Here is a 57,671-nt window from a genome sequence, read left to right as displayed (position 1 = left end):
ATGTCCATTCAATCCCCGCTGAACGGTGCCGGCCTGTGCGGCTTCCCGCCGCCGACGATCCGGTGGTCCACCGAGTCGTACGACAGGTTCCAGGTCCTCGTGTCGTGGGACCCTGGCTTCAAGGAGGGGAAGGGATACGACAGCGGCGAGAAGTTGCTGAAGGTGCCCCACTGGACTCCCTCGTTGAAGGAATGGCAGCGGGGTTGCTCGAAGGCGCAGCCGAAGCTCTACATCAAGGTCTTCGGGAAGATCGCCCGCTCGCCGGTGAAGGAGCTCAGCGACGTCGTCACGCTCGAGGTGAAGTAACCGAAGGGCTCGTTCTACTCCGCGCGGAGCGCGATCATCGGGTCCACGCGCGTCGCGCGGAGCGCGGGGACGAACGAGGCGGCGAGCGAGACGAGGGCCACCAGCGCGACGACGGCGGCGTAAATCAGGGGATCGCGCGGGCTGACGCCGAACAGCACCCCCTGGATGCCGTCGCCCGCGACGCGCACCAGCCCGAGCGTGATCAGGACGCCCAGGAAGACGCCGACTCCGGTGAGAATGGAGCCCTGTCCCAGCACCATGCGGAGGATGCGCCGGCTGTCGGCGCCCAGGGCCATCCGCACCCCCAGCTCCTGGGTCCGCTGGCTGACGGAGAAGGACATGACGCCGTAGATGCCGACGCCGGCCATGATCGTGGCGACCACGCCGAAGATGGCGAACATCGTGGCCACGATGCGGTTCTGGCCCACGAAGCCGTCGAGCTGCCGCTGCGGCGTGTCGACGAAATAGAGCGGCAGGTCGGGATCGACCTTCGCCACCTCCCGGCGAAGCGACGTCGCCAGCGTCTCGGCGCGCAGGCCGCCGCGCGGCTTCACGACGACGGTGGCGAACTGGCTGACGAACGGCTCCGGGCCGGTGGGGCCGAACGCGAGCGAGTAGAACGGCACGTAGAAGCCCGAGTCGTCCACGTTCGGGATGTTGAACGGCGGCATCATCCGCACCGTCCTCACGACGCCGACGATCGTGCGCCACGCACCCGGCTGGAGGTTGCCGTCCACGGTGCGGAAGCGGCGGGCCAGCGGGCTCTCGTTCCCGAAGTGCTTCCGGGCGAAGGCGGCGTTCACGATGGCCACGGGGAGCTTCGTGTCGAGGTCGTCGTCCGCGAACGGGCGCCCCTCGAGCATCGACTGGCCCGTGACGTCGAAGTAGCCGGGGGTGATCTGCTCGAAGTTGGCGTTCGGACGGTCGCTCTTCTCCTTGTACTCCTTCCCCTCGATCTCGATCGGCCCGCTTCCGGAGAAGACCATCCGGAACCTGTTGGTGAGCGCCACCGCCTCGAACTCCGAGTCGGAATGAAGACTCTGCACGAGACGGTCGAAGAAGACCTTCCGCGTCGCCTGCGAGGGGTAGGCCCCGTCCATCAGCCCCATGCGGGCCGACATGAGGCCGCTCGTGTCGTAGCCGTAGTCGATCGTCTGCTGCTTGAGGATGGACTGCGCCTGGAGCAGGGATCCGATCAGCAGGACGCACGTCACGACGACCTGGAGCACCACGAGGCCGCGCATGACCAGCCGCGTCGGACGGCTGGTGCCCGCCCGGCCGCCTTCCTTCATCACCGCGGCGAGGTTCGCGCGCGATCCCATCCAGGCCGGGAGCAGCCCCGAGACCGCCGTCGCGGCGAGCATCGCCCCCACGCTGAACGCCAGCACTCGGCCGTCGATGTCGAAAGTGATCCAGGAGGGGGGCGGGTCGTCGAGGTTGCGGACCGTCTCCGAGAGCAGACCGATGCAGTAGTAGGCGAGGCCGATGCCGAGCACCGCACCCACGGACGTGACCAGCAGGCTCTCGCAGACCATCTGGAGGATGAGGCGGCCCCGACCGGCGCCGAGGGACGAGCGGATGGCCAGCTCGCGGGCCCGCAAAGTCGCCCGGGCGAACTGCATGTTCATCACGTTCACGCACGCGATCAGCAGCAGGCCCACGCAGAAGCCCAGCATCGTGAGCAGGGTGCCCCGGAGCGGAAGCGGCGTGAAGGTCGTGAGCAGGGGCTCCACCAGCCCCGTGTTGAACTGCTTGTTGGTGTCCGGAAACGCCTCCGCGAAGTGCTTCGCGAACGTCGACATCTCGGCGCTCGCCTGCTCAGGCGAGACGCCCTGCCGGAGGAGCGCCAGCACGGCCGGATTGTTGCCCCGCGGGTCGTTGCGCTCGCGCACCGGGAATTCGCTGTAGAGAGGGATCCAGATCTGCTCGTTGACCGGAAACGCGAAACCCTGGGGCATGACGCCGATGATCGTCGCCGGCGTCCCGTTGATGCGGAGGGCCTTGCCGACGATGTTCGGCGCGCCCCCGAAGTCGTGCTGCCAGATCCCGTAGCCGATCAGGGCCACCTTCTCGGCGCCGGGGGCGTTGTCGGCCGGGGCCAGGTCGCGGCCCATCAAGGGCGCGACCCCCAGGATGCGAAAGAAGGCGTCCGTCACGTACGCGCCCGTGTAGCGCACGGGGGTGCCGTCGATCGTCGCGTTGACGGTGGACCCGTTCAGGTACGCGGCCATGAGCTCGAAGGACTTCTGCTGGGGCCGGACGTCCTCGAAGTCCCTCGCCGAGGTCTGGCTGTTCTGTCCGAAGAAGTTCCGGCTGGTCGGATCCACGAAACGGACGCTGGCCAGCCGGGCGGCGTTCGGGAACGAAAAACCGCGCAGCATGACCCCGTTCACGACGCTGAACGTCGTGGTGACGCCGCAGATGCCGAGGGCCAGCACGGTGACGGCCATCGCGCAGAAGGCCTTTTCCCGGAGGAGAACGCGAAAACCGATGCGGAGATCCTGGACGAAGGGGTTGGTGCTCAAGAACGTGGCCCTCGGGTCGATCGCACGGCCGTCTACGTGAATTCGCTCAGAAGGTTTCACCGGCGGCGCGATAGCTCGAAAGGGTCGCGCTGACGGCCTCCTCGAGGGGGGTCTCGACGAACCCCGGGAGGAGCTCGCGACGCCGGGGATCGTCCAGGACCAAGGTGTCCTCGTAGATGTGCCTCAGCTCGGCCAGCTCGTTCAGTCCCTCGTCGCGCCCGCCGAGGTTTCGAAGGAGCCGCCACGGAACCTGGTGCACGCCGAGGCCCGGGTGCCCCGCCCGCCCGGCGATCATCTCCATGAACTCCCGCTGGCGGGGCGCGAGGTAGCCCGCGAAGTGGACGACCTCGTAGGGCTTCAACCGACCCGCGAGATCGAGCAGCTCGACGGCGGCCCGCGCGAGGTCCGGCACCTACGCCCACTGGTGAGGGAGATCGAGATTGCCGAACATGGTCATGGGCTTCCCGGCGGCGGCCCGCGCGAAGATCATGTCGACGACGCTGTTCCGGACCGTGGGGCCGAAGTAGGCCGCGGCGCGCAGGACGAGGACCCTGCACGCTCCGGTTTCGGTCCCGCGCCGGAGCGACTCCTCGAGCTGGACGCGCAGCTCCCCCTTGCGGGAGTTGGGGCTCGGGATGGCGCGCTCGTCGAACGGCGCGGGGCCCGGGGCCCCCAGCCCGAAGATGTTTCCCGGAAAGAGAATGGTGGCCTTCGCCGCGATCGCCGCCGCGATGACGTGATCGGTGACCCGGGGCATGAACGAGGCCCATTGATCGTAGCGGGCATTGACGGCGTGGACGATGGTCCCGCATCCCTCCGCCGCACGCGCGACGACATCGCTGTCACCCGCATCGCCCGCCACGATCTCGAGCGAATCCGCGGCGTGGAGGAGCCGCTGCGCGCGGGCGGGATCTCGGACCAGCGCCCGCACGCTCCGACCCTGCGCGTCAGCTCGAGGACGGCGGCCCGGCCGAAGCCGCCGGTGGCGCCGAGGACGAGCGTCGTCCTGTTCACGAGATGGCCGCCTCGATTCCTGCGATCAGGTCCGGGCTCCCGGCGGGCCCGGGGTCGGGATGAAAACGCCGGGCCATCCCGCGTCAGGCCGACTTCGTGATCCGCATCCCGTAGAAGGAGCGGTGCACGAAGAAGGCGGAGACGGCGAAGAAGGCCGCCGCGAGGACGTGCGTGAGCGTGGTGCTCCCCTGCTGGTAGGTCACGCTCACCGCGAGCTCGACCGCGAGGAGGCCGAAGAGGGTGGTGAACTTGATGACGGGGTTCATGGCGACCGAGGAGGTGTCCTTGAATGGGTCGCCCACCGTGTCCCCCACGACCGTGGCGGCGTGCAGCTCGGTCCCCTTCTCCTTGAGGTCGACCTCGACGATCTTCTTCGCGTTGTCCCACGCGCCGCCCGCGTTGGCCATGAAGATCGCCTGGAAGAGGCCGAAGAGGGCGATGGAGATCAGGTAGCCGATGAAGAAGAACGGCTGGAGGAAGGCGAAGGCGAGCGTGCCGAAGAAGACGCTCATGAAGATGTTGAACATCCCCTTCTGCGCGTACTGCGTGCAGATCTCGACGACCTTCTTCGAGTCGGCCACCGAGGCCCTCGTCGTTCCCTCGAGCTTGATGTTGGCCTTGATGAACTCGACGGCGCGGTAGGCGCCCGTCGAGACCGCCTGCGTCGAGGCGCCGGTGAACCAGTAGATCATGGCGCCGCCCATGATGAGCCCGAGCAGGAACGGCGGGTGCAGCAGCGACAGCTTGTCGATGTTGACCTTGAGCCCGTCCGTGAGGGCGACGATGATCGAGAAGATCATCGTGGTCGCGCCCACGACGGCCGTGCCGATGAGCACGGGCTTCGCCGTCGCCTTGAAGGTGTTCCCCGCGCCGTCGTTCTCCTCGAGGTTGTGCTTGGCCCGCTCGAAGTTCACGTCGACGCCGAAGTCCTTCTTGATCTGGGCCTTCACGCCGGGGATCTGCTCGATCGTCGACAGCTCGTAGACCGACTGCGCGTTGTCGGTCACGGGCCCGTAGGAGTCCACGGCGATGGTCACCGGGCCCATGCCGAGGAACCCGAAGGCGACGAGGCCGAACGCGAAGACCGCCGGGGCGATCGGGAGGATCATCCCGAAGCCCATCGTGCTGATCTCGTAGGCGATCCCCATCAGGGCCAGGATGGCGACGCCGATCCAGTAGGCGCTGAAGTTGCCGGCGACGAACCCCGCGAGGATCGTCAGCGACGCCCCGCCCTCGCGGGCCGAGGAGACGACCTCCCTGACGTGCCCCGAGTTGGTGGAGGTGAAGACCTTGACGAGCTCCGGGATGACCGCTCCGGCCAGAGTGCCGCAGGTGATGACCGAGGAGAGCTTCCACCAGAGGCTGCCATCGCCGAGATCGGGGATCAGCAGGTACGAGGCGACGTAAGTGAGGGCGATGGAGACGAACGACGTGAGCCACACGAGCCGCGTGAGCGGCGCCTCGTAGTCCATCTTGTCGGCCGTCCTGTACTGGGCCTTCGAGAGGGCCTCGTTGATCAGGTAGGAGGCCCCCGACGCGATGACCATCACGATGCGCATCATGAAAATCCAGACGAGGAGTTGGACCTGGATCGTCGGGTTCGCGATCGCGAGAACGATGAACGAGATGAGCGCGACGCCCGTCACGCCGTAGGTCTCGAACCCGTCCGCCGAGGGCCCGACCGAGTCGCCGGCGTTGTCGCCCACGCAGTCGGCGATCACGCCGGGGTTGCGGGCATCGTCCTCCTTGATCTTGAAGACGATCTTCATCAGATCCGCGCCGATGTCGGCGATCTTCGTGAAGATGCCTCCCGCGATGCGCAGCGCCGCGGCGCCGAGCGACTCGCCGATGGCGAACCCGATGAAGCACGATCCGGCGTAATCGCCGGGGATGAACAGGAGGATGAACAGCATCATCAACAGCTCGACGCTGATGAGCAGCATCCCGATGGACATCCCCGCCTTGAGCGGGATCGCGTAGCAGGGGTACGGCTTGCCGCCGAGGCTCGCGAAGGCGGTCCGCGAGTTGGCGAACGTATTGACCCGGATGCCGAACCAGGCCACGCCGAAGCTTCCGCCGATCCCCACGAGGCTGAACAGGAGGATGATCGCGACCTTGAGGGCGGTGAACTGCAGGAGGACGCCGAAGTAGAAGGCGATGATGACGCCGATGAAGAGCTCGAGGATCAGGAGGAACTTCCCCTGCTGGAGGAGGTACGTCTTGCAGGTCTCGTAGATCAGCTCGGAGATCTCGCGCATCGACGCGTGGACCGGGAGGTTCTTGAGCTGGTTGTAGATCACCATCCCGAAGGCCAGCCCGAGCGCGCAGACGACGAGGCCGGACAGGAGGAGCGTGTGCCCGTCGATCCCGCCGAGGAACCTGACCTGGCTGAGGTCGGGAAGGACGAGATTGGCCTCGCCCCCGGGCTTGTGCCCCGCGGCGCCCTCCGCGGCGAGCGCCGGGGAGACCGAGGAGATGGCGAGAAGGACGACCGCCGCCGCGAGCAGAGCGGGAGTAACTGAGAACTTCATGCTGACCTCACAGATTGTGTTGTGGGGTTGGCCGCCTGCGAATCTGCAGACGCTTCAGCACCCGTTAACCGTCGGGAGGCCGCGGAGTATATAACAAGGATGGGGGAGGCTTGTCGAACGGGGGCGAGGGTACCCACGCTCCGGCGGAGCGTGCAAGCGTCGCGAATCGTGGCGGCCGGCTCATCGGTTCCCTGAGCCTGTCCGAATCTGATCGAGGATCCGACGTTCGTCCCGGAGGTGCAGATGGTCCTCGCGTGCAGGTCGATGCCGCAGTAGAAGGGGTGCCGGCTGGTGTAAGCTCGCATCGGCTTTCCTGCTGTGAGGGCGCTGATTTAGGCGAGCGTCCAGCCTGACCGCGTTCGGACAGGCCCGGGTGGCCCGGTGGGCAGCGATGATGGGCCGGCGTGCGGCCGTGGAAGGGGCGCCATGAAGGGAGGCTGGGCGACGGCGTTCGCGGGGCTCGTCCTCGCGATCGTCTCGTTCCACGAGGCGCGCGCCCTCCCGGCCGAAGGCGATCTCGTCTGCGGCGATCTGGCGATGGCGGGCGCCCCGAAGGGGACGAACGTCCTCCTGATCGTCAACGACGCGACGCGACGCGATCGCGTCGGCGCCTACGGCGGACCCGCGGGAACGCCCGCGTTCGACGCGTTCGCCTCGAAGGGCCTCCTGTTCGATCAGGCGTTCACGCAGGCGCCGTGGACGAGCCCGTCGATCTCCACCCTGTTCACGTCGCTCTACCCGTCGCAGCACCGCGTTCAATCGAACCCGAAGGCGAGGTCGCGTCTCGCCCCGAGCCTGAGCGAGCCCCTCCCGCGGATCGACGTCCTGGCGCCGGGGCTGACGACCCTCGCCGAGGTCCTGAAGGCGTCCGGGTACAGGACCGCGGCGTTCGTGGGAAACCCGTGGCTCCAGAGCCGCTTCGGCTTCGATCAGGGGTTCGATGTCTACGACGACTCGTTCGCGTCGTGGGAGGTCAAGGGCGACGTCGTCGTGAAAGCGGCGCTCAAATGGATCGAGGCCCTCGATCCGAACGACAGGTGGTTCGTCTATGTCCACCTCATGGACGCGCACCGTCCCTACGCGCGGCTCGCCCCGGAGGCGATCGCGGCCCGGGCGGAGGCCCTCGCCCGGGACACGCGCCCGCTGACCCCACGCGAGGTGGCCACGATCTCGCAGCTGATCCGGCTCACGGATGGACGCCCCGCGGTGGAGGCCGGCATCCCTCCGTCGATCGCCCTCCTCGAGATGAGCTACGACCGGGGGGTGAGCGAGTTCGACGCCGCGTTCTCGGGGCTCATCGAGAAGATCGACGGATCCCCGTCCCGTGACCGGACGGCCGTCATCGTGACCGCCGATCACGGCGAGGCGCTCTTCGCGCGCGGGTACGATAACCACGGCGAGGGTCTCTACGACGACGAGCTGTCGATCCCGTTCGCGGCGAGGCTCCCCGGCGTGACGGCGACGGCCCCGAGGGTCGCGTGCCCGATCGGCCTGATCGACGTGATGCCGACGCTCTGCACCTACCTCGGCGTCCCCTGCCCGAAGCCGGTCTTCGGCACGAGCATCCTCGAGAAGGCGTCGGCGCGCCCCGCGGCGAGGGACCGACTCATCGTCTCGGAGGCGGTGATGTTCAAGCCGAAAAACCGCGCGATCCGGGATCGATCCTACAAGCTCCTCTGGCAGCCGCAGCGCGGGCCCGACGGCCGGGGCGACGCCATGTTCGACATGACGACAGATCCCGGCGAGCTGCGCGACCTTCTCGACCCGGCGTACCGCACCGAGGCGTCGTCGCGGATTTTCGAACGCCTGTCGAAGGCGATCGCGGGCGCCGTCCCTCCGTTCACGCCGCCCGAGAAGGTGACGGTGCCCCTCGATCCGGAGCTCGAGCGGCGCCTGCGCTCGCTCGGCTACATCCAGTAGCGGCGGGGTCGCGCGTCCGTCGGCCTCCGCGATGCGGTGCTCGGCTTTCGACCGGATCCCTCGCCAGCGATTCCACGCTCAGGGGCGCGTGAGGATCGACCAACCGCGTCACGGCGCCCTTCTCGCGCAGAGGTGGATCAGGGATCGCCGAGACGGCCGGCGTCCTTCGGGGAGCATGATTTTGACAGCAACATCAACACGGTCGAGCGCGTCATGGGCGTCGTTCCGCGGGCCCGACGGGGACATGGGATCAAATCGACCGCCAAAGGTGGGAATCAGCCGGCGGGAGTTCTGCGTGGCCGCCGCCGCGCTCGGCGCCTCGCTGGCCTGGGGCGGCGACGAGGCGCGGCCGGCGCGCGTTCGATGGCGTGAGCGTCGCGACCTGTTTCCGGAAGGGGTCGCGTCGGGCGATCCGCAGGCCGACAGCGTGCTGCTCTGGACGCGCTATCCCGGAGGCGACGGCGCGAAAGAGGCACGGCTGACGCTCGAGGTGTCGGAGGACGCGGCCTTCGAGCGCGTGGTGGCGACGGCGCACGCCACGGTCGGCCCCGCGTCGGATTGGACGTGCCGCGTCCTCGCCGGGGGATTGAAGCCGGCGCGCGAGTACTGGTACCGCTTCACGGACGACGCGGGGATGGGAAGCCGCATTGGACGCACCCTCACGGCACCCGGCCCCGACGACCCGCGTCCGGTGCGCTTCGCGTTCGTCAGCTGTCAGAACGTCAATCAGGGCGCGCAGCACGCCGACCGCCGGATGATCTACGAGGACGAGAAGGCGCCGGAGGCGGACCGCCTCTTCTTCGTGCTCCATCTGGGTGACTTCATCTACGAGATCGTCTGGTATCCGGAGGACCGGCCGCAGGGGATGTACGACCGCCGTCTGCGCGACGTCGTGCGCTACGCGAGCGGGGAAAAGGTGGCCGACTTCCACGTCCCGACGACGGTCGACGACTATCGCGCCGTCTACCGGGCGTACCTGCACGATCCCGACCTGCAGGATGCGCGGGCCCGCTGGCCGTTCGTCGCGATGTGGGACAACCACGAGTTCTCCTGGCTCGGCTGGCAGTCGCTGCTGCAGTTCGGGGAGGAGACGCGGCCGGCGCAGACGCGCAAGGTCGCGGCGAACCAGGCGTGGTTCGAGTACCAGCCCGCGCGCGTCAAGAAGCCGGGCGGCGCGACGCTCGAGCACTTCGACCCCCCGCGCGTCGTGGACGCTCCGATCACGCGCTTCGATGCGAATGGCTGGGCCAGGAGCCGAACAATCTCGCCGCCATCGCCAGCCTCACCGGATACCGCGCCCTGCGCTGGGGCCGCTACGTGGAGCTCATCATCACCGATCAGCGCAGCTATCGATCGAAGGAGCCGACCGGTCGTGCCGAGGCCGAGGCCCTGTCGAGCCCCGACTTCCCGAACTTCATGCCGCAGGAGGCCCAGGAGATCCTGGACGCCGGACGCGCGTACGCCGGCGGGCACGCGCCGCCGACCCTTCGCTTCGGCGAGGCCGAGGTGCCGAACTTCCGGAAGGACGATCCGCCGCAGACGATTCTGGGCGCCGAGCAGAAGGCATGGTTCCTGGATCGGCTGCGCTCGTCGAAGACGACGTGGAAGATCTGGGCCAACTCCCTCGGCACGCTCGACTGGCGCGCCGATCCGCAGAATCTGCCGCAGGGGCTCACCAGGCCGTGGCCGGGTGCGGGATACGCCGGATTCGGCGGCGGCGATCACGGCGGCGCCTACGTGGAGCGCTCCGAGATCTACGATCTCGTCCGGGAGGCGGGCATCACCGGTTTCGCCACCGTGTCCGGCGATCGGCACAGCTTCTGGGCCGGCTACGCGGCCAGGGCTTTGCCGCCGGAGAAATTCGAGCCGGTGGGGGTCGCCTTCATCACGGGCTCCATCTCGGCGCCGGGCCTGCGTCGCGGACGATTCGATCGAGAGCGAGTTCGTGTGCATCCCTCGCCCGCTCGAGCGCTCCGAGGATCCCAACGGCGGGCCGCTGCGCTATCGCGTCGTGCATCGGGCGCGTCTATGGGCGAAGGGGGAGCGCCCACGCCTTGATAGGCGGATCGTCGAGGGGGATCCGGAGCTCTCGATCTAGCGGGGTGAGGTCGGCGGGAGTCGAACCCGCTACCAGGTTTTTCGGAGGGGATGCGCTTCCGTGTTGAAGACGACGCGGTCGAAGTCGAGTGCCTTCGGATCGAAGAGGAGGTAGAGGTACTTCAGGGTCTCGGCCAGGAAGTAGCTCGGCTGCTCGTCCCCCTTCTCCATCGTGACGACGCTTTTCAGTACCGTGTAGCCGGCGTCCACGCGGCACCGCGCTCTGAGTGCGTCGAAGAACGTCCGGCCCATCGTCACGTAGCGGTCGTCGCCGATGAGCCGGTGGAGATAGTAGGCCGATTCGACGATCTCGGGCCGGAGCTGGTATCCCGGCGACAGGACCGCCATCGTCCGGTAATCGATCTCCTCCGGCTCGATGCCGTGCAGACTCCACATCCTGAATCCGGAATCCTGCAGCCGGCGCGCGCGGTCGAGATCCCCGCCGAGGGCGAGGACGGCAGGCCAGAAGGCCTGGAGGGCGCCGTAGGTGCTCGCCGTCGATCGCCCGGTGGCCATCTCCGACACGCCGTACCAGAGCCCGCCGTTCGGATCGTCGTGGGCCAGGTAGCGGTTGACCGCCCCGACGCTGGTCCGCCACATCGCCCCGCACTCCGGATCGCCGAACAGGCGCTCGCACTTCAGCAGATACTCGTAGTAGGAATCGATGCCGCCGCCGACGTGGCTGAAGGTGCCCAACCACTTTCCGCTCACGACGTCGATCTCCTCCCCGACGAGGCCGGTCTCAGGCGCTCTCCTTTCGTAGAGGGCCACGAGGGCTCTCTTCGCCCTGTCGAAGAAGACCGGCCGGCCCGTCAGCTTCGACAGCGTGCCGAACTCGAGGATGAGCGTGCCGATCTCGGCGGGATTGCTCCGCGATCCGCGGACCTTGCCCGACCTGAGGTTGACGTACATGTAGGGCATGCCGGTGGGTGAGTCGAACACGGGAAGGAGCCGGTTCCCCAGGTCCTCGGCGAGCGCGAGAAGCCGGCGGTCGCCGCTCAGCTGGTAGGCGGACAGCAGCCCGCCGAGCTCTCGAATCGTGATCTCGAAGTTCTTGACCTCGATGTCGAGATCGAAGGAGAGATGCCGGGCCAGCAACTCGCGGGTCGCCGCCGACTCGTCGGTGAGGCCCATCAGCATCATCGTGTCGAGGGCGTCGACGGGGGTCATGTACAGCGTGTGCGCGTACCAGTCGCGGCCCGAGCGGCTCACCGGCCGCAATTCGTCATGGCCCCGGGCGAACCGCTCGTAGCCGTTCCAGGCTCGGACGAACTCCTTCCGCACCTCGGCCGCGAGAAGCGGTGAGGGCGGCGGCGAGGCCGCCGCCATGGTGAGGAGAATGACGGTGAGCAACGGCGGCCCCGATGCGTTTCAGGTCAGGGAGCCGGACACTCCGGACAGAACGCGTAGGACCTCGCGCAGTAGGCGAAGGTGCCGTTGCAATTCCGGCAGCACACGGGCGTCGTACCACGGCATCCGCACGTGCCCCCGGCCTCGACGGCCGGCCCGCGGTGGGCGGCGGCGGGCGCCGAGACTCCGAATGCGAGGACCGCGACGAGAACGAACAGAGCGGCGACGATGAACCTGGACATGTTCCGCCTCCTTCGCCGATGAGTCGGTGATCCGCCGGAGTTGAGTGTCACCGCGGCGTGCACTCCGGCGAGAGATCCCGAATCGGCGGGCGATTCTATCACGGTCGAGACCGGGTCGAGACGCCACCGTGCGGTGGGCGCGGCGGGAGTCGAACGCGCGCCGCCTCGAAATGCTCACTGGTTGATGGCGCGCGACTTTCGTCGCAACGCGTTGAAAACTCGTTGCCTTGTGGCTGATTCGTTGTGCTCTGGAGTGCTCTGATGTGCTCTGGAGTGCTATCCAGTCTTGGAGACATGTTGGAAACGGGCCGTGGCGGAGGTCTGGCGAACCTTCGGCGTCGGTCACGACGGGTGTCGTCGAGCGCGCAGGTGGCTGGGCCCCCGGCCGGCGGCGGCAACCGGGCCGAGCCGCATGCGCGCGATATCGCGCTGAGGCGGCGCGCCAAACAGGCGGCGATACTCGCGGCTGAACTGCGAAGCGCTTTCATACCCCACACCCACCGCGGCGCTCCCCGCGTCGAGGTTCTCGTTCAGCATCAATTGCCGCGCTTCCTGTAGACGCAATTGCTTCTGGTACTGCAACGGGCTCACGCCCGTGAGGGCGCGGAAGTGTTGCCGGAAGGTCGATGGGCTCATGTGCGCGCGATCCGCCAGATCGTCGCCGTGCAGCCCGTGCACGAAATTCTGCTTGAGCCAGGCGACGACTTTCGCAATTTGCCGGGTCGGGGATCCGGCGGTGGCAAGGTGCCGAAGTTGCGGGCCGTGCGGACCGGTTAGCAGGCGGATGGTTATTTCCTGCTGGATCAGCGGCGCCAGGCGGGGGACCAGTGCTGGCTCGTCCAGCAGTTTGATGAGCCGGACGAGAGCATCGAGCAAGGCGGCGTCGAGTGCTTCGAACGAGATCGACCGATAGGTGGCCCCCTCTCGCCGAGCTCGGAGCTCGACCATTTCGGACGACAACTGCACTATAGAACGCACGTCCAACGTCAGCATCATGCCAAGAAACGGTTCAGCGGCACTGGCCCGAGTGACATGCGAGACGACAGGGAGATCGATGGTCGTCAGCATGGATTGCCCAGGGCCGTAGTCGATCGACTCACGTCCGAGCAGAACCTGCTTGTCGCCCTGCGCGACGACGCCGAGACCCAGGTTGTAAATGCAGTGCAAGGGTTCCGTTGGCGCCTTGCGGCGATGCAGCGTGAGTCCAGGAATGGCGGTGTTGTGGTCGCCGTCGGTTTGGGCAAGGTGCCCGATAGCATGAGCCAGAGCGCTCCTCGCCGTAGTCCCCGAACTATGTGGTTCCAGTTGCTTTGGCATGAGGGATCTCCAGCTTGTGCCTGTGTCAAGAGAGTCTAGCATCAGACTTGGCCGCGCATCCTCGTTTCCACCAACAAGACGTCATTTTAGGCAACGAACTCGGTGGATCTGGCAAACCGCCTTGCGGGCTATTCAGCTACATTGGAGGCACCATAAGGCACAGGAGACACCATGAAGCACATTTCGATCGGCGGACTTGACGTCTCTCGCATAGGACTCGGCGCCATGTCGATGTCGGGCTACTACAACATCGGCGCCGGCAGCGACGCCGAGTCAGTTCGCACGATCCACCGGGGGCTGGACCTTGGCGTCACCCACCTCGATACCGCCGAGATCTACGGTCCCTACACCAACGAGGAACTCGTCGGCCGGGCGATCAAGGACCGCCGCAACCAGGTGGTGTTGGCCACGAAGTTCGGCATCGTCTCGCACTCCGGCGGAGGCCCCGGCGTCCTCGACAGCTACCCTGCGAACATCCGCGTCGCAGTCGAGGGTTCACTCAAGCGGCTGGGCACCGACCACATCGACCTGTACTACCAGCACCGGGTCGACCCGAAGACGCCCATCGAGGACACCGTCGGTGCTTTGGCCGAACTCGTGGCCGAGGGCAAGGTCCGCTACATCGGGTTGTCGGAGGCGGGCCCCGCCACAATCCGCCGCGCCCACGCTGTGCATCCGATCGCCGCGCTGCAGACCGAGTACTCCCTGTGGACCCGTGACCCGGAGGCCGAGCTGCTACCGCTGCTGCGCGAGTTAAGGATCGGATTCGTTCCCTACTCGCCGCTCGGCCACGGCTTCCTCACTGGTGACATCCGCTCGCAAGAGCAGCTCGCTGACGACGACTGGCGCAAGACGAACCCGCGCTTCACCGGCGAGAACTTCACGCGCAATCTGCGCATCGTCGAGGAGGTCCAAGCCGTTGCCGCCGAGGCACAAGCAACACCAGCACAAATCGCTCTGGCGTGGCTGCTCGCGCAGGGCGGCGACATCGCTCCAATCCCCGGCACCAAGCGGGTCGCCCGCGTCGAGGAGAACACAGCCGCGGACCGCATCGAATTGAGCGCCGAGCAGGTCGAACGGCTGAACAACCTCACGCCGGCCGCCGGCGAGCGCCACGACGAAGGGAACATGGCCGTCATCGACCGCTAACCACGCAACAGCCCGAGCCGCCGGCGGGAGACATCTATGTCTATCGAGGTGGATGGGACCTCGGCATGCAACCCCGGCTTCTGCGCTCCCGTCGAAGCCGTTTCGCCCCCGTGAGCCCTACATATATATACGCGTCGCACCCGGGGAGACGGTTGTTGCGGGATCCGTAGCCTGCGCCGGCGGGAGAGTCAAAGGCGACGCCCCCGGGGCGCCCGTCGGAAACTATTCCTCGATCGCGCCGCCGATGCCGCGGAGGTGCCGCCGGAAGGTGTACGAAGGATCGGCGCGACGCTTTTCCAGGTACTCGTCGAAGCGGAGCTGCCGGCGCAGCGAATGGCCGCTCTCGATGAGCTCCGCCTGCTTGCGCTCGATCCGGCTTATCTCGACGGCCCTGGCCATCAACTCCGTCAGCCGCTCGCTCGAGGTGAAGATCACTCCATCCGAGTCCGCGAACACGCAGTCGCCGGCCCCGACCGAGAAGCTGCAGAACGGGACGTCGGACGGGTCGGATGGCGCCACGCGCACGCCGCGCGGGCCGGCGGGCTGGACGCCGTAGCTGAATACGGGCAGCCCGATCCGGACGAGCTCATCGGAGTCGCGGTGGCATCCCCAGACGACGACCCCGGCCAGTCCGGCGCCCCTCGCCTCCAGCACCGTGAGATCCCCGATGCACCCCTCGTCGGTTCGTCCCTGGTTGTCGATCACGAGCACCTCGCCAGGCGAGGCCCGATGGCATGCCTCCAGGAACACGTCCACGCTGCCGTGATGTCGGACGGGGAGGACCGGTCCGGCGAGTTTCTGCCCGCGCACCACCGGCGCGATTCCGGGACTTGCGATGCGGAAGTCGATCCTGAGGCGCATGCAGGCGTCCGCAATCGCGGGAGTGGACAAACCGGCGAACGCCGCGAACGGGCCGCCGAACGATGGGCTCTTCATCACTTTTCCTTTCGCGTGGGAGGCAGCGGCACCTTGCCGGTCTCCTTGACTGTCTGGAGCACGATGGTGGTCCGGGTGGCGCGCACGGATGCGATCGTCCCGACTCTCTCCCGCAACAGCCGCCCGAGGTCACCCGGGTCCGCCACCTTGACCTTGACCAGGTAGCAGTCCTCACCGGCGACCTGGTGCACTTCCTGCACCTCGGGCAGCCGGGCGAGCCGGGCGCCGACGTCCAGGCTCCCGACGCGCTCATCGGCTGTCACGAAGACGAAGGCCGTGAGCCCGCAACCGACCGCCGTCGGGTCGATGCGCGCCTCGTGGCTCAGGATCGTCCCCTGGCTCTGAAGCTTGCGGACACGTTGAAAGATGGCCGACGGAACGAGGCCCACTTTCCGCGCAATCTCCGCGTTCGACGTCCGCGCATCGCCCTGGAGCAGGGCCAGGATCTTCAGATCGGTGGCGTCGAGGATCGGCGCGGCGGGCTTTTTCATCCGCGCGCCTCCCGCCTCGCGCCGAGGGTGTCGGCGAGGCGAACGACCAGCTCTCGCGCCAGAGACCCGTCCGGATCCCGTTCGGCGTTGAACTCCGTGACCACGATCGCGGCGCAACGGGCGTCGCCGACGAACGCCCGGAGCGCCGCGAACGCGGAATCCGGGGCGAGTCCGCCGGGATGAGGCACGTCCGCCGCGGCGAACTCCATGACATCCACGTCGAAGTGGGCGACGATTCCGTCGCATCGTCGCGTGAGGAGCCCGAGCGCCTCGGCGGCCGCTCCCGCGGCGTCCTCCCGCACCCGCGCGAGCGGATACTTCAGCATGGAAGAGCGGCCCAGCGCGTCCTGCTCCGCCGGGTCGATCCAGCCCGACTCCACGTTGTACCCGAACATGGCGATCTTCTCCTCCGGGAGCATCGGCATGCGCCGACCGACACTCGCAAGCTCCGCCGCGCCTCGGCCGAGGACGTGCGCCATCACCATCCCGTCGAGAATTCCCGAAGAGGTGGTCGCCGGCGTGTTCAGGTCGACGTCTCCGTCGAAGTACACGAGCCCGAGGCCGGGGCGCCGCTCGAGAAGGCCGGCGAGGACGCCCAGCGTGATCGTGCAGTCGCCGCCCAGGACCAACAGGAGTGCGCGATCCAACGGAGCCCGGCCGACATGGACGGCCACCTGCCGCGCCACGCGGCAGACCTCCCGAAGGTTTTGCTCCCGGGGGTGCTCGGCGTCCGGACGGTACGCCGACTCGGGAAGGTCGCCCCAATCTGCGACCTCGAGACCCTTCGCGCGGAGCCGCTCGAGCAGGCCCGCCGCCCGGAAGGCTTTCGGGGCCCGCTCCTGCCCGGTCCGGCGGGCCCCGGCGCTGGACGGGACGCCGATCACGGCAACGCCTTCTCGATGGCGATTGGTCGTTGGGAGTCTCATGTATGAGATGATACGACACGTGAAGTGACGATACAACGAATGAACGTGACATACGCCCGCCGGACGGCGCCTGATAGAATCGGCCCGCGCCTTCCCCCTTTTCCTGGAGCCACGATGATCCTCGACCGAAGCCGCTCGAACCCGGCCCTTCTCGCCGCGCTTCTCGCGGCGTCCCTCCTCCCCTCCTTCGCCGCCAGCGCCGAATCGCCGTCAGCTCCCGGCGAGCAGAAGAAGATCACGCTCGACTCGATCTACAGGAAGAAGGAGCTCGGGATCGAGGACCCGATGGAGTTCCTCCCGCAGAGGCTCGCGTGGTCGCCGATGGGGCACCTCCTCGCGTTCCTCCAGAAGACGCACGCGCACGGCAGGGTGCTCGTCGTCGTCGATCCCGATCGCCCCGGCGCGCGCGACGTGGTGACCGCCGCCCAGGTCCGCGAGGCGGTGAAGGGGCTCGAGCAGGCGAAGGAGGGGGTCCCGCTCCCCTCGCCCATCGCGTACGCCGACGCGATCGCGGCGAGGAAGGCGGTCGCGCCGGCGAGCGGGACGAAAGCAGCCGGCATTGAAGCGAAGGCCGACGCGAAGAAGACCGGCGAGGAAGAGGACGAGCCGATCGCCTCGTTCTCCTGGCTCCGCAAGGAGAGCGTCATCCGTCTCGAGGTGGACGGCAAGCGCGTGCGCTTCGATCCCGCCGCAGGCCGCATCCTCCCCGATCCCGACCCGGTCCTCCCCGCGGGGGAGAAGCGCAACCTCGAGCGCTCCAGAGACGATCGCTTCGCCGCCTACACGCGCGCCAACGACCTCTACGTCTTCGACGTCGAGAGTGCGCGGGAGATCCGCCTGACCGACACCGGAACGGAGACGCTCCTCAACGGCGTCTTCCCATGGGTCTACTGGGAGGAGTTCATGTGGCGGCGGACGTACCGCGCGTTCGAGTGGCGCCCCGCCGGCGACATGATCGCCTATCTCCAGTTCGACGAGTCGTCGGTCGGCACCTACCCCATCACCGACTTCTCGCCCGTCGTCCCGAAGACGACCCTCCAGCGCTACCCGGAGGTCGGCACGCCGAACCCGTCGGTGCGGCTCGGCCTCGTGAGCCTTTCGAGCCGCGAGACGCGCTGGGTCGATCTCGGCGAGCCGCACGAGTACGTCGTCTTCATGGCGTGGACCCCCGACGGCTCGGCCCTCACCGTCCAGACGCTGAACCGGCGCCAGAACCGCCTCCGCCTCTACGCGGTCGACCCGGTCACCGCGCGAGGGGAGGTCCTGATCGAGGAGAAGAGCGGGACGTGGGTCGAATCGTACGAGCCCCCCCGCTTCCTGGGAGGCTCGGGCGACTTCCTCTGGATCTCGGAGCGCACCGGCTTCCGGCACCTCTACGTCTCCTCGGAGCGGGGGAAGAAGCTCCGGGCTCTGACGCACGGCGACTGGGACGTCGAGGCGCCGGGGTTCGGGGGCCGGGCGGTCGCGGTCGACGAAGAGGGGAAAGGGATCTACTTCGTCACCACCGAGCCCTCCCCGATCGAGCGGCACGTCGCGTGGATTGCACTCGCGGGGGGCGAGGCGCGGCGGCTCACACGCGAGCCGGGGTGGCACTCCCTCCACGCCTCCGCCGACGGAAGGTATTGGGTGGACCGCTGGAACAGCGAGACCGTCCCGACGCGCATCGACCTCCGCGGCCGCGACGGCGCCGAGGTCGCGCGCCTCGCCGAGGTCACCCCCGCCGACTTCGCCCCTTACCAGTTCGGCCGGCGCGAGCCGATGACGATCCGGGGTGAAAACGGCGCGATCTTCCACGCCAGCCTCCTGAAGCCCGCCGACTTCGATCCGGCGCGGCGCTACCCCGTCATCGCCCACGTTTACGGTGAGCCATGCTGCCAGACGGTGACGCGAACCTGGGTCCCGGAGTGGGAGATGGTCCTCGTCAACAACGGTTTTCTCGTCTTCGGCTTCGACGGCCGGGGAACGCCGGGGCGCGGGCGCGCGTGGGTCGATCCGACGTACGGCGACCAGACGACCCTCCCCGTCGAGGACTGGAAGGCGGCCGTCGCGCAGTTGAAGTCGCTCCCGTACGTCGACGGCGATCGCCTCGGCGTCTGGGGATGGAGCGGCGGCGGCACGATGACGCTCAACCTGATGCTTCGCGCCCCTGGTCTATTCCAGGCGGGGGCCGCGGTGGCCGCGGTGACCGACAAGCGCCTCTACGACAGCGTCTACACCGAGCGGTACCTCGGCGTCCTGCCGGCCGACGAGGAGGCCTACAGGAGAAGCTCCCCGCTCGAGGCCGCGAAGGACCTCCAGGGAAAGCTCCTCATCGCCCACGGCGTCAGCGACGACAACGTCCACGTCCAGAACGCCTACAACCTCGTCACCGCCCTGACACGCGCCGGCAAGCCGTACGAGCTCTACCTCTACCCCCAGAAGGACCACCGCATCGCCGGCGACGACGAACAACACCATCTCTTCAGCCGGATCCTCGCCTTCTTCCGCGAGGCGCTCGCGCCGACGCCGGGCAAGTAGGGGCGACCGTCGTCGCGACGTTGAGGGCGCGCGCCGCATTCGATCTGAGCGGTGGAATCGGCGGGAGTCGAACCCGCGCCGCTCCAGGACGCCAGATCCCGTGGGATCCAAAGCCCGCCGAACCCTATTGACGTATATAGATATTGCATGCTATAGATACCAGTATGACCGAGATCGATCCTCAAGGGTTCATCCCCCTCAAGCCCCAGTGGTTCCACATCATGGTGTCGCTTGCCGGCGGAGAGCAGCACGGCTACGGGATCATGCAGGAGGTCCTGAACCGCAGCACGGGAAAAGTGCGACTGTGGCCGGCGACGCTCTATGGATCGATCAAGCGGCTCATCGAGGTGGGGCTCATCGAGGAATCGGACGAACGACCGGCGCCGGAGCTGGACGACGCGCGCCGCCGCTATTACCGCCTGACGCGCCTCGGAAAGCGTGTGCTCGACGCGGAATGCAAGCGCCTCCAGCAGCTGGTTCGGACGATTCGCGTGAAGCAGGCCATGGCGACGAAATGAGCCTCGCATGGCGAATCTACCGGCGGCTGGCGCAGGCCTTCCCGCACGAGTTCAAGCTGGCCTACGGCAGAGAGGTGATGCAGCTCGGGGAAGACGTCGTGCAGGAGATCGCGAAGAGGCATGGAGCCGGAGGCCTGATTCGCCTCATCGCGGACATCGCGATTCGCGTACCGTTCGAATACCTGAGCGAGATGCGCCGCGACATGCGGTACGCGTTGCGCGCGCTGATCAAGTCGCCGGGGTTCGCGCTGGTCGGCATCATCTCGATGGGGCTCGGAATCGGTCTGACGACCAACGTCTACAGCTCGAAATGGGCGTTGCTCTTTTGTGATCTGCCGGCGGCGGCGAATGCCAGGATGCTGGTGATGCCCGAGAAGCCGGTGTCGTACTACTACATCGAGCAGTATCGGGATCTCAAGGACCTTTTCACCGGCGTCGCCGCGTTGCAGACCGGCATCCCGTTCAACGTCACCTTCCAGGGTGACATGAGCGCGCAACCGGAGCGCGTCTTCGGACAACTCGTATCCCCCGACTATTTCACCGTGCTCGGGGTCCGATCCCAGCGCGGACGCGTGCTCAGCGCCGACCTCGACCGAGCCGGCGACGCGCCCGTCGTGGTGATCAGCGATCGTTTTTGGCGCCATCGTCTTGGCTCCGCCCCCGACGCGGTCGGGCGTACGCTTCGCCTGAATGGGCAACTCGCGACCATCGTTGGCATTACGCCGAGACATTTCAATGGAGCGCTTCCCGAGGTCCCGGCTGAGCTGTTCGTTCCCATCACAGCGCCGGCGGCGATCGCTCCGGAGCTCGCGAACGACGTTCTGCATCGACGCCAGGCGAAGGAGTTCCTGGCGATGATGTGCCTGGCGCCAGGGGTCACGATCGACTCCGCGGAAGCGAGTCTCGAAGCGACCACACGTCACCTCGACGAGCAGGATCCTTCGTCGCCGGCGCGCATCGACAAGGGCCGGCGCATCACCCTGCTGCCGGCGGGCACCAGGGTGCCGATTCCCCGGGAACTGAGACCCGTGGTGGCCGGGTTCTTTTTCGTCCTCATGGGCCTGGTCATCACCATCGCATGCATGAACCTGGCGAACATGCTGATCGCGCGCGGCGCCAATCGACGAAAGGAGCTGGCGATTCGCCTGGCGGTCGGGGCGAGCCGCTTTCGGATTATCCGGCAGATGATGAGTGAGGGCATCGTCCTTTCCCTGCTGGGCGGCCTCGCGGGGCTCGCGCTCGCGTATGGTCTCGGTGTGCTGAACTCTCACTTCACCCGGCCCATGGCGGTGCCGGTCGAATCCGATTTCGGCCTGGACTGGGGCGGGGTCGCCTTCGCGTTCTGCCTCGCGCTCGTGTGCGGCATCGGATTCAGCCTCGCGCCCGCCCTGCAGGCGACGAGAGCCGACCTGACCCCGGCACTCAAGGACGGCTCGACATTGCAGCTGCCGGGTTATCGGCGCCTTGGCTTGCGCAACCTGCTGATGGTGGCCCAGGTCTCAGCATCGCTCATGCTGCTGCTGCTGACAGGGTTCCTGGTCATGGGAATCATCAAGACGAGCGGCATCCAGACCAGATTCGATCCGAGCACGATGTATCTCCTGTCCATCGACCCGGTGCGCGACGGCTACCCGCCCGAGCGGGCGCAGGCGCTGTTCGAGAAACTGTCCGAACGCCTCAAGACCGCCGGCCCGGTGCGCAGCATCGCCCTGGCGGCACAGGGGCCCTTCGCGATCGTAGATGACGACGCCGCTCACCAGCTGACCGTGGAAGACGTCGGGGAATCCTCGCGGGTCCAGCAGTCCATGATCGAGGAGTCCGTGGGCGCGGGCTATTTCGCCGCGCTGAACGAGCCGATGGTGGCCGGCCGGGAGTTCGAAGAGCGGGATCAGCGGAGCCGGGAAGGATCGAAGACCGTTTCCCTGCCCGTCGTGCTGAACGAGACCGCCGAACGCAGACTGTTTGGAAGCGAGAAGGCGATCGGTCATCTCCTGGCGGACGAAACGCAGACCTATGAAGTCGTCGGGGTGGTGCGCGACCTGAAGGATGGAATCGGGATCAGCCGATCCGTAGCCTACCTGCCGCTGACGCCCCGCGACTTCGCCCGGCCGCCAGCCGGCGGCATGACCGTCTTGGTGCGGTCGGACTCGGGATCGGAGGTGTTGAGTGTCCTTCGGAGCGAGATCGCGCTGATCGATCCCAGGCTGACCATCTTCCGGGTGCAGACGCTCGGCGAGTACCTCGATCGCAGCCGATCCTCGACGCGGTTCGCCGTCGAAACGTACGGCGGAATCGGAGTCTTTGGCCTGGTGCTGGCCGCGATCGGGCTCGCCGGGGTCACGGCCTACTCGGTGGCGCGACGGCGCAAGGAGATCGCGATCCGCATGGCACTGGGCGCCAGCCGGGCGGAGGTGCTGCGGCTGGTGATGCGCGAAGGCATGGCGCTGGTCAGCGTCGGAACGGTCCTGGGATTCCTCGGAGCGGTGGCGATGGCGAAGATACTTTCGGCGCTGACGAACGTCGTCGTGGAGGCTCTCAAGGTCGGGACGAACGACGTGCGCCTCCTCGTCGGCGCGCCTTTTCTGCTGGCGGCGGTGGCGTTGCTCGCCTGTTACGTGCCGGCGCGCCGGTCCGCCCGGATCGATCCGCTGAAGGCGCTGCGCGACGAATAGGAGCTCACCGGACCTGAAAGGAATGGCTCGGAGCTCGCGCTGACCGACCGGCAGGCCGCCCGCCGCATCCCAGGTGCCTGATGGCGACGTTGACGGAGGAGCCCTCGCCGGACCTAGAATGTCGGCTTGAGCTTCCCGTGCGCCCCCTTGAGGGTACCCTCGGCCGGGAGACCGGTCGGCTTCATTGCCAAGACAGCGCGGCGCGTTGCCGTCGCCGTGACAATCTCGATCGGCGTCGGACTCCTGGCGATGATCGGAGGGAAGAGTCCTCCGTCCTCAATCTTTCTTTGGACCATCATCCACGGCCCGTCGGCGACGACCGCTCCTGCACACTTCGAAGTGTGGCCGCGGAGGCTGCCGCGCCGTCTCGAGCGTTGGGTGCTGCAAGAGGTTGCCGTCGGCGCTTTCATGCCGCTGACGACGTGGTTGGTGAACGTTTTGTCCAACCCCCGGGCGCTCCGTCGTTCTGGGGGGGCCACGACCGGCAGCTCATCGCGTTCCTCGCGGTCCTGCTCGCGCCGTGGACGGCGCTTGCGGCGATCGTCCGGCAGAAGCGAACTCGCCAGGCTGATGGTGCTGGAGCGCCAGCGGGTGTCAGTTGTCCACGCCCTTGATCTCCACCCGGCCTTCGCCTGTGAAGACAAGTGTCTGGCCGGCAAACGGACCACCTGCAAGAGGGCCGAACCGGAGATCGATCTGTCCCGTTGTGCTATCGGCTTCGACCTCGACAGGCGAACCAATCAGGAAGGTCGCATTCGAACCTGTGACAGTACCCGAAAGCGTGACAACGGTCCCGGTTATGGAGCCTGCCGCGGGCCAGTAGTTGTGGGCTCCGGTGGATGCGAAATGCCTTCCTTGTCCGATCAAGGACAAAGGACCACCTTCGAGCTCCGCCTTCAGCCTGACCTCAACCGAGACTCCGTTTGGCAGCGTTCCAGTGAGGTGCTCGGAGACGACAGATCTCCTCCGGCAGCGCCAGGATCATGAGCCAGCTCTTCAGGCCCCACGCGATCAGCGCCGCCGTCATGAACGCCCCGTTCGCCATCAGCTCCCCGGACGGCATCCTCATCGCCGCGATGCCGTTCTTGAGCTGCTCGATCGTGTTCTCCTGCGCGCACCGAGCGTACGCCGTCCTCACCACGTCGGCCGCGCCGCCGTCCTCCAGGCTCGTGATGACGAAGCGGTACTCGTAGTGCTCGAACATCTCGGCCTGCTTCTCTTCGCGGATCAGTTGGCGCTTGATGACGACGCGGAAGTCCCGCTTCATCCCCGTCGGCCGGTAGCGCGTCTCCGCCACCCACTCCGCCGTCGTGCTCAGCGTCCTGTAGCCGCGCCTCTTCGCCTTCAGGCGTCGCACGCGGAGCCTTCGGCGTCGGCGGACCGACTCGTTGCGAGGCGGCTTGTCGGGGTGCGATACGAACGGCTCCCATCTCGCTTCCGGCAAGGCTTCCGCCGATGCCACGATGTTCGCCGACGCCTTCATAACCAGCGCGAACTCCGCTCCGTGCGCCCGACACAGCTCGATCAGCTCGCGCCTGCAAAACGCGCTGTCCCCTCGAACCAGGACCTTCTTGAAGCTCTCCTTCAACCGCCCCAGCACCGGGTCGAGCGCTTCTTCCACCCCCTCGGCGGAGCCGGCGTTGCCGGGTCGGTTAATGAGCCGGAGCGGCTCGTTCGTTTCGGCCAGCGAGATGAGAAGCGGGTGGTACGCCAAGATGGTGTGTCGTGAAGCGACGCAGGAAGTCCCCGGCCGTCGTCGGGTCCGGCACCCGGCACGCTCCCACGAGCGTCCGGAACGCCTCGGAGTTCTGCAACGACGCGATGTCCTCGATGCACTCCCCACCCACGAACATGTTGTAGACGTGCGTGAGGACGTGGTCCGACTCGCGGTACGGAAGGTGGAGCTTGAGAAGCACCAGCTCCCTGTCGAGCGCATCGGCAAGACCGAGCCACGAGACGAGCTTGTGCGCGAGGGCGAGTCCTCCGTAGGCCGTCGTCTTGCCGCGCCGGTCCGCTTCGACGCGAACCTGGCGCGTGCGGAAGACGGGACCCTTGTGATCGGGGAATGGCAAGGAAGCCGGAGTCGATTGCGAGCTGCAAGGTCGAACAACTTGACGGTTGCGGCGCTGCGCGGTACCGTGTGGCTTCACCTGAAGGCCTCCGTCTTGTGTGACGTTGTGCGTCTTGACAACCGCAACGTGACACGGACCGGGGGCCTTTCTTCTTCATTTCGTCAGTTCCTCGCGTCACCGGATTCGCTTAATCTGGGGTTAGCCCGCCGGGGGACGCGTCGGTGGGTCCGGGGGCGATGTCCTTGACCATTCTCGTCCCCCCGGTCGTGCTGTCGCTCGTCCACAGCTCGAACCCGTGGGCGGGGCCGTCCGTGGCAGTGAAGAAGAGAATTCCGTTCACGTCCGTCATGCGCGACGGGTTCCCGTTGCCGGACAGATTGATGTCCTTGACGAGACCTCCCGTCGACATGAGCTCGCTCCCCACGAACTTTCCGTTGGAGTCGTAGGCGTAGACCGCCGGGAAGAAGAGCGTGCCATTCTCGTTGATCAGCTCGTACGGAAACGAGTTGCCGGCGCCGGGTTGATGTCCATCACGAAGACGGTTCCGCCGGCCGTCCCGTCGCTCCTCCAGAGCTCTCCCCCATGGACGGGCTCCGTGGCCTGGAAGAAGACGGTCCCGTTCACGTCGGTCAGGTAGGTGGGATTCGAATTCGCGGCGCCCGGGTTGATGTCCGCGACGAGAACGGTCCCCGCATCGGTGCCGTCGCTCTTCCACAGCTCGGCTCCGCGAGCGGCGTCCGTCGCCTTGAAGAAGAGCGTCCCGTTCACGTTCGTGAGGATATTGGGTGTCGAGCTGCCGCCGTGGTTGATGTCGGCCACCATGACGGTGCCCGACGGCATCCCGTCGCTCTTCCACAGCTCGACCCCATGGATGCCGTCGCTGGCCGTGAAGAAGAGCGTCCCGTTCATGCCGGTCAGGCGAAGGGGCTGCGAGCTGCCGGAGAGATTGACGTCCGCCACCAGCGACACCTGGGGCGGAGTCGCCGCCTGCGCCGGGCCCCCTGGCGCAGCCGGCACCGCGAGGAGGAGGCCAACAACGGCCAGCCGGAACAATCGTGCCAAGAAGCTCTTCTTCATGCGACGCTCCCCTCCCCTGGCGCGGCGTTCCCCGCCGTGACACGGATCTCATCGCTCGGGGGCGCGGATTCCCCTCACCGGGGATCGGGGGAAGGTGGCGGCGATCGGCCGTTCGCGGGGGGATCAGGGACAGGGGCCGTCTCCGGTCGAGGCCTGTCCCGCGCCGCAGACAGGTGGATGAGGGCCCCGGCGCCGGAATCCCGCGTTTGCGGCCCCACGGCATGCCGTGGGGCCGCCGAGTCATCTTGAGGTCACTTCGTGTTCCGCTTCGAGGTGACCGTGACCGTGTTGTTGGCCAAGGCGGGATCGAAGGAGCCCGAGCCCACCGTCGCCGTGTTTACGATCAGCGCATTGCCCTTCAGGCTGATCTTGACCGTCAACGTCAGAGTGACGCTCGCGCCGCTCGCGACATCCCCGACGCTCCACGTGACGGTGCCCCCCGCCCCGGCCGGCGGCGCGCTGGACGGAGCCGGAGACGCGTTGCCGAACGTCGTGCCCTGCGGCACCGGGTCGGTCACCACGACGCCGGTCGCGGCGTTGGGGCCGAGGTTGTTCACCACGAGGGTGTAGGTCAGGATCTGGCCGGGCTTGGCCTGCCCGCTGACCACGGCCTTGCTGATGGACAGATCGGCCACGCCGGTGACGGTAACGGTCGCGGAGCACTCGCTCGATTCGCCGTGACTGTCGGTGACCGTCAGCGTCACCGAAGTCGCGCCGATCGAGTAGGGTCCCGACGGATCCTGCACGAGGACAATCGTGTCCCCGCTGTCGGGATCGAACGAGCCATCGTCGATCGAAGCCTGGGCTTTCCCGCCGGCGCCCGCGAGGACGGTCACGGGCTTGCAGAGGGCCACGGGGCCGTGGTTGGGCACGGCCACCTCCACCGAGCCGATGTCGGTTCCGTCGCCGAGGAAGGCGTTCGCGATGTTGGAGTCATCGATGGTTCGCGACGAGCCGCGCTGGTCGGTGCCGGTCGCCAGCGACCCGATCGTGTTGCTCAGACCCTGGTCGATGGCCGGGCTGCCCGAAAGCGGCAGGTGCGTGAACGTGGGTCCGCCGTTGTCCTGGAGCGGGCCGAGCTTCGGATCGGTCTCGATCTGATCCCCCGTGGCGGTCAGGTACGAGCCGCCGTCGTCGCTGCTGAGATTGAACCCGTGAGAGACGACCGTGCCGTCGTCGTTGAAGATGTTCTCCCCGGGCGCACCCGCTCTCAGGATGGTGTTCCCAATCTCGAGTGAAGCGGGGTCGGCCCCCGCTTCGACGAAGATGCCGCCGCCGAAGCGCCCGACAGTGTTGCCGCTGAACGTGGAGGAGCTGATCTGCACCACCGAGCTGTTGTCGTCGATGGCGCCCCCGACGTTGCCGGCCGAATTCCCGCTCAAAGTGCTCCCGTGGATCCTGACGAAGGCGTGGCCCTGGCCCGAACCGTCGCTCACGATGCCGCCGCCCTGACCGAAGAGGCTGTCCGCCGAATTGCCGCTCAGCGTGCTGGCGATCACGGTCAGTTTCGCGGTGCCGGAGGACTCGCCCTCGTTGTAGATGCCGCCGCCGCCGAATGCCGAGTTGCGGTCCAGGGTGCTCGTGATCACCGTCAACGACGCGTCGCCCGAATCGAACGCGGTGTTGAAGATGCCGCCGCCGCCGAATGCCGAGTTGCCGGTCAGCAGGCAGTCGATCACCGTCAGCGACGCGCTCCCCGACGCCGACCCGTCGCTCGCGAGTCCACCGCCCCCTTCGGCCGAGTTCCCTTCGAGGGCACAGTTCCTGAGACCGAGCGTCGAATGGTCGTTCAGGATCCCGCCGCCGTTCGCAGGCGTGGCGCCCGTGGCGACCCCATGGACGATCCTGATGCCTTCGATGGCGACCGTGTGGCCGGGGGTGATGTGAAAGACGCGGCTCAGGTGGTTGGCGTCCACCGTCAGACTGGCTGGTCCCGGTCCCACGATGGTGATGCTGCGGTCGATTCGCAGCTCCGCGGAGCTCGTCATCCCGGACATCAGCGTGATGGTCCCGGTGATCCCGGTTGCGTCGATCGTATCCCCGTCGACCGCCACGGCCAGTGCCTGGCGCAACGTGTCCGGCAGCAGCATGTCCGGCCCGTCGTCGGCGGTGCTGGTGACGTGGATGGCGTCGGCGTACGCGGCATTGGACACGGCCGCCGCGCCTGCCATCGCGACCGCGACGGCCATGACGGCGGCTCCGTGCCTAATCCCTCTGATCCTCATCGGCTCTCCTTTTCCGGAATCCGGGTTCTGCGTTCGGGACGTCGTGGTGGATTCCTCCCCTACTTACCAATACCACATTCCGGGAGCCAAATCCGACACCGACGTCAAAAAGAATTGGGGGACCCGCGGATCCCGGGGGCCGGAAGGGAGAGAATGGCGGCAGCAGAAGATATTGAACGGCCGCGAACGCGGGTCAGCCGGCCGCTACTCGCTCCGGGCGAGCGCGAGCGCCTGTTCCGGCGTCACGGTCACCGCATGCTTGTTCTTCGCGTGGTCCTGCGCGTTCCTGACGATCTCGTCCTCGGTCGCCCCTCGAACCGCCGTGCCGCAGTCGCGGTGGATCACCCATGCCATACCGCCGCCTCCTTCCCTGCTGAACCAATCATGCCCGTCTCCGACGCAGCGCCGACCACTTGGCGTGCGTCTCCAGATAGTGGTGGATCTCCCGGATCGCTCCCGATCCTTCGCCGACCGACGACGCCACGCGCTTCATCGAGCGGGATCGCACGTCTCCGACGGCGAAGACCCCCGGGACGCTCGTCTCGAACGCGCGCGGCGAGCGAGGCAGCAGCCAGTCGTCGAGGCGTCCGTCGTGGGCCAGATCCGGGCCGGCGACGACGAATCCGTGAGCGTCGCGGGCGACCTCGGCAGGCAGCCATTCGGTGTGCGGCTTCGCCCCGATGAGCACGAAGAGGGCGTCGGCGGCCACGACGTCGGAAGCACCCGTCGCGTCGTCGGCCAGCGTCAGCGTCGCGAGCCGCCCCTCCCCCGATCCATCGACGACCCGGGTCGCGAGCCGCACCTCGACGTTGGGGGCCGACACGATGGCGTCCACGAGGTACCTGGACATGTTCCTCTCGAGGCGGTCGCTCCGCACGACGAGGGTCACCTTCCCGGCCCACTTCGCCAGGTGGAGCGCGGCCTGGCCGGCGGAGTTCCCTGCGCCGACCAGGTAGACGCGCCCGCCCGCGACATGCCGGGCCTCGGCCGGAGAGGCTCCGTAGTACACGCCCATCCCGACGAGTCGTTCCAGTGCGGGTACCTCGAGACGGTTGTAGGTGACGCCGGTCGCGAGAACGACGGTGCGCGAGCTGATCGCGTTGCCGTCGGCGGTCGTGAGCACATGGGCGTCGTCGCCGCAGAGGAGACCGGTCACTTCCCGGCCGGCGAGGAACCGGGTTCCGAAGACCCACGCCTGCTCGTACGCCTGTCGCGCCAGCTCCGCGCCGGCGACGCCGCGGGCGAACCCGAGGTAGTTCCTGATCATCGCGCTCGATCCCGCCTGGCCGCCCATAGATCCGCGCTCGACCACAATCGTCTCGAGGCCCTCGGACGATCCGCACACCGCGGCCGCCAGGCCCGCGGGACCACCCCCGACGATGGCGACGTCGAACCTGCGGGATCCGGGAGAATCGGGCCGGCCGAGCCCGGGCTCGTCACGCACCGACAGCTCGTAGGCCGAACCCTCCTCCGACGACGTCCACTCGTAGAGGAAGCTGCTGATGGCGCGGTGGAAGGATTCGTCGGCGGCTTTCAACGGCATGGAGAGGTAGCTGTCGACGCAGCCATTGGCGATCGCCCCGCGGATCGCGCCGGCCGTCCGCTCGTGGCCCCAGTCGGCCGGCGAGATGAGGAGCGCCCGCCTGGCCCGGGGGTGCAGCGCCCGACCGACCGCGAGCAGCTCCGAGCCGTTCATCTCCGCCATCCACTGGATCGCCAGCACCAGCGCGACTCTGTGATGAGCCGTGCGCAGCGACGCGAGGGTCTTCAGCGCTTCGCCGGGCGAAGCCGCGACGACCAGAGCGTACGCGACTCCGTAGCGGCCTTCAATCTCCGCGCCGAGCAGCGCGAGATCGCCCGGATCGTCCGCGACGACGACGATGCGCGGCCTGACGTCAACATTTCGGGGTGCTCCCGTGCTCACGGCCGGCATCATCGCACGACGACGGAGCACGTTGTGATCACCTGGCCCGGGAAAGACTTGTTCGGACTAGGACAATTCAAGTCGCGGACCAGCCTCTCTCCCGCGACGGTATCCCCGCCGCCGAAGTTGCGGCGCGCGCCGCGCGCTGAACAGTCCCGTGGTCGGCCATCCCTCCTACGGAGCCGGGCCAGACGATCGTGCGCGTGAAGTGAAGAGAGTGTTGGACGGGCGTTCATCGGCCTCCGCCCCGCTTGCCCACCGCGGACGGCCGATCGTGTCCTGCCGGCTCCGGCTCGAACCGGAGAATGTCGCCGGGCTGGCATGAGAGCGCCTCGCAGATCGCCTCGAGCGTCGAGAAGCGGATTGCGCGCGCCTTGCCGGTCTTGAGGATCGAAAGGTTGGCCAGCGCCATTCCGATCCGATCCGCGAGATCGGTCAGCGTCATCCGCCGATCGTGGAGGAGGTCGTCGAGCTTGACGGCGATCGCCATGTCACACCGTCCCGTCGAGGTCCTCGCGCATCAGCGAGCCTTCCGTGAACACGCGCGCCAGCAGGAACGTGAGGAGTACGGCGAGCCATCCGTTGATCGAAAAACCCGCATCGAGATGGAGCGGATGCGCCGGACTCGAAACGGCCCTGGCGATCGCGCCGACGACGAGGCTGAGAAGCTGCAGCGCGAGCAGCACCCAGGCGATCGCCCGCAAACGATGCGCGTTCTCGGCGACGAACGGGTCGCCCGCGCGAACCGTCTCGACGATCGCGAGCAGCCGCTTGAGGACCGCGTAGTGCAGCGGGGTTGCGGCGACGCCGATCACCGCGACCGCGCGCAGGCCCATGATGAGCCGCTCCGTGTCGGGCGAAGGCGGTATTCCGAACGCGCTCATGATCCATGGCCTGTTGGGCATGACGACCAGCAGGGCGAGGATCGCGACGCCCAACAGCCAGTTCACGACGATGAGGATCCGCAGCACGGCGTGCGCGATGGGCAGCGCGGCGGATGTCGAGGTTTGCCTTGTCATGGTTTGCCCTCCTGAGGTATCGACTATCAATACACTCTATATCGACTGTCGTCAAGTACGGTATCGAAAATCGATAAGTTCATGGGGGACCTCGCGGGCGGCTTTCGACTGACCAGCTAGCTCCGCCGGGGGGTAACGCGTCCGGCGGCGCGCGTTTTTCTGCTCTCCTCCTGAGGGTTTCCGGGCCCTGCCGCCGTTAATCCATCAACGAAGGTCGGCGCCGCCTTGCGGCGACGGATCGCTTGTGGCGCTCGACGTGGATGGCTTCATCCGATGGGCGCGTGCGCGGGGAATGTCGCCGGTGTTGGGGTGCAGATGTTCGGGGCAGGGTCCTCGAAGGAGCTTCGCGATGAAATGGACGTACTTCGCTCTTGCCGCATTTGTCGTAGGCGCTTGCGGCCTGGCCGGAAGCGCGGGGGCGCAAGGAAGCGCCGCGGAGCACGTCGGACCAGGGGCCGTCCCTGACGCTCGCCGACTGGAACTCGCGGAAAGCTATGGCAGGTCGCCGCTGAGGTTTGAAGCCAATCAAGGCCAGACCGATGGCCGGGTCCGGTTTCTATCTCGAGGAAACGGCTACGCCCTCTTCCTTACCCCCACGGAGGCCGTGCTGACCTTGCGTACACCGGCGGGATCCGGTCGCGACGTCGTACTGCGGATGAAGCTGCTCGGCTCGGATCCCGTTCCGACCATCACGGGGGAGGAAGAGCTTCCAGGGAGGAGCAACTACTTCATCGGCCACGACCCGAAGAGGTGGCGGACAAGGGTTCCCAACTACGGCAGGGCGCGGTTCGCGGGAGTGTATCCGGGTGTCGACCTGGTCTTCTACGGCGACCAGCGCCAGCTGGAGTACGACTTCGTCGTCGCGCCTGGCGCGGACCCGTCCTCCATCACGCTCGGCTTTGCCGGCGCCGACTCGCTCCAGATCGGCCCGCAGGGCGAATTGTCGCTGCAGGTCCGCGGGAGTGAGGTGACCTGGCGTAAGCCTGTGGTGTATCAGGAGGTCGACGGGGTCAGGCAGATGGTGGTCGGCCGTTATGTGCGGAAGGGAAAGATGGCCGTCGGGTTCGAGGTTGCCCCCTACGATCGCCGTCAGCCCCTCATTCTTGACCCTGTCCTGGCCTACTCGACCTATCTTGGCGGGAGCGACACGGACGAGGGTCATGGCATCGCGGTGGACTCCTCGGGGAACGCCTATGTCACCGGCGTCACCTACTCGACCGATTTCCCGGCTTTCCCGGCCACCGCCTTCCAGACCGTTCTCGGCGGCAACCGAGATGCCTTCGTGACCAAGCTGGACGCGGGAGGCAGCCTCGGTTATTCCACCTACATGGGCGGGAGCAACGTCTCAGGCCTCCCCTCCGTGACCGAGGGCGCCGGCATCGCCGTGGACCTCTCGGGCGACGCCTATCTGACCGGCCGTACCAATGCCACCGATTTCCCCACGACTCCCGGCGTCTTCCAGGCGACCAACCCCAGCAACACCCTCCCCAATCGCGCGTTCGTGACCAAGCTGAATGCAGCGGGTGATGGCTTGATCTACTCCACCTACGTGGGTGGGACCAGTTCAGAGGTGGGTTCCGGCATCGCCGTGGACTACGGCGGCAACGCCTACGTCGTCGGCTCGACGTTTTCGAGCGATTTCCCCACGCTGAATGCCTTCCAGGCCGCTCGTGCCAGCACGGCCTCTGACGTCTTCGTGACCAAGCTCAATGGAGACGGGAGCGCATTGCTCTATTCCACCTATCTGGGCGGGGACGGCCATGACTCTGCCTCCGCCATCGCCGTGGACGACTTCGGCAATGCCTATGTTACGGGCCGCGCGGGGTCCTCCGTCGTGATCCCATTCCCTACGACGGCCAACGCTTACCGTACCAGCGGGGGCACGTTGCCTTTTCTGGCGAAGTTTGACACCCATGCTTCCGGCGCCGCCTCCCTGCCCTATTCCAGCTTCATCGGTGACAGCTTGACTCTTGGCATCGCTGCTGACGGCTCCGGCAATGTCTATCTGGTAGGCCGTGCCCTGAGCAATTTCCCGACGACCGTTGGCGCCTTCCAGCCCAGTTGGAACGGTGGCTTCGACGCCTTTGTGGCCAGGTTCAACCTCAACGCCTCCGGCCCGGCCTCCCTGGTCTATGCCACATTTCTGGGCGGGGCCGGCGACGAGGAGGGGCATGGCATCGCCCTGGACTCCTCGGGCGACGTCTATGTGACCGGCTACACGAACTCGCGGAACTTTCCCACCGTCAACGCGATCCAGTCCGCACTGGGTGGCGGTGTCTACCCGAATGTCTTCGTGGCCAAGTTGAACGCGGGAGGCACCGCCCTGGTCCATTCCACCTATCTGGGCGGGAGCGCGTTGTATGGAGACACGGGTCACGCTATCGCCGTCGACCACTGCGGCAATGCCTACGTCACCGGCGTCACCTATTCCGCCGATTTCCCTCTTGCCAATGCCATGCAGGCCACTTTCGGCGGCGGTTCGGGGGGCGACGCGTTCGTGGCGAAGATCGAAGAGGCGAGACCAGGCCTGTCCTCCATCACCGTGACGCCGGCCAACCCGACAATGGCCACAGGTGGCAGCCAGCAGTTCACCGCCACGGGTTGCATCGACAATAGACTGGAGGACCTCACGAGCCTCGTGACGTGGAGCTCGGCCACGTCGAGCGTCGCCACGATCGACATGGGAGGCCTGGCGACAGGCGTCGGCGCAGGTACCTCGGTCGTCACGGCAGCTTCGGGCGGCATCACCGGGTCGGCGACGCTGACGGTCCGCCCGCCCTTCGACTACGGTCTTTCGGCGTCTCCCGCGACTCTCGAGCTGCCGGCTCCCTCCTCGACCCGGACCTCGACGGTGGCGCTCCAGTCCAGGAACGGCGCCAGTGAGACGGTGGACCTCACGGCCGCGTGGGTCGGCGCCGCCCCGTCAGGGGCGACCTTCGCGCTTTCCCCCGCCCGCGTGACCGTCCCCTCGACGGGCTCGGTCGCGGCAACTTTGACCCTCAGGACCTCCGCTTCGCCCTCGCAGGGAACGTTCGCCCTGAGGATATCCGGCAAGAGCGCCAGTGGCGTCATGAGATCCCTCGACCTCTCGGTCGTCATCGGCGCCACTCTCCCCGCCCCGACATGCGCGTGCACCGAGACGGGAGATTTCAAGGATCCCCGTGTGGAAGGCCTGGAGACCTCTTCGCCTTTCGCGACCGTGACGCCTGCGCTTCCCCCTTCCTCCGACCCACTCCCTTCGGTCCCCCCTGCCTTCGCCCCCCTCACGCTGACGCGCAACTCCGACGGCAAGAACATCGTCACAGGCGCGACCAACGTCTCCGCGTTCGGGTTCAGCCCCAACGGCAAGTATTTCGTCCTGATCACCTATGTCTCGTCGTCGACGGGTCCGCTCTTTTCCCTGACCCTCTACTCCGTTGATGCAGGAGGACAGGTCGGCCCCGAGGTGCAGAATCCATTGTCCTGGGGATTCAGCCCCGACGACGACAATGAATTCTTCCTGGTGGCGAGCTCGGATGGCCTGAGCACCCACGTCGATCTGAACATCTACGACGCCGCGACCGGCCGCCAGGTGATGACGGAGCGCGCCACCGCCTATACCTCGTTCGGAAATCCGCCGTGGACCGACAAGCAGAACGTGAAGGACAACGACACGGAGGACAACAACAACGACAAGGTCGGCGGTTGGGGCTTCAGCCCCGACGGCAACACGTTCGTCCTCTCGTACAGGACAAGCGTCAGCGCGTACGTCCTGAGCCTGTGGAACCTCGCACGCACCCCCTCGGCACTGCCTTCAGAGAACAGACTCGACGTGGCGTCTTTCTGGCAGTTCAGTCCCTGCGGCGATCTCTTGATGCTGGTCTCACAGGCGGGGGCGAGCCCGGGACCGAGCGACCAGGTGTACTTCCGCCACACGTCGGAAGGGAGCCCGTATCAGCAGCCGTCCCTCGATCCTTCGCGAGGAGCGCCCTCCGCCACCGTCGTCTCGAACCCCGGCGGCGGCTACGACATCCAGCTCACCGGAATGGACCGGTCGAGCATTTCGAGTCCGCAGTGCTCCTTTGACTACGCGGTATCGGCCTCCCCTCCATCTCTCGCGCTGATCGCCTCCGCAACCCGGACCTCAATGATCACGCTGCAGTCCGGAGACGGTACCAGCAAAGCGGTGGACCTCACGGCCGCGTGGGTCGGAGCCGCCCCGTCAGGGGTGACGTTCGCGCTCTCCCCTGCCCGCGTGACCGTCCCCTCGACGGGTTCGGTCTCGGCGATTCTGACCCTCAGGACCTCAGCCTCGCCCTCGCAGGGAGCGTTCGCCTTGAAGATAACCGGCAGGAGCGCCACTGGTGTGACGAGAGCCCTCGACCTGTCGGTCGTCATCGGCGCCACTCTTCCCGCCCCGACGTGCGGTTGCACCAACACGGGACCCTTCAAGGATCCTCGTGTGAAAGGCCTGGTCGCTTCTTCGCCTCTCGCGACCGTGACGCCTGCGCTTCCTCCTTCCTCCGACCCACTCCCTTCGGTCCCCCCTGCCTTCGACCCCCTCACGCTGACGCGCAACTCCGACGGCAGGCACATCGTCACAGGCGCGACAAGCGTCTCCGCGTTCGGCTTCAGTCCCAACGGCAAGTACTTCGTCCTGATCACCTATATCTCGTCGGCGACCGGTCCGGTCTTCTATCTGACTCTCTACTCTGTACAGGCAGGAGGTCAGGTCGGTCCGGAGGTGGCGAATCCCCTGTCCTGGGGATTCAGCCCGGACGGCGACAATGAATTCTTCCTGGTGGCGAGCTCGGATGGCCTGAGCACCCATGTCGATCTGAACATCTACGACGCCGCGACCGGCCGCCAGGTGATGGCGGACCGCGCCACCGCATACACTTCGTTCGGCAATCCGCCGTGGACCGACAAGCAGAACGTGAAGGACAACGACAAGGATGACAGCAACAACGACCATGTCGGCGGTTGGGGCTTCAGCCCCGACGGCAACACGTTCGTCCTCTCGTACAGGACGAGCCAGAGCGCGTACGTCCTGAGCCTGTGGAATCTCGCACGCTCCCCCTCGGCACTGAGCTCAGAGAACAGACTCGACGTGGCGTCTTTCTGGCAGTTCAGTCCCTGCGGCGATCTCTTCATGCTGGTCTCACAGGCGGGAGCGAACCCGGGGCCGAGCGACCAGGTGATCTTCCGGCACACCTCGAATGGGAATTCGTACGTTCAGCCGTCCCTCGATCCTTCGCGAGGAGCACCTTCCGCCACCGTGGTCTCCAACCCTGGCGGCGGCTACGACATTCAACTCACCGGAATGGACCGTTCGAGCATCTCGAGTCCGCAGTGCACGACGGCGGTGACGCTTCATTCTCCAGCCAACATCGCCCTGATGGACGCCGCGGGGCGGCGGACGGGATTCGATCCGCAGGCCGGCGTTCTCGATCAGATCCCCGGCGGAACCTACACCGGTGCGGGCAGCGAGCCGCAGACAGTGGCCATACCGTACGTCGCAGGATCCTACCTGGTGGATGCTTTCGGCCTGGACACGCTGACGTCCCCGGAGCCGTACAGGCTGACGATCGTCACCACCGACGCCGCCGGAGACGTCTTCGATCAGGCGGAGGTGTCCGGCACCGCAGCACGCGGAAGTCTGGACACCTTCGCGTTCAGCGTAGGCGGAGGCCCACTCACGCTGGATCTCGTTTCGGGCGATATGACGCCTCCCGACATTCGCTGCGCTCAGCCCGACGGGCGGTGGCACGCAGGCGACGTGAGCCTCGCATGCTCTGCCGCAGATGCGCGATCGGGTCTCGCCGACCCCATGGACGCCTCGTTTTCACTTTCGACCAGTGTTTCAACCGGCATCGAGACGAGCGACGCGATGACCGGTAGCCGCAGGGTCTGTGACAGCGCAGGCAACTGCGCGAATGCGGGGCCGATCGCCGGGAACATGGTGGACAGGAGAGCTCCAACCATCGCCATCTCCGCGCCGTCAGGGACGTATCTCGTCGGCGAAGACGTCGTGGCCGACTATTCCTGCGCCGACGGCGGCTCCGGGGTCGCCTCATGCACCGGCCCGGTCGTCAGCAGCGAAAACGTCGACACGACGACCGTCGGCACCAGGACATTCACCGTCGCAGCCGCCGACAACGCCGGCAACTCCGCGACGGCGACGAGCACCTACGACGTCGTCTACGACTTCGTGGGGTTCTTCCAGCCGATCGACAACGTGCCCGCGCTCAACATCGCCGCCGCAGGCAGGTCGATCCCGGTGAAGTTCTCTCTCGGTGGGAACCAGGGGTTGACGATTATCGCAGCGGGCTTCCCTGCTTCAAGTCCGATCCCCTGCGATGCCAGTGAACCGGGCACGGGGCTCGAAGAGTCGGCGACCCCGGGCGGCAACAGCTTGAGCTACGACGTGATCACCGACCAGTACAGCTACATCTGGAAGACGAAGAAGGCGTGGAAAGGCACATGCCGGATGCTGGTCGTCGGGCTCAACGACGGCACGCAGCATTACGCCAGGTTCCGAATCAGATAGGGGCGTGGAACCCGCGATCGACTGCGGAACGTCGATGCCGCCGGTGAAGCCTCCGACCTCGGGACCCGGGCGCATGAGCTTGACGGGTCTGAGCGTCGTCTCGACGTTCCTCGTGTCGTAGAAGCGAGCCTCCTTCGTGCCACGGAGACGGAAGCGAGGCCTGAGCGGACGAGACGTTGATGAGAGCGAGAACGAAGAGTGGCGCGAGAATCCTGACCGCGCCCGGGCGACGAGTGGGCATGGCGCTCTCTCTGCTCGACAGTGCTGGGGTCCTGGAGGCGGCTCTACTCTACGCGGCGGAGGGGCGGTGATTCAATCGCCCATCCCTGAAGCCGGACGGTACCGTCCAGGAAGTCGCGCCCATCCGGAGCCGGGCGTCGCGGTTCCCGGGGAGGATACCCCGACGAGGGAAACACCGCGGCTGGGAAAACGCCGCGAGTCCGCTTGCTTCCCGCTGAGACTGGCGGTAGGATCGGCCCCATTCAAGTGATTGTCGTGGTGCGCACCCTCCGCCCACGCCACGGGAGTCTTGACGGCGCCCAGGGCAACTGACGTCCAATGCCGCCACTTCGGCGTTCCATGGTCATCCCATGAAGGTCCTATCCGCCGGAACGGAGCTTCTCCGGGCGCGGACTCTGAGACCCTCAACGCGCGCCATCGAGAAAGAGCCATCGTTGGAACGCTCGCAAAGGCGAGAGACACAAAGGAGAGTGTCATGAGCTCACGCATCTTCGGCCTGCTGCTCGTCCTCGCCGTTGGTCCCTGGATCAACTCCCTGGCAGCGCCGGCCCCGTCGCCGACTCCGCCTGCGCCGTCTCCATCCACCGACCTCCGGACGTTCGTCACGAACTGGTATTCACACGGCCTGCCGTGTCCCGAAGCACACGCCTACGGCCCCGCCACCGTTCCCGACCTTGCGGTCATGCTGAAGGATCCCTCGCTCGAGGCGCACTGGGTGAAGGTCGTCGCCGCGCTCGGCTGCATCCGCGACGCCTCCGCCGTGCAGCCCCTGATGGAATTCATGACGCGGCAGAAAAGCGTGATCTCCGTCGACGCGTTCCGGGCGGTCCTCGGCGTCCTGCCCGCCATCGGTCAGATCGCCTCCGGCGGCGATGCCACCGCCCTCAGGATCGTCACCGATTTCGTGGACCCCGGCGCCTGCAAGCTGTACGGGGTCGCCTTCACCTACGGGCGCTACCACCACGAGGCGCTCGCGGAGGTCCTGGGGCGGATGGCCATCAACGGCCTCGGCGTCTCGGGACAGCCTGACGCCCTCGTCCACCTCAAGCAGATGCTGAGCGCCCCCGCTCTGCGGGCCGACTGGCGGGACAACGTGGAGGAGGCGATCAGCCTGAACGAGAGAGTGAGGACCCTCGGGCCGGCGAAGGCGTTCGGGGAGGAGCGATGACCATGAGAGCGACGAACCGCATCCTCGATGAGGTTTCGGGGCGCTTCGTGGCGGTCTTGAGCGCGATCGCCGTTCTCTCGGTCGCTCCCGTGCTCGCTCAGCACCACGACACGGCGGCCCGCGCCGGCAGTCAGAGCTTGACCGTCGCCCGGCACGTGGACACGACCTTTACGCTCGCCACCGCCCAGACCGCGATGGCGAACGCCACCACGGTGATCCGGGCGTGCGACGGGACGCCCAACGCGGACGAGGATGTCGCCTGTCAGGTGACGATGCAGGTGTCGGGCGGATCCATCGGCACGTTCGGCGCCACGGGCGACGGCGGCGACGTCATCTCGAGTGACGCCGAGATGACCGCGCTCATCAACAGCGGAACGGCGGACGTCATGGTCGTCACGGCGATCATGTTCTGCAGCGGACCTGCCGGACCGGGCCTCACGATCATCGGCTGCGGCAACGTGGGCGCCCAGGGGATCGTCAGCGTGAACTCGCTGGCGGGCAACCTGCTGGGGGTGGAGATCACGCACGAGTTCCTTCACAATCAGGGCCACAATCACCGCGGCGACGCCGGGGAGGCCGCGCAGACCCCCGGCGCGATCCTCAACCCGGTTCTGAACCTCAGCTCCAACATCATCAACGAGGCGGAGTGCGGATCCCTCCACGCCGGCGCCGCCGACAACGGGCCCATCGTGGATCCCCCTCCCATCATCACCTGCCCGGCCGACTCCACCGCCGAGTGCACGAGCCCCGCCGGCGCGCAGAAGACCGACGCCGCGATCGCGTCATTCCTCTCCGCAGTGAGCGCGACCGACGGCTGCGAGCCCACGCCCGTGCTCACCAACAACGCGCCGGCCGTGTTCCCGAAGGGGACGATCTCGGTGACGTTCACCGCGACCGATGCCGACTTCCTCGGCGCCACATCCATGTGCAGCGCGAACCTCCGCGTTGTGGACACGAAGGCGCCCTCGATCACCTGTCCTGCGGGGATCACCGTTGAGTGCTCGCAGCATGGCGGCACGCCGGCCACGAACCCGGCCATCGCCGCGTTCCTGGGCGGCGCCTCCGCCACGGACACCTGCGATCCGTCTCCCGTCATTTCGAACAGCGCGCCCGCCGTTTTCCCGCTCGGAACGACGTCGGTAACGTTCAGCGCCCGGGATGCCGACGGCAACGTCGGAACCTGCACGGCCAGCGTCCGGATCGTGGACACGACGCCGCCCGTGATCACCTGCCCGGCGGCGGTCACTGTGGAGTGCTCGCAGCACGGCGGTACGCCGGCGAGCGATCCGGTCATCGCGGCGTTCCTCAACGGCGCTTCCGCCACCGACACGTGCGATCCGTCCCCCGCCATCACCAACAACGCACCGACGCTCTTCCCGCTCGGCACGACATCGGTAGCGTTCACCGCGACGGATGCCAGCGGGAACGCCACCAGCTGCTCGGCGAACGTTCGGGTGGTGGACACAACGCCGCCGACTGTCGTGGCGAGCCTCGGCAGGACGGTGCTCTGGCCTCCGAACCACAGGCTGGCGGACGTGCGACTCGGCGCCAGCGTCACCGACATCTGCGACCCCAACCCGGCGATCGACGTCTTCGTCTTCGGGGACGAGGACGACGTGGAGCCGACGGGCGGGGGCCGCTTCTCGCCGGACGCCCGGAGCATCGCTCTCGGCACGCTGCTGCTGCGCCAGGAGCGCAAGGGGGATTCGGACGGGCGCGTCTACTTGCCCGTCGTGACGGGAACGGACATGTCGGGCAACGTGGGGTTCGACTGCGACACGGTGGTCATCCCGCACGATCTGTCGGCCGCGTCCATCGCCGACGTGGACGCTCAGGCCGGAGCCGGTAGGGCGTTCTGTCTCGGGCATCACGGCGCCGCACCGCCCGGCTACTTCGTGATCGGCGACGGTCCCGCCGTGGGGCCGCAACACTAGGTCCACATTGCCCCGAGCCGCCTGCGATTCGGCGCCAGAGCGGCTCGGGGCGATCTGATCGCGCATCCCCCGCTCGATCTCTCGTGCGCGACCGAGACGCGCTCATGCTTCCGGAGGTGATCGGCCCCCGTCTCTTCGATCGAAATCCCGACGAGACGCGAGGGGAGCTGTGTCCTGGAAGCGCTACCGCTGGACCGCGTCGTCGCCGCGACGGTTGCCGCCGAGTTCGGCGACGGCGCTCCCCAGGAGGGTCGAGCTCCACGATCGGAAGGGGATCTGGCTGGTGGAGGCGGCGGGAGTCGAACCCGCGTCCGAAAGCGATCCACGCGAGGCATCTACATGCTTAGCTGCTTCGAAGGTGCCCTCGCCGCCCGTCCCCCGATGCAGCAGACAAACGGGCGGCCAGCCCTCTTAGTCTCGCCTCTCCCCCGAGGGCATCAGGAGAGGCCAGCCGGTAACGCGGCGTCCTCGAGGCCTGCCACCGGCAGGGCCGACCTCAGGACGTCGCAGCTAGTTAGGCTGCGAGTGCGAGCTGACTGTTGTCAGTTCTAGTTTTCCCACCTGTTTATCGAGGTGGATGGGACCTCGGCATGCAACCCCGGCTTCTGCGCTCCCGTCGAAGCCGTTTCGCCCCCGTGAGCCCTACATATATATATGTGCCGCACCCGGGGTAACGGTTGTTGCGAGAACGGTAGCCTCGCGGGCGGAATGTGTCAAAGGCGGCGGGAATCGCCCAAGAGACCGGGGGTCAGCGTGGAAGCCCGTCCAGCAGAGCGCGTTCTTCGGGCGCGAGATCCCTGGCCAGGGAAGGGTCCTGCTCCAGGAGCGACTGCGCGTCCGCAAGATCCTGAAGCCGCTTCGATCTCCTCCGCGCCGGGTCACGCCCGGATCGCAGCTTCTCGTGGAGCAGGTCGCCGACTCGGAGCACGCGAAGGCCGGTGCCTCCGATCTGGACCTCGACCGCACGGGAGATCGGCCCCTGAAGCGCCGGATCGTCCGTGAATTGAACCGGCGTGCCTTCCGGGCCGATCCAGTTGTCGGTGTGTTCGTGCCGGCCCGTCTCGCTGAAACCGGCGGCCAGCAACAGCTCGCGCGGAAGCCGCCCGCGATCGGCGAGTGCGATGTCGATGTCGAGCGTCGTGCGCGGTTCTTTCTGATGGATCTGCAGGGCGACGCCGCCGATCACTGCGTAAGGAACGCCGCGCGTCGAAAGGATGCGGGCGAGTGCGGCCAGGTCAGGCTCCTTCGAGCGCTCCATCTCACCTCTCAGCCAGTGCCATCGCCGGTCCAGCAGGAATCCTGCTTCGAGTGCTTCGACCATGGGGAGCAGAATAGCATGGGCCGGGAAGCGGGATGCCAGAGGTGGAGCGCGACCTGAAGCCCAAGATGGACTTCGTCGTCAGGCGAAGCTATCTCCTCGTCTTCTCCGCCACTTCCGCGAACCATCCCGTGACGAGGCGGAGGAAGCTGTCTCCCCGATCGGAGGTCGCCACCTCGCGGACGAGGAAGCGGTCGCCGTCGGGCATGACGTCGAGGAGCTCGTGCGGCCCCTCGAAGAGGAGGCGGGGCGGATCGGCGGAGAACGTGGGAGACGTTCTGACGTGGACGCTCATCACCTTCCGGCCGCTCTGGAAGACGATCTCGTCCTGCTTCTTCCAGTGCGCGCTGATGGCCCCCTCCGTCGAGATCTGCCAGCGCCCCTCCGCCCCGCCGAACGGGCGGACGTAGATCTCCGGGCGCTCGGACTCGTCCGAGGCGTAGGCGATCCACTTCCCGTCGGGGGAGAAGGTGCCCGTGTCCTCGCTGTGCTCGGTGACGACGAAGGGCGTCATCTTCTTGTCCGCCACGGAGAGGATCAGGAGATCGTTCCCGGTCTCCGGATCGACGCGGATCATCAGCATCGACCGGCCGTCGGGGGACCACGACGTCGCGTACAGGGACGCGTCGCTCTTCATCAGGAGTTGCTCGGGCTCGCTGCCGTCGGCCCGCCGGATGTAGGGGTTCCACGGGCCATGGCGCTCCTCCCCGTACGTGACGAACTTGCCGTCGGGAGACCAGATCGGGAGGGTGGCGCGGGTTCCGGACGTGAGACGGGTCGAAGTTCCCCGCGGGAGATCGAAGGCCCAGATCTCGTAGCCGATCGTCACGACGAGGCTCTCGCCGCTGCGCGACAGGAGGGGTGCCGACAGATCGCGTCCCGCGGGAGCCGGATCGCGGAACGGAAGGCTTCGACCCGACCGATCGACCAGCGCGAGAGGGCTCCGATCGCCGCCGGTGATCCCGGCCGGACGGTAGCTGAGGACCCCGTCGTTCGAGAACGCGTACTCCGACGCGCCCGCGTCGCCGTGAGCGACGCCCTCGACCAGCTGCACCGGATCCCCCGCGACTTCCAGCTTCTCGAGATCGAACCGGACGGCGTAGAGAGACGCGCCTCGCGCGTACACCAGGTGCCCGGTCGGGAGATAGCGGCCGTCGTATCCTCCCTCGATCACGATCTTGCGCTCTTTCGAGCCGATCCTCTGGGCGGCGATCTGCGCCTCGTCCCAGCTGCTGCCGCGGCCGATGGTGTAGAGGAAGGCCTTCCCGCCGGGAAGCGCGTGCGGCCAGCGGTGGGCGACCTCGCCGTTCGCCCGGTCGAGTGTGGTCAGCGTCTCACGGTTCCCACCGGAAGCGCTGACGCGCTCGACGCCGCCGTAAAAGAACGGGACGAAGAGGATCGAGTCGTCGTCGGCCCAGCTCGCCCCTCGCGGGAGGACGCCCCTGGCGATCGCGACCGGCGCTCCCCCGGCGACGGAGACCTTTTTCATCCTGCCGCCGGCGAAAAAGCCGAGCCACTTCGAGTCGGGTGAGAAGAAGAGCTGCTGGGAGTGCTCGGTGCCGGCGAGCGGGTGGGCCTCGGGGTCCGAGAGGCGTCTCAAGTAGATCAGCGAGCTCCCCTTCCTGACCTCCAGCCAGGCGACGGTCTTGCCATCGGGGGAGACGGCGACCGTGCGGTACGACTCCCCGCCGAGCTCTTCCGAGGAGATCGGCAGCATCGACCGCACGACGCCCGGCGCCTCCGGCCTCGAGGCTCCCCCCTCCCGCCGCATCGTGACCGCCGCCAACGCCGCGATCGTCATCAGCGCCGCAAGCGTCCAGGCGATCTTCTCGCGGCTCTTCCGACGCAGCGTCACCGGGGCGGCGACTCCCGCCGAAGACCCCGCCTGGCTGATCCACCGGAGCTCCCCCGCCACGTCGTGCGCGCTGTGCCAGCGGTCGTCGGGATCCTTCTCGAGGCAGCGCTTGACGACGTGATCCAGCGCCGGCGGCGCCAACGGGACCACGGTCGAGATCGGCGCCGGCTGCGACGACACGACCGCCGCGATGAGGCTCGTCTTCGTCTTCCCCTCGAAGGCCCGCTTCCCCGTCACCATCTCGTAGAGGACGGCGCCGAGGGCGAAGATGTCGGTCCGCGCGTCGATTCCCGTTCCCTCGAGCTGCTCCGGCGCCATGTACTGGAAGGTGCCGAGAATCGTCCCCTCCTGCGTGAGGGGCTGCATCTGCGTCGGGTGGCTCGTGAGCCCCTGCACGGGGGATTGCGCCTCGGCGGCCGTCCGCGCGAGGCCGAAGTCGAGGAGCTTCGCGCCCGACTTCGTCAGCATCACGTTGCCGGGCTTGAGATCGCGATGGACGATACCCTGCTTGTGCGCGTGATCGAGCGCGTCGGCGATCTGCGCGCCGAAGCGGAGGACCTGATCGGGAGGGAGCGCCCCCTTCGAGAGGCGATCGGCGAGCGTCTCCCCGTCGATCATCTCCATCACGAGGTAGAGGAGCCCCTCCTGGTGGCCGACGTCGAAGAGGGTGCAGATGTTCGGGTGGTTCAGCGACGAGATGCTCTTCGCCTCGCGATCGAAGCGCGCGCGGAGCAGCTCGTTGTTCGCGAAAGCCTCGGGGAGGACCTTGACGGCGACGTCGCGGTCGAGCCGCGTGTCCTTCGCCCGGTAGACCTCACCCATGCCGCCCGCGCCGAGAGGCGAGGCGATCTCGTAGGGGCCGAGTCGGGTGCCGGGAGTGAGGGGCATCGGGAACTGAGAGTATCAGATCACTCCGGAACCAGCTGCGGCCAGCCCAGGGCGAGCGTCAGGGGCCTCGTCACGTCGCTGTCGGCCGGGCGCAGCGCGACGACGCGCTGGCCGTCGGGAGTGACGTCGAAGCTCTCCATCGCCTGGCGGAAGAGCTCGCGCGGCGTCGAGAAGCGCGGCACGTCGCCGGGCTCCACGTCGACCACCATGATCCTGTCGGGCTTGTTGAGGAAGAGGAGCTCGCGGCCGTCGGCGCGCCAGCGCGGGCGCCGGCCGCCTTCGACCGAGATCTGCCACTTGCCGCTGCCGCCAGAGAGAGCCTGCACGTACACCTCCCACCGCCCCGACTGCTCGGAGGCGTAGGCGAGGAGCCGGTCGTCGGGAGACAGCGCCGGGTCCTCGTCGAGGAACGGGGTCGCCACCAGGGAAGTCGTCTGCTTCGTCGCCAGATCGAAGCGAAGGAGATCGTCGTTCGTTTCGCCGCCCTGCGTGCCGACCACGAGCCATCGGCCGTCTCTCGAGACCGCCAGCGGCCACATCCCAGCCGCCGTCGTCCCCAGCTCCTCGGCGGACCCGCTGCCGTCGGAAGCGCGCCGGAAGATGACGCCGTCGTTCCGGCTGGTATTGGCGTAGTAGATCAGGCGATCGTCCGGCGACCAGACGGGCTCGATCTCGCCCCCCGCCTCGAAGGTCAGACGGCTGACGGTGCCCCGCGTCAGATCCTCGACCCACAGATCCGTCGCCCCTTTCCCGGCGGCGGCCGCGGAGTAGACCAGGCGTTTCGCGTCGTGCGAGAGGGCGAATCCCCGGTACTGTTCGAGCTCGCGAATCATCTGAACGCCGACGCCGTGTCGATCGAGCCAGACCAGCGACGAGAACGTGCCGGCCGTCCCCTCGCGGTACGCCATCGTGCCTTCGCTCGAGACGCTGACGAGAGCCTCCTCGCTCGGCGTGAACGAGACCCGGGTGGCCACGGAAACCGGGTCGCCCGAGAGCACGAGGGATTCCGGCTCGAACCGCTGGGCGAGAAGCGCACCGTCGCGCCAGAAAAGGATTCGGCCCGACGCGAAGAGCGGCGATGAGTTTGCGGTGATCAACCTCGTGCGCTTCCCGCCCGCCAGATCGAGCGCCTCGATCGAGCTCTGGTCGTTGCGGGAACCTCCCTCGGCCGTCTGCGCGAGGAAGAGAATCGTCTTCCCGCCCGGAAGGAAGACCGGGAAGCGGTGGCTCTTCTCGCCGCGCGACGCGTCGAGCGTCGTCAGCACCTTCGTCTCCCCGCCTCCCGCCGGAACGATCGAGAGGCCGGTGCGGAAGGCCGCGCTGAACACGATCCGGCCGTCGGGCCCCCACGCACCTCCACGCGGCGTCGGCGCGTCGCCGAGCGCCATCACCGTCGCCCCCTGGGAGTCGATCCTCTTGAGCTTGCCCTCGGCGAAGAACCCGATGTGCGCCCCATCGGGTGACCAGAAGGCCATCTCGCCCCGTTCGGTCTGAGGCAGCTCCGTCGCCTCCCCCCGATCGAGCGAGCGAATCCAGAGGGCGCGCCCCCCGGACTTCCGATCGAAGGCCTCGAAGACGATCCTGCGGCCATCGGGGGAGAGGGCGAAGGTGTCGCCGAAGGCCATCCCCTCCGGCGCGACGAGGGCGGCGTGGAGGACGCGCGCGGAGGACCCGGCTCGACTCGAGCTGATCCACATCACCGCGAAGGTCGCGGCGGCGGCGAGGCCGGCGGCGGCCACGACCCACGCGAGCCTCGACGGCCGCGCGGCGAGCGCGACGGCGGAGGTCGGGCCGGAAGCCTTGCGCTCGGCGCGTTGCGGATCGGCCAGCACCTCCTCGAGGACCACGCGCGCGTCGCCGATGGCCTGGAGCCGCTCGCGCGGCTTCTTCCTCAGGCATCGGCGCAGGAGGTTCACGATCCGCTCCGGGGTCCCCGCGGGAAGCGCCGCGAAGTCGGGTGTGTCCTTGAGAACTCCGGCGAGGACGTGCGAGACCGATTCCCCCTCGAAGAGGCGTCGCCCCACCAGCATCTCGTAGAGGACGACGCCGAACGACCAGATGTCGGCGCGCCGGTCGACCGTCGCCCCCGCCGCCTGCTCGGGGGCCATGTACGCCGCGGTGCCCAGGATCACCCCGATCTGCGTCCCGTGGGCCGTGAGGGTCGGCGACATGGAGACCTGCGACGACCCCGAGCCGGAGCTGACTCCGACGTCGAGCGCTTTGGCCAGACCGAAGTCGAGGACCTTCACCTTCCCCTCGGGCGTCACCTTCACGTTCGCGGGCTTCAGATCGCGGTGGACGATCCCCTTCTCGTGCGCCTCCTCGAGCGCCTCGGCGATCTGGCGGGCGATCCCGAGCGCCTCGTCCACCGGCACCGCCCCCCGCTTCAGCCTCCCGGCGAGGTCCTCCCCTTCGACGATCTCGAGGGCGAGGGCCACGGCGCCCTCCGCCTCCTCGAGGCCGTAGATGGAGGCGATGTTGGGGTGGTTCAGCGAGGCGAGCACCTGGGCTTCGCGGCGGAACCGCGCGACGCGCTCGGCGTCCTTCGCGAAGGCGATCGGGAGCACCTTGATGGCGACCTCCCGGTTGAGCTTCGTGTCCCGCGCCCGGTACACCTCCCCCATCCCTCCGGCGCCGAGGGGCGAGGTGATCTCGTAGGGGCCGAAGCGAGTGCCGGGTGCGAGAGGCATGCCCCGCCAGCATATCAGCGAACCGGCCCCACTGGTCCGCGGAAAACGGGCGTGGCGCGGGGCGATCCGGCGGAAGAGCGAATCGAAGAAATGGCTGTAACGTGAGGAGGTTCCGCGACCACATGGATGACGACATCGGTCCGCGAGCTTTCTGCGTCCTGAGGAGAGTCACCATGAGAAAAGCCCTGAAGTTCGGAGTCCTTGCGGCAGCCTTGCTCTCCGTCATCGCCTGGCCGGCGTGGGCCGACAAGCCCATGCCCCCGTTGCCCCCCCCGGCGGGGCCGGCGGACATCGTGTACGCGGCGGCGGTCGGCACGGGCGGCGAGCTGTCCATCATGCAGCACGACGGATCCGGCAAGCAGGTGATCTACGCCTCCCGAGACCATCCGATCGGCATGCCGGACTGGTCGCACGACGGCAAGCTCGTCGCGTTCAACAACCAAAATTCGATCTCCGTGCTCGAGCTCGCCACCGGCAAGACGTGCGTCCTCGCGGGATCCATGACCGGCCTGGACCCGGTCCAGGGGGCGCCCAAGTTCCATCCCGGATATCCCAACGCCACGGACAGCGGAACCTACGTGATCGCGTGGAACGACTACACCATCCAGAGATTCACGGGAAAGAAGGCGAACGACATCTTCTCGACGGCCTTCCGGTTCCAGGAGGGGACGTGCCTGCTGACGCTGCCGATCTGGAACCTGACGATGACGCCGGACGTGGACGAGAAGGGCGTGGCCTGGTCGCCGAGCGCCGATCACCTCGCCACGATCATCACCGGGACCGGCTACTTCGAGCACCGGCTGCGCGTCTACGACGCCGCGGAGCTCCAGCCGGGCAGGATCAGCTTCATCAACATGCCCGTGGATCACTCCCTCGCCCTCGGCTATCTCGCCGTGTACCAGTGGGACGAGACGACGCTCCAGTGGAAGCCCAACAGCACTCGCGTGGCCGTCATCGGCAAGTGGAAGCCCGATGGCGTGACTCCGGCCGGGGACGTCGTCTTCTACGACGTCGTGACGGAGATGTGGTCCAGCATCACGAACAGGCCGCAGGTCCAGGGGTACTTCGACTTCATGCCCGACGGCGTCGGCATGGTCGTCCAGCACGCGGACGGCATTCACCTGTTCCCCGGCGACACGCTGCTCGCTCCGGTGGAGATGAGGAACAACAAGGTTATGTGCACGCCGATTCACGCCGCCTGGAACCCGACGCGGCAGTAGGGAATCTCCCGATTCGACGCTTCCGCGGAATGAGGCCGGACTTCGGGCTCCCCGAGGTCCGGCCTCTCCGTCTGCGGTCCTCCGGCAGCCGGATCCCGCGTCATTGACTCGCGGGTCCGACGGGAGCGATCATGAGACAGCTTTCCCCGGCGTCGTGGTCCGGGATTCGCCGGCACGACGCGCGGACGGAAGGCCAGCCCGCAGTGATCGCCTCACGTCCGGTGATCCATGGGCCATTTCCTCCGCGGAAGCTGCGGCGGCTCCGCCGCCGCGAGAAAGTTCTCCTCCCCCTCGAGCCCCGCGGATCTCGTCGAACGGCTGGGCCGCGGCGATCGTGTCGCCGAGGAGGAGTTCGCCCGCCTCTACCGCCATCGCGTCGTCAGGATGATGAGGGCGCGGATGCCGCACGAGATCGCCGCCGAGGACCTCGCGCAGGACGTCATGGTGGAGAGCCTCAAGGCGCTTCGACGCGGAGCGATCGCCGCGCCGGAGAAGCTCGGCGCCTTCGTCCGCGGCACGGCGCGGAACGTCCTCAACAGCCATCTGCGCTCCCGCCGCCGGCGGCCGAAAGAGGTGGCGTTCACCGTCGAGATGCCCGACACGCGGTCTCCCGAGGCGGCCGTCCAGAGGCTGGAGGTCCTCGACCTGGCGCGCCGGGCGATGAACGGCCTGACGCCCCGGGATCGGGAGCTCGTCCGGATGAGCCTCATCGAGGATCGCACCCCCGCCGAGATCGCCGTGGCTCTCGGCTCGAGCGGGGATCTGATCCGTGCCCGCAAGTGCCGGGCCCTGAAGAAGCTCCTGAGGGGATTCCGGATCCTCTCACGGCGCGGCGTCTCACGCATGCCGGCGATTGCATCGTCCCGGAGTCGGTCGTAGTCTGCCTCGCTCGATCCCGACAACCGGAGGTGACGCATGAAGCGCGCGTTCGCACGCATGTTCCCACTGCTGATCGTTTTCACGGCCGGCTCCGCGGCCTCCGGCTGCGCCTTCGCGGGCGCCGCGACCCCGGCCGCGGGCAGCCCCGCGACGCCGCCTGCCATCGTCATCCGCGCCGGCTCGCTGATCGACGGGCGCGCCGACGCGGCGCGGCCGAACCAGGTGATCGTCATCCGCGGCCGCCGCATCGAGAGCGTATCGGACGCCGCCGCAGCGCACATCCCCGAGGGCGCGCGCGTCATCGATCTCTCCCACGCGACCGTGCTCCCTGGCCTCATCGACTCGCACACGCACATCTTCCTGCAGGGGGAGGACCCCGCGCAGGGGGGCTACGACGTGCAGCTCCTCAAGTACCCGCTGGCGTATCGCGCGGCGCGGGCGGCGGTGGCGGCGCGGCGCGCTCTCGAGCAGGGATTCACGACGATCCGCGACCTCGAGACCGAGGGGGCCGGCTACGGCGACGTGGGGATCAAGATGGCGGTGGACGAGGGGCGCATCCCGGGGCCACGCATGTTCGTCGTGACGCGCGCCCTCTCCACGACCGGCGGCTATCCGCTCGAAGGGTACGCCCCCGAGCTCGACATGCCGCGGGGGGCGCAGATCGCCGACGGGCCGGTCGCCTTCCGGAAAGCCACGCGCGAGCAACTCGAGCACGGCGCCGACTGGATCAAGGTCTACATGACGCACCGCTCGTGGGTGGACGCGGAAGGAAGGCTGCAATCGCAGCCCACGCTCACGCTCGAGGAGATCCAGGCGGTGGTCGACGAGGCGCACGGCTGGGGGAAGAAGGTCGCGTGCCACGCGTACGGCGGCGTCGGGATGCGTCGCGCCCTCGACGGCGGCTGTGACTCCATCGAGCACGGGCTCGACCTCGACGACGTCGCCGTCGCTCAGATGGTGAAGCAGGGGACCTGGTACTGCCCCACCCTCTCACCTTATGACTACTGGTGGTCGCCGGCCGACACCCCCGAGGGGAAGCGCGACCGCGCGCGCGCGGCGGTGCACGGACCGTCGTTCCAGAGAGCCCTCAAGGCCGGCGTCAGGATCGTCTTCGGCACCGACGCAGGGAGCTTCGAGTGGACCGACCCCAACTCCCCCATCGCGATGGAGTTCGGCCGCATGGTTGCGCTCGGCATGGCGCCGATGGCGGCGATCCGGGCGGCGACGTCGTCCGCCGCGGAGATGCTCGGCATGCCGGGACAGATCGGCGTCGTCGCCCCCGGAGCCTACGCCGACGTGATCGCCGTCGCCGGCGATCCGCTGCGCGACGTGGGCGCCCTGAAAGCCGTCGGCTTCGTCATGAAGGACGGCGAGGTCTTCAGGAGCGAGCTGAAGTAAGACGCCGTCCTACGGGCAGCCTCCCGAACACGACGCGGGCTCCCGCGGCCACGGCACTTCCTGGGTCCCGTAGCCCGTGGCGCTCGAGACGGTGTGGTACTGGAGCAGGTAGAAGATCGCCTTGCCCTTTGCCGGCGTCGGCGCGGACGGGCCTTCACGGAACTCGGTCGCCGACGTCGCTCGCGCGAGGACGCTGACGGCACCCAGATCGACCTTCCCCGTCCTGACGCGCACCTGCGAGAGGTCGCCGGAGATGAGGTCGTAGGACAGGGCGCCGGGCACCCCCGCCCACGTGAGCCGTGCGGAACCGGTCGCGGGGTCGGAGTCCACGCGCATGTCGAGCGGCTCGACCCCGGTCCCCTGATCGTGGGGAACGATGACGGAGCCGGTTCCCGTCGCGGAATTGCCGGAGGCGTCGGTGACGAGGTACGTGAGCGTGTACGCTCGCCCCGTTCCGTTTCCGGCGCGTTCCGCCCGCAGGACGACGCCCGCGTCGGGTGTTCCGATCTCCGCACCGGCGATGTCCTGGGTGGTGGCACCGTCCCCCATTCCGGGGGCGTCGTCTGGCTCGTTGCTCGTGACTCCCTGGAGCACGACCCGAGGCCCGGTATCGCAGATGTCCCGCACATCCCACAGCGCGCTCACCGGGATCATCGTGTGGTTCGGAGGCCACAGCGTCGCCGGAGTCGACGACACCGCGAGGGTGGGGGGAGTGGTGTCCCGGACGACGACGGGAACGGTGCACTGCGCCGCATTCCCGGAGGCGTCGCTCGCGATGAAGGTCACGGAGGTCGTCCCGAGGGGGTAGGCTCCGGAAGCGATCGTGCCTCGCGCCGTCCGATCGTTGGTCACGGTGACGGGGCCGCCGCAACCGTCGCTGGCCGCGGCCACGACGATCGCCAGGGTTCCCGCGGGGCCCGCGCACTCCGCCGTCACCGGCGTCGGACAGGTGATTGCGGGCGAGGCGGTGTCGCGCACCGAGACCGGCACCGAGCAACTCGCGAGGTTGCCGGAGGCGTCCGTCGCCGTGAACGCGACCACGGTCGTCCCGAGCGGGAAGGTCCCCGAGGCATCGGCGCCGGCAGCGGTGCGGTCGTTGTGCACGACGAGGCCGCGGCCGCACGAGTCCTGAGCCTGGACGGTCAGACCGACGGGCGATCCTCCCTGGGCCGCGCACTCGGCGGTGATCGACCCGGGGCACGTCAGGACGGGGAGCGTCGTGTCCGCGACCTCGATGATCTTCGAGGCGGTGTCGGATGCGCTCTCGGTATCGGTCACCTTCAACGAAATCGCGTTGCGGCCGACCGGAAGCGCGACCGTGACCCGCGCCCCGCTGCCGATGAGCGTCTCCCCGGGGCCTCCCATGTCCAGGTACCAGTCGTACCGCACGATGTCGCCGCCGGGGGTGGCCGACGGATCGGGATCTCCCGACCCCGAGCCGTCGAGAGCGACTCCGGCCGCGCCGGCGCCATCGCACTCGACCGTCCCGGGAGCCGCGATTGCGGCGATTGGCGGATTGTTGATCACCATCGTTCGTTCGCCTTGAGCGAGGAAGGTCGCCTCCACTCCGACGGGATGGGTGTTCCCGTCCGTCACGGTGAGGGAGAGGCGGCACATCTGCCCCGGCCTGAGGGGCGAGATGTCCACGTGCCTCGGCAGGCCCGAGGTGAACGGAACGTGCACGAGCCGCCGATCCTGCCCCGCAAACGTGGCGGTGAGCCCCTGCGCGTCGTACGCGATCACCCTCATGGGGGTGCCGCCCGTCGCGTCGGGGTTCTTCCTGAGGCAGATGTCGAACGGCGGCTGGTGGCCGGTGAGATACATGACGGTGTCGAAGGCGCCGGGGTGGCCGCAGCCTCCGAAGGCCAGGTAGAAGTCGGGCATGCCGTCCTGGCACCCGAGGTTGACGTCGAGATCTCCCAGCACGGGCTCGCCGACGGACTCGTCGGCGTAGAAGATCCCCTCGCCGGTGCGCCCCTCCGGCGAGAATCCGAGCGAGCAGTCACCCGTGAGCAACGCGTCCTGCAGGAACACCGTGACGGAGCCGGAGGAGTAGACGTCCAGCGACCCGCTCAGAGGCTCGCCCTGCGGGTCGTTCGCCGAGGCCCGGACCTCGAGCACGTCGCCTCCGTCCTGCTGGATCGCGGAGATCACGGCCGTCGGCTGGCAGGCGTCGCCGGATCCGTCGAGATTCGAGTCCTCCTGGCCCGGGTTCGGCACCGTGACGCAGTTGTCGCAGAGATCGCCGTCACCGTCTCCGTCGCGATCCGCCTGGGCGGGGTCGATCACGCTCGGGCAGACGTCGCACGCGTCTCCCGCTCCGTCGCCATCGAGATCGACTTGCGTGGGGTTGACCGTCGTCACGCAGTTGTCGCACACGTCCCCGCGGCCGTCGTGATCGGTGTCGTCCTGCGCCGGGTTCGGGACGGTCGGACAGTTGTCGATCGAGTCGCCGACGCCGTCCCCGTCGGGGTCCAGGGCGACGTGCACCGTCACCGGGATGGAGACGACGGGGTGGACGGGATCGTTGCTGTGGACCTCGAGCTGGGCCGTGAAGTCCCCGACGGGAAGCGAGAACGCGTTGATGTCCACGCGCACGCCCGTCGTCCCGCCCGGCGGCACGACGTCCCCCGGGATCTCGACGGCCAGCCACGTCCGCGCGCTCGAGGGAACCACGAGGCTGAAGCGCAGGTCGCCCGGACCCTCGTTCCGGATCTCGAGCCTCTGGATGGTTTCGTGCCCGATCACCAGGTGCTGCTCGAACGACGCGGGGGAGACCTTGATCACCGGAGGCTCGACCCCCTCCCCGCGGAGGCTCAGCACGATCTCTCCCTCGTCGGGGTCGTTGCTCAGGATCGTCAGGCTCGCGGCGACGGCGCCGGACCGGACCGGCGCGAACGCGATCTCCAGATCGCGGGCTCCACGCGCGGGGATGGAGAAGCTCGTCGCGGCCGGGGTGAAGGCCGGATCGCTCGAGGTGATCGATTGCACGTCGAGGCGATCGTTTCCGCGGTTCTCGAGATGGATCGCCAGCCGGCTGATCTCGCCGATCGACACCCGGCTGAAATCGAGGCCCGCGACGGGGACGAAGATGTTCGGCGCCCCGATCACGTGCAGATGCGCCGGGACCACCACCTCGCCCTCGTCGGGGTCGTTGCTCGCGACGACGATGGCGGCGTCGTAGTCCGCCGGGTCGAGCAACGTCGCGTCGAAGGTCACCGTCACGTCTGCGCTTCCGCCCGCCGAGACCGTCCCGGAGGCCGGTGTCACCGACAGCCACGCGGGTTTCTGCCCGTGGCTGTACGGGATCATGTTCTGCAGAATGATGCCGGTCCCGAAGCCGCGATCGAAGCCGAACTCGAGCGTCTGTGTGCCGCTCACGACCGTGCCGAGCCCCAGCTGGTACACCACCAGCGTCACCTGGCCGGTGGTCGTCGCCGCGATCCGCGCGGCCGAAGCGGGCAAGTTCGTGAAGTACGCGAGGCTGGCGGCGCTTCCCGTGAAGGGATTCGGCACGCCGGCCATCAGGGGGTGGGCCGGAACCAGGACCTGGTTGTAGACGGAAGGGCCGTAGTTGATGTGCATCCCGCCCGGAAGCGTCACCAGCGAGGCGTCCCCACCGGACCAGCCCCATCCCGACGCGTGGAACTCGAGGACCCCGCCGCTCCGCACGTAACCTTCGATCTGGCTCGAGGCCGCCGCGATCCTCATGTAGTACGACGTCGGCTGATCGCTCGGGACGAGCACCGTCCGGTACTTCGAGAGGTTCGTCGTCGCAAGTGACTGCGAATTGATCTCGTCGAAGACGATCCCGTTCGCCATGAGAATCAACTCGTTCGCGCGGCTGTTCCAGGGCAGGACGTCCTGGACGATCAGCACGGTCGCCCCCGCGCGAGCCGCTGGCAGCGAGGTCTGGGGGTTGTACCCCTGCGGCACGAGGTTGGACGGCAACGACGCCGCCCCCGCGACGAGCGCGGGGGGCGTGACGCGGGCGGGCGCCGGAGGCGGCGCTCCCCGGAACGCAAGCTCGAACGTCAGATCGCTTCCGCCGCTGTTGTCGATCGTCAGAACCCGCGTGCGGGTCTGGCCCGTGTAGAGCGACTCGCTCAACGACGCCGGCGTGACGGAAATGTCCGGCGGCACCAGTCCCTCCCCCTTCAGGTGCACGCTCAACACCGGCTCGTCCGGGTCGTTGCTCTCGACCACCAGCTCCGTCTCGATCACCGCCGCGCGGTTCGGCTGGAACGTCACGCCCACTATCCGCTTCGCTCCCGGCACCAGCGTGAACGACGGCGCATCCACCGTGTACGACGGATCCCCCGCCGCCACACGGCTCACGATCAAATCGTCGGTCCCGTTGTTGCTGACGGTCAGATCCAGCTTCCGGCTCGCCCCCAGGAAGAGGCTCCCGAAGTCCAACGGCCCCGAGAGATCGATGTCCGGCGCTCCCGTCACGTGCAGCTGCGCCGGCACCACCACCTCGCTCTCGTCCGGGTCGTTGCTCTGGACCACCACCTCCGCGTCGTAGTCCCCGCCGTTGAGCCCCGACGCGTCGAACGTCACGCTCACGTCCATGCTCGCGCCCGCAGGGACGGTCCCGGAGGTCGGTGCGACCCTCAGCCACTCCGTCGCCTGCGCGTGGCTGTACGGGATCATCTGCCGCAGGATGATGCCGGCCGCCAACCCTCGATCGAAACTGAACTCGAACGTCTGCCCGCCGGAGACCACCATTCCGAGTCCCAGCCGGTACACCACCAGGTTCACGTCGCCCGTGTCCGTCGCCACGATGCGCGTGGCGGCGGCCGGGATGCTCGTGAAGACGGCGTGGCTGGCGTAGGATCCGGTGAACGGATTCGGCACGCCGACCATCAACGGGTGAGCCGGATCCAGAACCTGATTGACGCTGGCGAATTCCTGAACGATGCGCATGCCCCCCGGCAGAATCACCTGCGAGGGATCGCCGTCCGACCAACCCCATCCCGCCGCGTGGAACTCGAGCAGCCCACCTCCTCTCACGAACGCGTCGAGCTGGCTCGAGGCCGCCGCGATCGTCGTGTAGAACGACGTCGGCTGATCGCTCGGGACGAGGACCATCCGGTACTTCTTCAGGTTCGTCGCCGCGAGCGCCGAAGAGTCGATCTCGTCGAAGAGGATCCCGTTCGCCGCGAGGATCGTCTCGTTGGCGTGGCTCCCCCACGGAAGGGCATCCTGGACGACCAGAACCGAGGCTCCCGCGCCCGTCGCTGTCCATGACGCCTGAGGCTGGTATCCCTGGGGCGCGATTTCGGAACGCTGCGCGCCTGCTCCCGCCGACGGCGGCGGAGGCACGACGAGCGCAGGCGCCTGACCGGCCACCGCTCGAGTCGCGGCCATGAACGTCAAATCGCTTCCGCCGCTGTTGTCGATGGTCAGAACTTGCGTGCGGGTCTGGCCCGTGAAGAGCGACTCGCTCAAGGACGCCGGCGTCACCGCGATGTCCGGCGGCACCAGTCCCTCCCCCTTCAGGTGCACGCTCAACACCGGCTCGTCCAGGTCGTTGCTCTCGACCACCAGCTCCGTCTCGATCACCGCCGCGCGGTTCGGCTGGAACGTCACGCCCACAATCCGCTTCGCTCCCGGCACCAGCGTGAACGACGGCGCATCCACCGTGTACGACGGATCCCCCGCCGCCACACGGCTCACCAGGAGCACGTCCGTCCCGGTGTTGCTGACGGTCACCTCCAGCCTCCGGCTCGCCCCAAGGAAGAGGCTCCCGAAGTCCAGCGGCCCCGACACCGCGATGTCCGGCGCTCCCGTCACGTGCAGGTGCGCCGGCACCACCACCTCTGCCTCGTCCGGATCGTTGCTCTTGACCAGCAGCTCCGCGTCGTAATTCCCGCCGTTGAGCCCCGACGCGTCGAACGTCACGGTCACGTCCATGCTCGCCCCCGCCGGGACGGTCCCGGAGGTCGGCGCCGCCTTCAGCCACCCGGTCGCCCCGAGGAGATAGGCGATCTCGTTCGTGAGCAGCTCGGATGCGTCCGGCTTGCCGTCCGCATCGAGATCCGCCCGGTTCTCGTCCACCAGAAACGTGTTCACGATGGCGCGGCCGTTCCCCGACAGGACAATCGCCGCCTCGTCCGCCGTCGGGCCGGCCGTGAAGCCGGCCAGCGCGTGCGCGGGCGCCGTCACCCCGACCGCATCGCCGTCGTCGTAGTAGTCGTCCGAGATCTGCAGGAACTCCGGCACGCTCTCGGGAGCGGTGAAAATCGGATGAGCGGCGTTCCACCAACGGACCGGCCGCGGCGTGGTCTGGTCTCGCACCCACGTCAGACCCACCGTCTGCCAGAGGGTGGTCGGCTCGCTGTCCGAGCCGTCGATGTCGAACGTCGAGATGAGGAGCCTGCCGCCGCCGTTGAGGTAGCTCTCGAGCTCACTCCAGAGTTGCCCGATTCCGTAGTAGCCGTCCTGGTTCACGACGACGAGATCCCAGCCCCCGTGGGTGAGCGCGGCGCCGAAGGACGTGGGGTCGTTGTAGAACGCCGTGTACGAGAGCCCGAGTGACTTGAGCGCCAGATCGACGTACTGATTGCCGGGGGCGCGATAGTCGTCCGAATAGACGAGGATCTTCGTCGGCAGGCCGGAGAAGACGGCGGACGACGATGGGGACGGGGCCATTGGGCCCGATGAGGCGTTCCCGCCTCCCCCCGGAATACCGGGCAGCGTCGTGGAGCTCTCGAGGATG

General features: G+C 67.7%; 34 protein-coding genes, 1 other RNA gene and 1 pseudogene (1 of these 36 running past the window's edge). 13 read left to right on the top strand and 23 right to left on the bottom strand.

Annotated features, from left to right (window positions below; genetic code table 11):
* Window positions 1-306, top strand: the 3' end of a protein-coding gene (locus HY049_00180; protein ID MBI3447325.1) for a hypothetical protein. 2,205 nt of this gene lie to the left of the window's left edge; the window shows 306 of its 2,511 coding nt (coding positions 2,206-2,511); its start codon lies off the left edge, out of view; it ends in the stop codon at window positions 304-306.
* A gap of 14 nt (window positions 307-320) precedes the next feature.
* On the opposite strand, the gene HY049_00175 is transcribed toward HY049_00180, so the two are convergent.
* The 4 genes from HY049_00175 to HY049_00160 all read right to left on the bottom strand — a co-directional run bounded on the left by HY049_00175 (window position 321) and on the right by HY049_00160 (window position 6,376).
* Complete coding sequence (locus HY049_00175) at window positions 321-2,831, bottom strand: ABC transporter permease (protein ID MBI3447324.1); 2,511 nt, start codon at window positions 2,829-2,831, stop codon at window positions 321-323.
* A 46-nt stretch (window positions 2,832-2,877) separates the two neighbouring features.
* Window positions 2,878-3,243, bottom strand: a complete 366-nt coding sequence (locus HY049_00170; protein ID MBI3447323.1) for a hypothetical protein — start codon at window positions 3,241-3,243, stop codon at window positions 2,878-2,880.
* A complete protein-coding gene (locus tag HY049_00165) occupies window positions 3,244-3,762 on the bottom strand; it encodes an NAD(P)H-binding protein (GenBank protein ID MBI3447322.1) in 519 nt (172 codons plus the stop codon).
* Between the two features lie 166 nt (window positions 3,763-3,928).
* Window positions 3,929-6,376 carry a sodium-translocating pyrophosphatase gene (locus HY049_00160; protein MBI3447321.1) on the bottom strand — a complete coding sequence of 816 codons (2,448 nt, stop codon included), beginning with the start codon at window positions 6,374-6,376 and terminating at the stop codon, window positions 3,929-3,931.
* Window positions 6,377-6,802: 426 nt separating this feature from the next.
* On the opposite strand from HY049_00160, the gene HY049_00155 reads away from it, so the two are divergent.
* Window positions 6,803-8,296 carry a sulfatase gene (locus HY049_00155; protein MBI3447320.1) on the top strand — a complete coding sequence of 498 codons (1,494 nt, stop codon included), beginning with the start codon at window positions 6,803-6,805 and terminating at the stop codon, window positions 8,294-8,296.
* 244 nt (window positions 8,297-8,540) lie between these two features.
* A pseudogene (locus HY049_00150) lies at window positions 8,541-10,394 on the top strand (alkaline phosphatase D family protein).
* Window positions 10,395-10,423: 29 nt separating this feature from the next.
* Here HY049_00150 and HY049_00145 read toward each other — a convergent pair.
* Both HY049_00145 and HY049_00140 read right to left on the bottom strand, forming a co-directional pair.
* On the bottom strand, window positions 10,424-11,722 hold the full coding sequence (locus tag HY049_00145) for a glycoside hydrolase family 47 protein (protein ID MBI3447319.1): 1,299 nt from the start codon (window positions 11,720-11,722) through the stop codon (window positions 10,424-10,426).
* Between the two features lie 605 nt (window positions 11,723-12,327).
* Window positions 12,328-13,302, bottom strand: a complete 975-nt coding sequence (locus HY049_00140) for an AraC family transcriptional regulator (protein MBI3447318.1) — start codon at window positions 13,300-13,302, stop codon at window positions 12,328-12,330.
* A 171-nt stretch (window positions 13,303-13,473) separates the two neighbouring features.
* Here HY049_00140 and HY049_00135 point away from each other — a divergent pair, with 171 nt between their 5' ends.
* Entirely contained in the window at window positions 13,474-14,451 is a 978-nt protein-coding gene (locus HY049_00135; protein ID MBI3447317.1) for an aldo/keto reductase, read from the top strand.
* Window positions 14,452-14,673: 222 nt separating this feature from the next.
* Here HY049_00135 and HY049_00130 read toward each other — a convergent pair whose 3' ends face one another.
* From HY049_00130 to HY049_00120, 3 genes are read right to left on the bottom strand one after another with little or no spacing between them, the layout of a single operon-like run.
* Window positions 14,674-15,387 (bottom strand): RraA family protein, encoded by a 714-nt coding sequence (locus HY049_00130; protein ID MBI3447316.1) that lies wholly within the window; start codon window positions 15,385-15,387, stop codon window positions 14,674-14,676.
* The gene (locus tag HY049_00125) at window positions 15,387-15,857 is read right to left on the bottom strand and encodes an Lrp/AsnC family transcriptional regulator (GenBank protein ID MBI3447315.1); all 471 of its coding nucleotides are present in this window, start codon (window positions 15,855-15,857) and stop codon (window positions 15,387-15,389) included. Before HY049_00125 ends, HY049_00130 begins: the two co-directional genes overlap by 1 nt.
* A gap of 17 nt (window positions 15,858-15,874) precedes the next feature.
* A complete protein-coding gene (locus HY049_00120; GenBank protein ID MBI3447314.1) occupies window positions 15,875-16,762 on the bottom strand; it encodes an arginase family protein in 888 nt (295 codons plus the stop codon).
* Window positions 16,763-16,918: 156 nt separating this feature from the next.
* Here HY049_00120 and HY049_00115 point away from each other — a divergent pair, with 156 nt between their 5' ends.
* The 3 genes from HY049_00115 to HY049_00105 all read left to right on the top strand — a co-directional run bounded on the left by HY049_00115 (window position 16,919) and on the right by HY049_00105 (window position 22,511).
* Complete coding sequence (locus HY049_00115; protein MBI3447313.1) at window positions 16,919-19,321, top strand: DPP IV N-terminal domain-containing protein; 2,403 nt, start codon at window positions 16,919-16,921, stop codon at window positions 19,319-19,321.
* A gap of 164 nt (window positions 19,322-19,485) precedes the next feature.
* Window positions 19,486-19,839 carry a PadR family transcriptional regulator gene (locus HY049_00110; GenBank protein ID MBI3447312.1) on the top strand — a complete coding sequence of 118 codons (354 nt, stop codon included), beginning with the start codon at window positions 19,486-19,488 and terminating at the stop codon, window positions 19,837-19,839.
* A complete protein-coding gene (locus HY049_00105; GenBank protein MBI3447311.1) occupies window positions 19,836-22,511 on the top strand; it encodes an ABC transporter permease in 2,676 nt (891 codons plus the stop codon). Before HY049_00110 ends, HY049_00105 begins: the two co-directional genes overlap by 4 nt.
* 907 nt (window positions 22,512-23,418) lie before the next feature.
* On the opposite strand, the gene HY049_00100 is transcribed toward HY049_00105, so the two are convergent.
* From HY049_00100 to HY049_00060, 9 genes are all read right to left on the bottom strand, one after another.
* The gene (locus HY049_00100; GenBank protein ID MBI3447310.1) at window positions 23,419-24,225 is read right to left on the bottom strand and encodes a transposase; all 807 of its coding nucleotides are present in this window, start codon (window positions 24,223-24,225) and stop codon (window positions 23,419-23,421) included.
* Entirely contained in the window at window positions 24,164-24,583 is a 420-nt protein-coding gene (locus HY049_00095) for a hypothetical protein (protein MBI3447309.1), read from the bottom strand. Before HY049_00095 ends, HY049_00100 begins: the two co-directional genes overlap by 62 nt.
* Before the next feature lie 187 nt (window positions 24,584-24,770).
* Complete coding sequence (locus HY049_00090; GenBank protein MBI3447308.1) at window positions 24,771-24,992, bottom strand: hypothetical protein; 222 nt, start codon at window positions 24,990-24,992, stop codon at window positions 24,771-24,773.
* Window positions 24,993-25,069: 77 nt separating this feature from the next.
* Window positions 25,070-25,660: a hypothetical protein gene (locus HY049_00085; GenBank protein ID MBI3447307.1), complete on the bottom strand. Its 591-nt coding sequence runs from the start codon at window positions 25,658-25,660 to the stop codon at window positions 25,070-25,072.
* 251 nt (window positions 25,661-25,911) lie between these two features.
* Window positions 25,912-27,885, bottom strand: a complete 1,974-nt coding sequence (locus HY049_00080; GenBank protein MBI3447306.1) for a DUF11 domain-containing protein — start codon at window positions 27,883-27,885, stop codon at window positions 25,912-25,914.
* 204 nt (window positions 27,886-28,089) lie between these two features.
* The gene (locus HY049_00075) at window positions 28,090-28,239 is read right to left on the bottom strand and encodes a DUF1059 domain-containing protein (protein MBI3447305.1); all 150 of its coding nucleotides are present in this window, start codon (window positions 28,237-28,239) and stop codon (window positions 28,090-28,092) included.
* A gap of 28 nt (window positions 28,240-28,267) precedes the next feature.
* A complete protein-coding gene (locus HY049_00070; protein ID MBI3447304.1) occupies window positions 28,268-29,821 on the bottom strand; it encodes an FAD-dependent oxidoreductase in 1,554 nt (517 codons plus the stop codon).
* 220 nt (window positions 29,822-30,041) lie between these two features.
* Window positions 30,042-30,299 (bottom strand): helix-turn-helix transcriptional regulator, encoded by a 258-nt coding sequence (locus tag HY049_00065; protein MBI3447303.1) that lies wholly within the window; start codon window positions 30,297-30,299, stop codon window positions 30,042-30,044.
* 1 nt (window position 30,300) lies between these two features.
* A complete protein-coding gene (locus tag HY049_00060; protein MBI3447302.1) occupies window positions 30,301-30,780 on the bottom strand; it encodes a DUF2975 domain-containing protein in 480 nt (159 codons plus the stop codon).
* Between the two features lie 397 nt (window positions 30,781-31,177).
* Here HY049_00060 and HY049_00055 point away from each other — a divergent pair, with 397 nt between their 5' ends.
* The 3 genes from HY049_00055 to HY049_00045 all read left to right on the top strand — a co-directional run bounded on the left by HY049_00055 (window position 31,178) and on the right by HY049_00045 (window position 40,699).
* Complete coding sequence (locus HY049_00055; GenBank protein ID MBI3447301.1) at window positions 31,178-37,357, top strand: SBBP repeat-containing protein; 6,180 nt, start codon at window positions 31,178-31,180, stop codon at window positions 37,355-37,357.
* A 715-nt stretch (window positions 37,358-38,072) separates the two neighbouring features.
* Entirely contained in the window at window positions 38,073-38,765 is a 693-nt protein-coding gene (locus HY049_00050; GenBank protein ID MBI3447300.1) for a hypothetical protein, read from the top strand.
* Window positions 38,766-38,767: 2 nt separating this feature from the next.
* On the top strand, window positions 38,768-40,699 hold the full coding sequence (locus HY049_00045; GenBank protein ID MBI3447299.1) for an HYR domain-containing protein: 1,932 nt from the start codon (window positions 38,768-38,770) through the stop codon (window positions 40,697-40,699).
* 281 nt (window positions 40,700-40,980) lie between these two features.
* On the opposite strand, the gene ssrA is transcribed toward HY049_00045, so the two are convergent.
* The 4 genes from ssrA to HY049_00025 all read right to left on the bottom strand — a co-directional run bounded on the left by ssrA (window position 40,981) and on the right by HY049_00025 (window position 47,450).
* Window positions 40,981-41,334: a transfer-messenger RNA gene (ssrA, locus tag HY049_00040) on the bottom strand.
* 113 nt (window positions 41,335-41,447) lie between these two features.
* A complete protein-coding gene (locus tag HY049_00035) occupies window positions 41,448-42,020 on the bottom strand; it encodes a hypothetical protein (protein ID MBI3447298.1) in 573 nt (190 codons plus the stop codon).
* Window positions 42,021-42,108: 88 nt separating this feature from the next.
* Complete coding sequence (locus tag HY049_00030; GenBank protein MBI3447297.1) at window positions 42,109-44,760, bottom strand: serine/threonine-protein kinase; 2,652 nt, start codon at window positions 44,758-44,760, stop codon at window positions 42,109-42,111.
* Between the two features lie 20 nt (window positions 44,761-44,780).
* Window positions 44,781-47,450 (bottom strand): protein kinase, encoded by a 2,670-nt coding sequence (locus tag HY049_00025; protein MBI3447296.1) that lies wholly within the window; start codon window positions 47,448-47,450, stop codon window positions 44,781-44,783.
* A 173-nt stretch (window positions 47,451-47,623) separates the two neighbouring features.
* On the opposite strand from HY049_00025, the gene HY049_00020 reads away from it, so the two are divergent.
* The 3 genes from HY049_00020 to HY049_00010 all read left to right on the top strand — a co-directional run bounded on the left by HY049_00020 (window position 47,624) and on the right by HY049_00010 (window position 50,947).
* Window positions 47,624-48,670, top strand: a complete 1,047-nt coding sequence (locus HY049_00020; GenBank protein MBI3447295.1) for a hypothetical protein — start codon at window positions 47,624-47,626, stop codon at window positions 48,668-48,670.
* A 228-nt stretch (window positions 48,671-48,898) separates the two neighbouring features.
* Window positions 48,899-49,549, top strand: coding sequence for a sigma-70 family RNA polymerase sigma factor (locus HY049_00015; GenBank protein ID MBI3447294.1), 651 nt, complete (start codon window positions 48,899-48,901; stop codon window positions 49,547-49,549).
* 36 nt (window positions 49,550-49,585) lie between these two features.
* Window positions 49,586-50,947 (top strand): amidohydrolase family protein, encoded by a 1,362-nt coding sequence (locus tag HY049_00010; GenBank protein ID MBI3447293.1) that lies wholly within the window; start codon window positions 49,586-49,588, stop codon window positions 50,945-50,947.
* A 9-nt stretch (window positions 50,948-50,956) separates the two neighbouring features.
* On the opposite strand, the gene HY049_00005 is transcribed toward HY049_00010, so the two are convergent.
* On the bottom strand, window positions 50,957-57,604 hold the full coding sequence (locus HY049_00005) for a choice-of-anchor D domain-containing protein (protein ID MBI3447292.1): 6,648 nt from the start codon (window positions 57,602-57,604) through the stop codon (window positions 50,957-50,959).
* Window positions 57,605-57,671 lie beyond the last annotated feature (67 nt).

The organism is Acidobacteriota bacterium, from assembly GCA_016195325.1.
GTDB lineage: Bacteria > Acidobacteriota > Polarisedimenticolia > JACPZX01 > JACPZX01 > JACPZX01.
This window is presented reverse-complemented; position numbering and strand designations above follow the sequence as displayed.

Excerpts from the sequence above, each read along its gene's own strand:
- HY049_00050 (MBI3447300.1), top strand. The coding sequence starts at position 38,073 with ATGAGCTCACGCATCTTCGGCCTGCTGCTCGTCCTCGCCGTTGGTCCC.
- HY049_00135 (MBI3447317.1), top strand. The coding sequence starts at position 13,474 with ATGAAGCACATTTCGATCGGCGGACTTGACGTCTCTCGCATAGGACTC.
- HY049_00055 (MBI3447301.1), top strand. The coding sequence starts at position 31,178 with ATGAAATGGACGTACTTCGCTCTTGCCGCATTTGTCGTAGGCGCTTGC.
- HY049_00025 (MBI3447296.1), bottom strand. The coding sequence starts at position 47,450 with ATGCCTCTCGCACCCGGCACTCGCTTCGGCCCCTACGAGATCACCTCG.
- HY049_00145 (MBI3447319.1), bottom strand. The coding sequence starts at position 11,722 with ATGGCGGCGGCCTCGCCGCCGCCCTCACCGCTTCTCGCGGCCGAGGTG.
- HY049_00070 (MBI3447304.1), bottom strand. The coding sequence starts at position 29,821 with ATGATGCCGGCCGTGAGCACGGGAGCACCCCGAAATGTTGACGTCAGG.
- HY049_00140 (MBI3447318.1), bottom strand. The coding sequence starts at position 13,302 with ATGCCAAAGCAACTGGAACCACATAGTTCGGGGACTACGGCGAGGAGC.
- HY049_00010 (MBI3447293.1), top strand. The coding sequence starts at position 49,586 with ATGAAGCGCGCGTTCGCACGCATGTTCCCACTGCTGATCGTTTTCACG.
- HY049_00020 (MBI3447295.1), top strand. The coding sequence starts at position 47,624 with ATGAGAAAAGCCCTGAAGTTCGGAGTCCTTGCGGCAGCCTTGCTCTCC.
- HY049_00115 (MBI3447313.1), top strand. The coding sequence starts at position 16,919 with ATGATCCTCGACCGAAGCCGCTCGAACCCGGCCCTTCTCGCCGCGCTT.
- HY049_00030 (MBI3447297.1), bottom strand. The coding sequence starts at position 44,760 with ATGCCCCTCACTCCCGGCACCCGACTCGGCCCCTACGAGATCGCCTCG.
- HY049_00015 (MBI3447294.1), top strand. The coding sequence starts at position 48,899 with ATGGGCCATTTCCTCCGCGGAAGCTGCGGCGGCTCCGCCGCCGCGAGA.
- HY049_00160 (MBI3447321.1), bottom strand. The coding sequence starts at position 6,376 with ATGAAGTTCTCAGTTACTCCCGCTCTGCTCGCGGCGGCGGTCGTCCTT.
- HY049_00035 (MBI3447298.1), bottom strand. The coding sequence starts at position 42,020 with ATGGTCGAAGCACTCGAAGCAGGATTCCTGCTGGACCGGCGATGGCAC.
- HY049_00090 (MBI3447308.1), bottom strand. The coding sequence starts at position 24,992 with ATGTCGACGGGAGGTCTCGTCAAGGACATCAATCTGTCCGGCAACGGG.
- HY049_00005 (MBI3447292.1), bottom strand. The coding sequence starts at position 57,604 with ATGGCCCCGTCCCCATCGTCGTCCGCCGTCTTCTCCGGCCTGCCGACG.
- HY049_00110 (MBI3447312.1), top strand. The coding sequence starts at position 19,486 with ATGACCGAGATCGATCCTCAAGGGTTCATCCCCCTCAAGCCCCAGTGG.
- HY049_00155 (MBI3447320.1), top strand. The coding sequence starts at position 6,803 with ATGAAGGGAGGCTGGGCGACGGCGTTCGCGGGGCTCGTCCTCGCGATC.
- HY049_00130 (MBI3447316.1), bottom strand. The coding sequence starts at position 15,387 with ATGAAGAGCCCATCGTTCGGCGGCCCGTTCGCGGCGTTCGCCGGTTTG.
- HY049_00080 (MBI3447306.1), bottom strand. The coding sequence starts at position 27,885 with ATGAGGATCAGAGGGATTAGGCACGGAGCCGCCGTCATGGCCGTCGCG.
- HY049_00065 (MBI3447303.1), bottom strand. The coding sequence starts at position 30,299 with ATGGCGATCGCCGTCAAGCTCGACGACCTCCTCCACGATCGGCGGATG.
- HY049_00105 (MBI3447311.1), top strand. The coding sequence starts at position 19,836 with ATGAGCCTCGCATGGCGAATCTACCGGCGGCTGGCGCAGGCCTTCCCG.
- HY049_00075 (MBI3447305.1), bottom strand. The coding sequence starts at position 28,239 with ATGGCATGGGTGATCCACCGCGACTGCGGCACGGCGGTTCGAGGGGCG.
- HY049_00085 (MBI3447307.1), bottom strand. The coding sequence starts at position 25,660 with ATGAAGAAGAGCTTCTTGGCACGATTGTTCCGGCTGGCCGTTGTTGGC.
- HY049_00045 (MBI3447299.1), top strand. The coding sequence starts at position 38,768 with ATGAGAGCGACGAACCGCATCCTCGATGAGGTTTCGGGGCGCTTCGTG.